This window comes from Aurantimonas sp. 22II-16-19i (assembly GCF_002088275.1).
GTDB lineage: Bacteria > Pseudomonadota > Alphaproteobacteria > Rhizobiales > Rhizobiaceae > Jiella.
The window spans coordinates 1-55,885 of record NZ_AQQS01000016.1; the positions used below are offsets into that span (position 1 = coordinate 1).

The following is a 55,885-nucleotide window of genomic DNA, read 5'->3' on the forward strand; positions in this document are numbered from 1 at the left end:
ACCCGATGCGATCTTCGGTGCTCCCACAGAACCGCGCACCATCCGCTTCGTTCGCAGCCTGGGAGCGTAGGCGCGGACCGCCTGACACCACCCGCGGAGAGAAGCACCGCTTCCCGCCTGCAAGAGCCTTCCCAGAAACGCGTGGCGCATGAGCCTCCTCGATTGTAGTCTGGTTGAAAGGGACCCTGGGAGGAAGTCATGGCGGAGAGCGAACGCGTTGCGATCCTGAGGCATGCCTATCGATGCTGGGTGGACTGTTCCGGCGCTGATCGGAACGTCTGGCTGGATCTTGCCGCCGACGATCCGGTTTTCCATTCCCTGCAGACCGAGAAGGCCGAGCATCCCCTGGCGATCGCCGACATCTATCGCGGACGCGACGAGATCGGCGCGTATTTCGACGCGATGGAGCGGGACTGGGAGCCTCTCTCCTACGACCCGCAGACCTTCATCGAACAGGGCGACGAGGTGGCGGTCTTCTCGATCGCAAGCGTTCGCGCCAAGGCCACCGGCAAGACCGCCCGCAGCTGGGTCAGCCACTGGTGGACCTTCGAAGGCAACCGTTTCGTGAAGGTGGTCGAGGTCTTCGATGGCACGAAGGCGCTGATGGCGATGACGCCGGACTGAAGCGATTGCAGCAGGGAGAGAGGACGAGGCACAGTCGCTGCCACGCGCTGGTTCGAGTTCGTTGTGGGGAAAAGGCCGGCACATGACCGGACCAATCTCGAAGTCTGCTCCGCATGATCGACCAGCCTCGGCCGACGCCGAGACGATTGAACCGAGTTACGGTCCACTGACGGAAATCAACACACAGCTTCTTTCCTCCAGCCGCCGGAGCTGATGGCGAAGCGGCCCCGGGAACTGCACTGCGTCCCCCTTCTCGAGCACCAGGATTCGGTCTGGAAAGCGGATCTCGATCCGGCCGTCCACGACGAACAGGAGCTCCTCGCCCCGGTGGGCCATTTCCGGCTCGTCGGGAAAATCGGCAGGCGGGAACATGAGGAAGACCTCCAGCCCGGAACTGTCGCTGCCGCGCGTGAGCAGTTCCATCTGATAGGTCTCGTCGGTCGCCGTCAGGCCGCCGCGGTCGCCGGCCCGTGTCAGGTAAATGAGGTCGTGATCCTCGGCGGCGCCGAAGAGCTGAGCAGCAGACACCTGCAGGGCCGTGGATATCCTCAAGACGATCGCCACCGACGGCACCTTCAGGCCGCGCTCCACCCGCGACAGGTAGCCCTTGTCGACGCTGGCCGAGAGCGCGAGCTGCGACAGCGACAGGCCGCGCTCCGCCCGCAAGGCGCGAATGGCTCTGCCGAGGCCGACGACGGCGGGGCTGTCGAGCTTCACGCTCGTGCCGGTTGCTGAGATGTCTCCGCTCATCTTTGTCGCCGATGATCCTCCCATTCGAACGTGTAGCGCAGCGCTGCTCGAATAGGACGCGGCTGCGCGCGATACAACCGCCCCGCCCCCCTGCCGGCACCTGCCCTCGGAAGACGAGCCGGCACGGCCGATCCGACGATACATCGGTTGCTCCTTAGGCAACGACGCCGGCCTGGTCCAGCTAAACCTCGATCCGCCGAACTCTGGCACACGCTTTGCAACGGGATCTGCGCCGGCCTGAAAAGGATCTGGCACCACGCAAATTGATTGCCTGTTAGGCAACGTTGTCTAAACCTCAGGCAGCCGATCACAGGAGAAGCAGACTCATGACGCTCGCAAGACGCATCGGCCGAGCCGCATTGGCTCTCGCCGCCGTGGCAGCCCCCCTGTCCATGGCATCGGCTCAAGAGGCGAAGGTCAAATGGAAGATGGCCGGCACCTTTTCGAGCTCGCTGCCGCAGCTCGGAACGCTCGGCAAGCGGCTGGAGGAACAGATCGCCAAGGTCTCGGGCGGCAGCATCGAGATCCGCTTCTACGAGCCGAACGCGCTGGTGCCGCCGCTGGAATCCTTCGACGCCGTTTCCGTCGGGGCGATCGACGCGGCCTTCTCCACCCCCGGCTTCTGGGGCGGCAAGGTGCCGGCCCTTCAGGTTTTCGCGGCGCTGCCCTTCGGCCCGCCCTCGCCCGAATACATGGCGTGGTTCTATTTCGGCGGCGGCCAGGAGATCTTCGACGAGATCTACGCCAAGCACGGCATCCATTCCGTGATGTGCGGCATGCTGGCACCTGAAGGCTCGGGCTGGTTCCGCCATGAGATCAAGAGCGTCGATGACCTCGCAGGCCTGAAACTGCGGTTCTTCGGCCTCGGCGCCAAGGCGCTGGAGAAGTTCGGCGTGTCGGCCCAGCTCCTCGCCGCGCCGGACGTCTATCCGGCGCTCGACCGCGGCGTCATCGACGGCCTCGAATTCGTCCAGCCGGCGATCGACCTCAAGATGGGCTTCTGGCAGATCGCCAAACACTACTACTTCCCGGGCTGGCATCAGCAGTCGACCTTCTTCGACCTGATGATCAACAAGGACAAGTGGGACGCGCTTTCGGAAACCCAGCAGGCCCAGATCGAGGCCGTCTGCGGCGACAATGTCCGCTACGGCATCGCCGAAGGCGAGGCGATCCAGATCCCCGCGCTCAAGGAACTAAAGGAAAAGGGTGTCCAGCTGCATCGCTGGTCCGACGAGGATCTTCAGAAGCTGCACGCGGCGGTCGATGAGGTCATCGCCGAACAGGTTGCCGCCGACCCTGATTTCAAGCGCGCCTATGAGAGCTTCTCGACGTTCCGGACGGACTACGCGACCTGGAAAGACCTCGGATATCTGAAGTAGGCCCATGTCGCTTCTTCTTGCCTCGGCCCACCGTCTGAAGGCGGCCGCCCGGGGGATCGGAACGGCGGCGGCGTGGCTCGTCGTCCTCCTGATCCTCACCGTGGTGCTCGACGTGATCACCCGTCGCTTCGTCGTGCTCGGCTCGACGAAACTCCAGGATCTGGAGTGGCATTTCCATGCCGCCCTGTTCCTGTTCTCGCTCGGCTACGCCTATGTCGAAGGCGAGCATGTGAGGATCGACGTCCTCCACACCCGCTTCGGGCCGAAGACGGCGGCGGCGATCGAACTCGTCGGCGCCCTCATCTTCCTCGTGCCGTTCTGCCTCGTCGTTCTCTACTACGGCTACACCTTCGTCGAGCGCTCCTTCATGCTCGACGAAGGCTCCGCCTCGCAGACCGGCCTGCCCCATCGCTGGATCATCAAGTCCACGCTTCTCGGCGGGTTCTTCATGCTTCTCGTCGCCGCCCTCGGCGCCTTGTGCGAATCCCTCGCCATCCTTCTCGGCGCTCCGCCGCCGAAAAGCCGCCACGGCGAACACGAGGAGGTCGGCCTATGACCGCGTTCGAGACGATGCTGCCCCTGAGCATGCTGGGCCTCCTCGTGGTCATCCTGTTCACCGGCTTTCCCGTGGCCTTCTGCCTTGCCGGCGTCGGCCTGACATTCGCGCTCATCGGCGGGTGGCTGGGGATGTTCCATCCCATGCAGCTCTTCCTGATCGTCAGCCGCATCTGGGGCTCGATCGCGGAAAACCTCGTTCTCGTGGCGATCCCCATGTTCATCTTCATGGGCATCATGCTGGAGAAGAGCGGGGTGGCGAGACATCTGCTCGAGATCCTCTCCGTCCTGATGCGGCGGGTGCCGGGGGGCCTCGCGCTCGCGGTCGTGCTGATGGGCACGATCATGGCGGCGACGACCGGCATCGTCGGCGCATCGGTCGTCATGCTGGCGCTGCTCGCCCTCCCGGTGATGATGGAGCGGGGCTACGACAAGGGGGTGGCCGCCGGCGTCATCGCCTCGTCGGGAACGCTCGGGGTCCTCATTCCGCCGTCGATCATGCTCGTCGTCATGGGCGACCTCCTGGCGATTCCGGTCGGCGACCTCTTTGCCGGCGCGGTGATCCCGGGCTTCCTCTTGTCGGGGCTCTATCTCGTCTACATCGTCGTCCTGGCACTCGTTGCGCCGGCCAAGATGCCGAAGCTGGCGCAGACGGAGGTGGACAAGGTCGACAATCTGCCGCTCCTGGTCTTGCGAGGCTTCCTTCCGCCGACCGTCCTCGTCGTCTGCGTCCTCGGGTCGATCATCGGTGGCTTCGCCACGCCGACGGAAGCGGCAGGGATCGGGGCATTCGGCGCAACCGTCCTCGCCGTCTTCAACCGCACCTTCAGCATCGGCCTCCTGCGCGACGTCGCTCGCGGAACGGCGCTGACCAACGCAATGATCTTCGGCATATTCTGCGGCGCCACGCTGTTTTCCTACGTCTTCCGCGAGCTCGGCGGCGACGACGCCATCATCCACGTCATCGATCTTCTCGATCTCCACGACTGGACGCTCCTGTGCCTCCTGATGGTGATCATCTTCCTGCTCGGCTTCTTCTTCGACTGGCTGGAGATCACCCTGATCATCCTGCCGGTGTTTCGGCCGATCGTCATGGCGCTGGACTTCGGCGACGCCGTACCCACAGACAAGATCCTCTTGTGGTTCGCGATCGCTGTCGCGGTGAACCTTCAGACCTCCTATCTGACGCCGCCATTCGGTCCCGCCCTGTTCTATCTGCGCCAGGCGGGCCACGCCCATCTCAGCCTCGGCGACATCTATCGCGGCGTGATCCCCTTCACGCTGCTGCAACTCGCCGGCCTCGTCCTGTGCCTGTTGTTCCCGGCCCTCGTCCTGTGGCTGCCGGACACCATGGGATACTGACCAGGCCAGGGCCCATACGATCCTGAAACAACAACGAGGGAGACAGGAATGTCCCGCACAATCATCGCCACTGAGGCTGCCGCCGCGGCCGTCGGCCCCTATTCGCAAGGGGTCGGCTACGACCGGCTGGTATTCACCTCCGGCCAACTGCCGATCGATCCGGCGAGCGGCGAACTCGCCGAGGGCATCGAGGCGCAGACGAAGGCAGTCCTTCGCAATCTCGAAGGCGTTCTGACCGCCGGCGGCGCGAGCTTTGCCACCGTCCTCAAGACCACCGTGTTCCTGCAGAACATGGACGATTTCGCCGCGATGAACGCGGTCTATGCCACCGCCTTTCCCACCGAGCCGCCCGCCCGATCGACCATCGAGGTAGCGCGGCTGCCGAAGGGTGCCCTGGTCGAAATCGAAGCCGTCGCGGCGCGGCAAAGCTGAGGAGCGGTCATGAGCGACGAAAACAAACCGGATATGATCGAGGCCTTCGAGCATCCGGCCGCCAGGGCGGCGATCGGCTCCGCAGGCGGCGCCGAAGGATGGACTGGCGTCCTTCTCCATATCCACATCGCGCCTTCGGCGAGCTACGAGATGGAGGAACTGTCCGAGGCCGTCTGTGTCGCCGGCCGGGGCATCGAGGGTGACCGCTACTTCGCCGGGACCGGGACCTATTCGCCGCGCCCGGACGTGCGCGAGATCACCCTGATCGAACAGGAGGCGCTCGACGCGCTCGCCCGCAACGATCCGCCTTTGCAGGACGGGCCGATCACGCTGGAGCCGATCGACCACCGCCGGAACCTGACGGTGCGCGGCGTGCCCCTGAATCATCTGGTGGGCCGTCGCTTCAAGGTGGGCGAGGTGATCCTGCGCGGCGGGCGGCTCAACTTCCCCTGCAAATATCTCGAAAACCTCCTCGGGATGCCGGTCTACCTGCCGCTCTACAACCGCTCCGGATTGAACTGCGGCATCGAGAAAGGCGGCGTCATCCGGCCAGGCGACGTCATCGAACTGTTGGAGTAGCCCTTGACTGCGCGGATGATCATGAAGCTGCGCTTGGCGGGCTCGCAGCCGATCGCATCTGACGTGCGGCTCCTGCGGATGGTGCATCCGAGGCGGCCGCAATTGCCTCCGTGGCAAGCCGGATCACATGTCGACGTCCACCTGCCGGAGATCGGTGTCAGGCAGTATTCGCTCTGCGGCGATCCTGCCGACACCAGCAGCTATACGATCGCAGTCAAGCTGGAGCCGGGGGGTCGCGGCGGTTCGCGCTGGATGCACCGCGAACTTGCCGAAGGCGCCCAGGTGCATGTGTCGGCGCCGCGCAATCATTTTCCCCTTCTCGGGGGTGATGGCCGCGTGGTGCTGATCGGCGGCGGCATCGGCATCACGCCCCTGGCGGCGATGGCCTACACGCTGGTGGCTGAGGGCAGCGACTTCGTCTTCCACTATTGTGCCCGCGACGAGGATCGCGCTCCCCTCCTTAAGGAATTGCGTGAGCTCTGCGGCGACAGACTGCGCGTATGGCTGTCATCTCAGGACAATCGGTTCGACCCGGTATCTACGATCGCCAGAGAAGCCGGCGCGGAGATCTACGCCTGCGGGCCAGAGCGGCTGGTCGGGGCGGTCTCGGCGGCTGCGCTCGCCGCCGCTCATCCGGAGAACAGGCTTCACACCGAGCGCTTCACCGCCCTCGCTGATGCCGATTTTACACGGGAACCGTTCGAGGTCGTGCTGGGAAGGAGCAGCAGACGCCTCGTCGTGCCCGCCGACCGGTCGTTGCTTGCGGTCCTCGAGGAGAACGGTGTCGGGCTGGAATCCTCCTGTGAGATCGGCGTCTGTGGGGCTTGCGAGTGCGGCTATCTCGAAGGTGATGTCATTCACCGCGACGTCGTCCTCTCGCCAACCCAGCGCAAGGATCGCATGATGCCTTGCGTATCCCGTGCCAGGGGACGCCTGACGTTGGATGTTTGAGCCGATCTGGATCTTGCCCGAGCTGAAGTTGAATGGCAGGTTTCTGCTGCGAACTTGAGCAAATCGGCCACTGGTCAGTTCGTGACAGCGATTCCAGCTCGACGATCGTCGCGGCGTCGAAGTTGATGAACTTCATCGCACCGCTGACCATGGCATTGCGATAGCGCGGTGTCCCGATCGTGCCCTTCAGCCAGCACCCGTGCTTCGGCGCGACGAAGGTGAAGGCAAGGCAGCGATCGTTCTCGACGCAGGCGAGACACCGGTGGACCTTCGAAAGCAATCGTTTCCGAAAAGTGGTGGAAGTCTTCGACGGCAGCAAGACGTTGATGGCGATGACGCCGCACTGTGTGACCTCAGTGGATGAAGGCCGGACGAAGTCGCCGGCGGTCGATCAAGGAGCACCGCCGGGTGGGGTGAAGGACGGCAGGCCACAGGGCATTTCACGGAACGAAGAAGTAGTTCGTCAGGTGGAAAAAGATCGGCGCGGCGAAGGTGACGGAGTCCATCCGGTCCAGAGCCCCGCCGTGGCCCTCGATCATCGTGCCCCAGTCCTTGGCGCCGAGCGAGCGCTTGATCGCCGAAAGCACGAGACCCCCGCAAAAGCCGGCGACGACGATGGCGAGCGCCATGCCACCGGCCTGAAGCGGGGAGAAGGGCGTGATCCAGAACAGCCCGGCCCCGACGAGCGCCGCCGACAGGCCGCCGCCGAGCAGCCCCTCCCAGGTCTTGGCGGGCGAAATGCGCGGGGCGACCTTGTGCCGGCCGAACAGCTTGCCAAAAACATATTGAAGGACGTCCGAGAGCTGCACCACGGCGATCAGGAAGAACAGCCACAGGAAGTTCTCCCCCTCGTGTCCGGGAATATCGAGAACCAGAAGCGCCGGCGCATGGCTGATACAATAGACCGTCAGCATCAGGCCCCATTGCAGCTTGGCGGTCCGCTCCAGGAAATGGTCGGTCTCGCCGGCGAGAACGGTCAGGACCGGCAAGAGCAGAAAGGCATAGACCGGGATCGCGATGGCGAAGACCGTCTGCCATTCGTCGAAGATCAGCCAGTATTGCAGGGGAATGAACACGTAGAACGCCGTCGCCACCGCCCGGTGGTCGGCGGGACGGGTGGGCGTCAGCGTGATCATCTCGCGCAGGCAGTAGAACGAGGTGAGCGCGAAGAGGACGAGCGTCACCGTCGGTCCCAGAAGAAAGGCGGCGGCAAAGATCGCCACCATCACCCACCAGGCTTTCACCCGGGATTGAAGGTTGCGAACCGTCGTCTGCATGGCTTCGCCATGGGCGCGCCGCGACAACACGAAGGAGGCAAGCGAACCGGCCAGAAGGATGCCGATCACGCCGGCGAGAAGGATGATGATGCGCCAATCGTCCATGGCTCAGCCCTCCCCCGGCCGGCCGAGCGTGGCGACGGCCTCACGCGCTCTACTTAAAAACGCCTGCCGCTCTTCGCCCTGCCGCAATCGCAGCGGAGCGCCGAAGCGCGCCGCACAGCTGATCGGCGCGGGCACATAGGCGCCCTTGGGAAAGGCCCGGGCGAGATTGTCCAGAAAGACCGGGATCAGCTGGACGCCGGGATGGGTGTTTGCGAGATTGTAGAGCCCGGATTTGAACGGCATGACGGATGAACCGTCGCCGCGCGTGCCCTCCGGAAACAGGATCAGCGAACGCCCGTCGGCGAGGGCCGCCGTCAAGGGGGCCAGCGGATCGCTGCCCGCCGGCGCCTGGCGTTCCACGAGAACGCAGCCCAGGATATCGAGGGCCACGAAGCGCCTGAGCCGCCCCTTGCCCCAGTAATCGCGCGCCGCCACCGGCGACGTCTTCGACCGTAAGGCGGCCGGAAGGGCCGCCCAAAGGACGATCGTATCCAGGTGGCTGCCGTGGTTGGCGAAATAGATCCGCTGCTCGAAGGTCGGCTCGGACCCGACCCAGCGCGCATGGCCACCAACGAGAAAGCGCGTCAGCGCAATGAGGACAAGGCGTGCCGCGGCAATCATCGGGCTTGTCCGGCGAGAGCCTTGGCCTGGCTTTTCAGCCGGCGGCCGATGGTCACCACGGTGCCGAGGGCGATCAGGCCGAGAAGCGCCGTGGAGACCGGATGGCTCGCGGCGAGAAGGGCTTCGGCGAAGGCGATGCCAGCCGCGAGCGTCAGGGCTGCCATGCGGTGCTGCTTGGCCATCGGGCCGCGGAAATCCTGCTTCAGGCCCACCGTACCGCCGAGAAGACGGACATAGGCGGCGACCGCCGCCAAGAGCGCCGCGAGCCAGCCGAGCCAGCCCACACCCAGCGCATAGCCGAAAGCCACGAGGAACAGGCTGTCCTCCAGGCGATCCGGAGCCTCGTTCCAGAGCGCACCGCTGGTCGAGCCCCTGCCGCCCTCCACCGCCACCAGCCCGTCCATCAGGTTGGCGACAAGGCGCAGCTGGATGCACAGCGCACCGACGATCCACAGGGCGGGCTGAGGCAGGCGCGTCGCGAAGACGAAAGCTGCGGCGCCCGCCAGCGAAAAGACGATGCCGAGCGCGGAGATCTGGTTGGCGGTCATTCGAGTGCGAAGGAGAAACCGCAGAAGCCGGCCCGCCCATGGCCGTTCGCGTGAGGCAAGAGGCCGTCGATCGCCAAGCGGCGCCTTGGCTTTGCTTTCGTCCGTCGCCATCCGCCATTCCCTCGCAAAAGGTCACAACCGCACGCGAGACGTCTCACGGCGGACGATGCCAAGCAAGCTGCCTCTGCCGTCTTGGAGCAAGCATTTCGATCCGGGTGAGTGGGGGCCGTCATCGGGGCCGATGGAGAGGATCTGGAACCGCCCCGGCGCCACGCGATCGGCTGTCCCTGCCGACGGCTTTGCCAGGGACTCCTATAGCTGCCGATAAGGCATGAAGCGTGCACTTCTCCCCTGTTCAGGGGGGGAGGAATGGGTAGGATTAGGCAATAATGCTCTGTCCGACCCATCGAGATCTGTCCATTGGTGCCCATTCGAGCGTTTGTCTTTGCCTTGCTCCTCGTTTCGACGGGGGCGATCCTGACGGTAGCGATGGCGCTCGGTCTCTCCGGCTTCGATGGCTCCAGTGACGCGATGCCCCAGGCACTCGTCACGGCAGGAGAGCGCACGCTCATCACGCCGGCCGATCTCATCGAAGAGCCGGACGTCCTGCCCGAAAGGGTGGCGCAGATCGCGTTCTTTTCGCGTCAGAGCGATCTCGCCCTGGCGATGCAGGCGCCGGGCGCGCAGGTGGAAACCCGGGACGCAACCGGCACGGTCCGTCTTTCCGATGTCCGGGAGCGGACGCTGGGTGATCTCCCCTTCGTCTTCTGGTTCCAGGTGCTGATCGGGGTCGTCAGCGTGCTGATCGGGGCATGGGTCGTCGGACTTCGGCCGGCCGACTGGGGCGCTCGCCTGTTCGCCCTGCTCGGATTGTTCCTGCCGGCCTTCGCCATGCCGGCCGCGATCTACAGCACCCGCCCCCTCGCCATGGACGGAGCGCTCTTCGAAACCCTCAGCATCCTCAACCATTTCGGTGCATGTGCCTTCGGCGCGGCTCTGGTCTGCCTGTTCCTGGTCTATCCTCGCCAACTCGTCCCGCCACCGGTCTTCGCTGCCGTCTTCGCGCTGACCGGCATCCTGTTCGTCCTCGATGTCCTGCACATCCTGCCCGTGACCATCCATCACGCCACCGTGGCGATGCAGATGCTGGCCGCGATCGTCGCGGCCATGATCCAGTGGTGGCTGAGCCGCAGACGGCCGGTGGACCGGGCGGGCCTGCGCTGGTTCCTGACGACGACCCTCGTCGGCGCCGGCCTGTTCATCGCCTTGCGGGCCATGCCGCCCGTCCTCGGAATGGGCGACAGTTTCGTCATCTCCCAGGGTTATGCGTTCGGGCTGTTTCTCACCGTCCATCTCGGGCTCGCCGCCGGGCTCGCCCGGTATCGCCTGTTCGAGCTCAATGCCTTTGCCTATCGCGTCTGGTTCTGGTTCGCCGGCATCCTTCTCGTGGTGGCCATCGATCTGGGCCTCGTCGTCTGGCTGAACACGCAAGCCTGGACGTCCCTTCCCGTCGCGATCGTGGTGGCAGGCCTGCTCTACTTTCCGCTTCGCCAGCATGTCCTCGAGCGGATCTTCACCCCGAAGCGGGCCGCGTTCACGCGATCGTCGGAGATCGTCGATCTGGTCTTCACGCGGGAGGCCGAGCGGCGGGACGAGAAATGGGACACGCTCCTCGCCTCGCTCTTCGATCCGCTCGAGAGCGAACGGGACACCACGAGCCCCGTCACGGCGCCCCGCGCCAGCAGCGACGGCTCGACGCTCCTCGTTCCGAGTTTTGCCGGGCTCGACGCCCGGCGCCTGCGGCTTGCCGATCGAGGCCGCCGGCTCTTCGGGCCGGACGATATCCGTGCGATCGATACGCTTCTGGACCTTGGCCGGATCGTCGAGGAGGGACGCGCCGCCTACAAGCTCGGCGTCGTCGCCGAGCGCGATCGGATATCGCGGGACCTGCACGACCATCTCGGTGCGCAGCTCCTGTCGGCGCTCCACACCGTGGATGCGGGTGAGAAGGACGAACTGCTGCGCCGCACGCTGTCCGAGTTGCGGACGATCGTCAGCGAAGAGGGAGCGGGCGATCAGAGCTTCGCCGATGTCATGGCCGATCTCCGCCCGGAGATCGCCGATCGCCTGTCGCTCGTCGGCATTACCCTCGACTATCGCGTCACCGGGGACGATGCCCTCCTGCCGCCGGCGGCGGCGAGTGCCCTGCGCGCGACGCTCCGGGAACTCGTGAGCAACGTCATCAAGCACGCGGATGCGAGCGTGGTCTCCGTCTGCGCCCAGGTGAAGGACGGCAGGGTCACGCTCGACGTTACCGATGACGGGCGCGGCTTCGAACAGGAGGCCCTCGACGGTCCCGGCCGCGGCATGTCGAACCTGAAGACACGGGCGGCGGCGCTGGGTGGCAGCATCGTCTTCGCGCCGGCCGGCGCACTCGACGACATCGCCGGTGTCGCCGCGCGGCTGAGATTCCCGCTCGAGCAACCGATCGCGGGATCCCTCCCATGAGCCATCGCCTCCTCGTCATCGAAGACGTCGCCGCTGCCCGCGATCACCTCGTCCAGCTCGCGCGACGCGCACTGGAATTTCAGCCCGAGAACATCGTCATGGCCGCCACGTTCTCTCAAGCGCGTGCGGCCATCCTGTCGGCCGCCGAAGCCGACCTGCCCTTCAAGATGGCGCTCATCGACATTGCGCTCCCCGATGGCAGCGGTATCGATGCCTTGCGCGATCTTCGAAGTGCCTTCCCCGAGACGATCTGCATCATGACCACGGTCATGGCGGCGGATTCGACGATCGTCTCGGCTTTGGCCGGTGGCGCCCAGGGGTATCTCCTGAAGGGCCAGCGCGACGACCTCATCATTCGCCAGTTGCGCCTGATCGAAAGCGGCGTCCCGGCCATATCGCCGCCGATCGCCCGGCGAATCATCGAGCATTTTCGCACGCGCCCACCCGTGGGCGAGACCGACGACAAGCTGACCCCGCGCGAGCGCTGCGTTCTCTCCGTCATCGCCAAGGGGGCGCGCGTCGCCGACGCTGCGCGCGAGCTCGGCGTCGCCGAGACCACCGTGGCGAGCCACGTCAAATCGATCTATCTCAAGCTCGGCGTCTCGTCGCGTGCCGAGGCGACCCTTGCGGCCACGCGGATGGGCCTCGTCGGCTGACGACGCCGCGCTCGGGGCGCGTCCGATCGATTGTCGCCATGCATGTCTCTGCGAGGACTTGCAGATTTTGCCAGGGTTCGAATGCGTGGCCCGGCCCGGCACGCGTTGCTAGCGATCGAGCCATCGACATACCGCAAATCGGTGAGGCGAGAAAACCATGGTTGGCGGTTCCGCCGATACCCGGCGGTTCGTCTCCCCTGTAACGGGGATGCGACACCTCCGCAGACCTGATTGAACGGTTCCCGCAACGTCAAGAGGGGAACCGGACATGCGCGTAGGTTTGATTTTCGCAACGCTCGCTACGGCAGGCATTCTCGCAGGCTGCTCGAGTTCCGGTTCGTCCGGCAGCTTGGCTTCGATCGACGTGGGTGGCCCGGGGCCCGACGGCGGCGGCGGCGGCGGCACGGGCGGTGGGGGCTCGGGTGGTGATGGTGGCTCCGGTGGTGGTGGCGGGGGCTCGAATGGCGCCGAAGGCTCCGTGGTGGCCGCGACCCGCACCTATGACGGGAGCATCGCGACGTCGACCTATGGCCAGCCGACGGGGCGCAACGCGGCAGGCGGCGTTCTGGCGTTCCTGAGAGAAGAAACCAACGGAACCTCGATCACCGGATCGCCGCAGGAAGTCGCGATCCTCGAGGGTGAATCGGGCGGCGCCATTCCGCAGGAAGGGGCTGGGGACTTCAGCCGCATGGAAATCGCACCCGCGATCGGAACGCCGGCGAGAGTCCTGCAGCCACAGGGTGGTGAGCGCACCACCTATGTCGAGATATCCAGCACCACCGGCGATACGAACCAGCTGAGCTATGTCGACTACGACTATGTGCGGGCGGGTACTGCGCAGGTCCTGCCCTTCGGCAATGGCGTCGGCCAGGAGACGGCATTCTACGGCGCGAAGGATCCGAGCGTCGCACGGCCGACGACGATGAACGGAACGGCGACCTATGTCGGCGGCCTCGGCGCGACGGTGTTCTCCGGCGGCGAGCGCAACGCCATGACCGGCCGCACGACCCTCAACGCCGATTTCGACAATGCCACGATCACCGGCAAGGTCGACGGGATCCTGCTGACCACCGGTAACGGGGGTGGTGCAGCGGGATCCTCCTACGAGCTCCTGATGGAAAATGGCAGCATTGCCGGCGCCGACTACAACGGCACCATCCGTGCGGTCGACATCGACACCGGAGCCACCGTCATCGACAGCGCTGCCGGACGCTCGACGTTCAATGGCGGGTTCTACGGACCTGGCGCCGAGGAAACGGCTGGCATCATCGATATCCAGGGCACGCAAGGCGGCGCCGCCGTCGACATCATCGGTGCCTATAACGGCGAAAAGCAGTGAGATCGCCGGGTCGCATGCGTGCGCCCCCATCGCATCGGTCCGGGGATCGAACCCGATCCGGACCGAAGGCGACCCGGTGATCGAGCCGGCCGGAGCGCGTTTCGAGAGTCCCGTCGGACGCTCGTCGCTCTGGCCGAAGAGGCGCGGCGGCCGTCACGGACCGCCGCGCCTCCCGTGCTGCAAGGACGGTTTCCGCCCGGTCCGGTCTGCGATCGCCGCAACGCCCCGACGGCCGCCCCAGTGATCCGCCGAGCACCGGATCGATCGGATCGAGTGAACAGCGAGGCTTTGACGATGGTTCGGTTTCCGCAGTCCATGACGCGCTTCGTCGCCATCCTCGGCATGGTGCTGCTTCTTGCAGTCCCGGCGGCCACCGTCAGCGTCGCCGCGGCAACGAATGGGAGCGGCACGGCGACCGGCGGGAGCTTCCGGGAGGTTGCGCGCCTTGCCAAGCAGGGTCGCTTCGAAGAGGCCGAAGCCCTGCGCCAGGAGGGACTGTCCGCAGGGATCCATTCGCCGGACGACGCGCTGTTTCTCCAGGGACTCATCGCTCTCAACCGAGGCGATGCGGCAGTGGCCGAGGAGATCTTCCGCCGGCTTCTCGACGCCGATTCCGACCGGCAGCTGGTGCGACTGGAGCTGGTCCATGCCCTGATGGCCCGCGGCAGCTTCACGGCGGCGCGCTTTCATCTCGGCCGGCTTCAGGGCGCTGAGACCGACCGACGCCTCAGCGCCTATTACTATCGGCTCGATCGCGAGATCACCCGGCAACGTCCGTGGGGCGCCCGCTTTTCAGGGTCGCTCGCCCCGCGCACCAATGCCAGTCGCGGGTCGAGCGAAGATGTCATCATGGTGGGCGACATGCCCTTCCGGATCGACGACGAGGCGAAGGCGCGAAGCGGCGTCGGCTTCGAGTTCGACGGGGAGCTGTCCTGGCAGTTCCTTCTGTCCGACACGACCACGCTGACCCTCGCCGGCTTCTCGCGCGGCGTTGCCTATGACGAGAGCGAGCTCGGCTCGATCGAGGTCGGGGGCAATGCCACCCTGCGCCGGTTCCTGAGCCCCCGCAGCTTCTTCGATGTCGGCATCGAGCGCTCGCGGGTCTATGCGGGAGGCGACCCCTATGCGGACAACCTCACCGGCCTCGGCGCGTTTTCGTTCATGCTCCTCGACCGCCTCCAGATAGCGACGGCGGGGCGTCTCACGCATGTGGATTACACCGATCACCCGGGGCCGGATGGACTTCGCTCGAGCGGTTCGGTGCGCGCGACCTATGCGATCGGTCCGGGGCTTGCACTGGGCACCTATGTTTCGGCGACCCGCGACCGCTCCGGCGACGACCACCAGCGGTTCGATGGGAGGGAAGTCGGCGCGACGCTCTACGCCGAGCTGCCATTCTCGCTCACGGCCGAAGTCGTCGCCGGCATCGGCGAGCGTTCCTTCGACGCCGACTATCCGGGCCAGACATTCGCCCGCCACGACACTTACGGACGCGTGAGCACCCGCGTGCTGAAACGCGACTGGGCCATCGAAGGCTTCGCCCCTGCGATCTCCTTGAGCTACGAGATCCAGGACAGCAACGTCGCCTTCAAGACATATGACGACATCGGCGTTTCGCTCGGCCTTGCTCGTTCGTTCTAGTCTGGATTGCAGAAAGCCCTGGGTGGCGGACGGGCTTCAGTGCCGATCCGGATCAGCCTCGGCACGGGCGCGGCGTGCGAGGCCTGCCGCATGTCAGACCTTCTCGTCGCCGAATCGCGGCGGCGCTTCGACGAAATGAGGAACAGGCGATTGGCTGAGGAGGACGACAGGCCCGAAGGCGATCCATTCGCCGCCGACCAGATCTTCTCGGGGTCGACGTCCGAGGAAGCCGCGGCGCAGCGGCCCCTTCACGAGCGCGGCGTCCTGATGGCCGGGGTCGATACCCGACCCCATGTCCTGAAGCTTGAGAGCAAATCGGCTCCCCTCTTCTGGAGCCAAGGGGGGATCTGATGGCTCGGCGGTTCGGTCGGGGGCTCCCCGATGCCGACCAGCACTGGCGTTGCGACGGGCGATCGCAGCCGCGTGCACCGCGGATCCGCCTGGAGGTCAGGTCGCCGCCTTGACCGCCGGCCGATCGGCGAAGCTGGCACGATCCGCCCGGTGCATCAGGCGCGGCGCCGGGAGGCTTGCGGGGAGATCGTCGCTCAGATCGTCCCGGCCGTCTGGTCGAGAAAGTCGTGAAAATGCACCACGACGCCGTCGCCGTCGACGAGGATCACGGCATGGGCCGGCGGCTCGTGGCTGATGACGAAGCGGTCCTCGAAGACGAGCGCCGTCTGCTGGTTGGTGCCGCGCATGGCGTTGAAGGGGATGCCGCGCCAGCTGCCGCTGACCGGCCGGTGGACGTGGCCGGCAAAGACGTGGCGGACATTGCCGGCGTCGTTCGCGATCCGGGCGAACGCCTCCGCGTCGCCGAGCCGGACCCGGTCGAGCGCCGGCATGTGCAGGCGGAACGGCGGGTGGTGGGCGAAGACAAGGGCGCCGTTCTCGCCTGCCCCGGCGAGTTGCCTTTCCAGCCAGCCGAGCCGCTCGGCACAGAGCTCGCCCTCGACGGCGCCTGCCTTGAGCGTATCGAGCAGGATCAGTCGGCCGCCATCGAGGTCGACGCTCTTCTGGACGAAGCCGGCCTCGAAATGGGTGTCGCCGAAGACGGCGCGAAAGGTATCGCGCCGGTCGTGATTGCCGAGCATCAGGTGAACCGGCGGCGTCAGACCCGACAGGCATTCCGCCAGCGCTTCATAGGCGGCGATCTCGCCGTCATGGGTGAGGTCGCCGCTGATGACGATCGCGTCGGCATCGCCGTGGTGATCCTCGATGTCCGCCAGACAGGCCGTCAGCCGCGCCAGCGGATCGAGGCCGAACAGCGTCTCGCCGGGCGCGACAAGGTGAAGGTCGGTGATCTGGATGAGCTTCATGGGTTGCATCCGTGCGTTGGTGTCGATATCAGCCGCTCTCTCGCGGCACGAAGGTCACCGGGACGCGCTCGAGGGCGGGCGCCGCGGCCGGGTCGGACTGCCGTCGATCGAGCAGGTCGATCGCCCTCGCCGCGACCGCGACCGGATTCTGGAAAAATGTCGTCAGGAGATAGGTGCCGCGCGAGGCTTCGGGCAGATCGTCGAAACCGATGACCGCAACGTCTTCCGGGATGCGCCGCCCGGCGCCAAGGCGGGCATGATCGATCAGCCCCATCGCCAGGAGATCGTTGACGCAGAAGACCGCATCCGGCGCAGTTCCGCGGCCCAAGAGCTGGCGTGCTGCCGTCTCGCCGCCGGCATAGTCGGCGTCGGCGCCGCGCACGATCTCGGCCTCGGCCCCGAGTTCCCGGACGGCTTCGACGAAGGCTTGTTCGCGCTCGACGATCGTCTGCGTCCCGATGGCCGCGCCGACGAGGGCGATCCGCCGGGCGCCGCGGGCGACCAGCCGCTCGGCGGCCTTCCTCGCAGCCCCTTCGTTGTCGGCGAGGACGCTGTCGGTGCCGGGCTCCGACCGGCCGATCAGCACCAGCGGCTGCCCGGTGCGCCGGGCCCCCTCCAGCATGGTTTCGGGAGGCGAGCCGGACAGGACGATGGTCGCCTCGGCCCGGTAGCCGAGCAGCATGTTCTGCGTCGCCTGCATCTCCCGCTCGGTGTCGCCGGTGTTGAGCAGCACCGGCAGGCTGCCCCTGGCGATCAGCGCCTTGGAGAGGGCCGCGACGAGAAGCGCACGAAAACCGACTTCGGGGCGCGTCGCGATGATCCCGACGAGACGGCTCTGCCGGGCGATCAGGCCGCGGGCCAGGTCGTTGACCTGATAGCCGAGGTCGAGGGCCGCCTTCATCACCTTTTCGCGGGTTTCCCGGCCGATGCTGGCGCCGGGGGTGAAGGCCCGCGAGACGGCCGAGCGCGAGACGCCGGCGCGCTCGGCGACCTGCTGCGCGCTGACGAAATTCGGCCCCGCCGGTGGCTGTCTCGGCTCGTCGTTCATGGCTGCGGCATGTCTCGCGAAGGGCGGGCAGGAGGACGCATCACCGCCATCAGTGCCCGATCCGGGCCAGAACGTCGGCGCGCAGGAAGCGCTCCACCACCAGCATGAAGGCGATCGAGGGGACCAGCAACAGAAGAGCCGTGATCGAGGCGACCTGATAATTGCCGCCGGCACCCGCCGTATAGAGCAGCAGCGGCAGGGTGGTGACGTCCGGCGCGCCGACGAAGAAGCTGCCGGTGAATTCGTCGAGGGATTCCAGGAAGACGAAGATGCCGCTCGCCATCAGGCCGGGCAGCGCCAGCGGCAGCGTCACGTCGCGAAAGGCCCGCAACGCCCCCGCCCCCATCGACCGGGCGGCCTCCTCCAGTTCCGCATCGACGGCGGCGAAGGCAGCCGTCGCGATCCAGACGGCGAAGACCAGCCCGTGGGTGACATGGACGAGGACGACGCCGGCGATCGTGCCGTTCAGCCCGACATCGTAGAAGAAGCGGGCGATGTTGACGTAGACCGGCAGGTTCGGAAAGGCCTGCGGGATCAGGAAGACCAAGAGGATCAGGCTGCGCGCCGGGAGCTTCAGCCGCCCCAGCGCATAGCCGGCGGGAATCGCCAAGGCCAGCGCGAAGAGGACGGTCAGAAGCGCGATCAGGATGCTGGTGCCGAGGGATTCCCAGGCGACCCCGCGCGGCGAGAACACCTTCGCCCAGAAGCTGAAGCCGTATTCGAGCGGCAGCGTGTGGGGAAAATACCAGCGCTCGGCGACCGTCCAGAGGAGCAGATTGGCGAGCGGGCCGAAGATCGCGAAGGCGACAAGGCCGAGGACGAGCGCCCGCGGCAGCCACCAGAGGTCGAGGCCGAACGCCCGCGGCAGCCACCAGAGGTCGAGGCCGAACGCCCGGCCGGCGGCGACCGGGAGGGCGCTCTCACGGGGGATCGCGGGCGCGCTCATCGGGCCTTTTCCTTCAGGTTGAGGCGCAGATAGACGATCGCCACCGCCATGGTCATGAGGAGGGAAATCATGCCGAGCGCATTGGCGACGCCGTAGTCGCCATAGGCGTTGATGCGGAAGGCGATGTCGGCGGTGATCATGGTCGGCGACTGGGCGCTGATCATCAGCGGCACGGACAGCACCGACATCATGGTGACGAAGGAGAGCACCATGCCGACGAAGAGCGTCGTGCGGACCTGCGGCACGACGATCTCGAACAGGATACGCAGCCGCGAGGCGCCGAGATTGCGGGCGGCCTCGATCGTGCCGCGATCGATCGAGGCCATGGCGCCGGCGACGAGCAGCGTGACGAAGGGCGCCTGCTTCCAGACGAAGGCGATGACGATGCCGCGCCAGTCGAGAAACGACACCGTCTGCAGCGGCGTGAGGATGCCGCCGGCGACGAGGAGATTGTTCATCAGGCCGTTCTTGGCGAGGAAGGTGCGCAGCACCTGGCCGACGACGATGAAGGGAATGAACAGCGGCCAGCGATAGAGCCAGCGCAGGATCGCCACGGCCTTGGGATTTTCGCCGAGCGTCAGATAGCCGGCGATGGCTATCGACAGGCCGGCGATGATCAGCGTCGACAGGGAGACGATCATCAGCGTGTAGACGATGTCGGTCCCATAGAGTTCATAGGATTTGACGAAGTTGCCGAGGCCGAAGCCGGATTCCGTCTCGAAGGCGCCCGTCGCCGACGCCAGCAGCGGCATCAGATAGAGAAGTGCGATGGTCGCGATGGCCGGCAGCGCCAGCAACAGACCGGTCAGTCGCTCACGCATGGTGTCGATTCCCGCGGGTCTCGCCCGGCCACAAGGGGCCGGGCGACGGTTCGATGGAGGTCGCAGCTCAGTTGGCGACCTGGCGCTCATAGGCTTCGAGGATCGCGTTGTTGTAGGGCGCGATGGGGAAGGGCTTGGCGTATTTGGCGAGATCTTCCGGGGTCACGTCCTTGAACAGCTTGTCCCAGGATGCCTGGTCGAGCTCGGCCTGAACGTGCTTGGCGTCGATGCCCGGATACCAGTTGAAGCGCTTGACGATGCCTTCGGCCTGGACCTTCGGCGAGGTCGCGAGCGCGACGAACTTCTCGGCCAGTTCGGCATGCGGCGCCTTTTCCGGGATGACGTAGTGCATCGGCTGGCCCGGCATGCCGGGGGCCGGCAGGAGGAGCTTCATCTCCGGCGGCAGCTTGCCGTCGGCCTGCCAGGAATAGAACATGTCGACCCAGACCGGGCCCATGGCGATCTCGCCGCGGCCGAGCATGTCGAGCGTTCCGGCATTGCCGGGGGTGAGCGTCGCGGTGGTGTTGAAGTCCTTCAGGCTGGCGAGGGCCGCGTCCCATTTCTGGGTCTGGCTCTCCTCGAAGGGGCCATTCATCAGCATCTGGGCGTCGCCGCCGCCGAAGGCGTAGATCCAGCCCATGACGAAGGAAACGCCCGACGCGCCGCCCTTGATGCCGTTGTAGCCAAACTGCTGCGGATGGGCCTTCGCCCATTCGGCGATCTCGGCATAGCTCTTCGGCGGGTTCTCGACCAGCGCCGGATTGTAGGCGATCGCGGTCTGGCTGGCGAACATCGGCATCACATAGCCGTCGACATTGGTGCCCAGCGCCATCTTCGCCTTGTCGCTGGTGACGAGATCGCCGGTCGAGATGTCACCGCGATAGTTCTTCAGGAAGCCCTTCTCGACCATCGGGCCGACGAACTTCTCATGCACCACCGCGACGTCGGTGTCGGACTCTTCGCTTGCCGCCTGGGCCTCGAAACGCTCCAGGATCTTCTGCGAGCCGGCATCGCCGGGGCCGGTGCCGACGGCGCGGACCGTATCGCCCGGATTCTCCTTCTCGAAGATCGGCGCGAGATATTCGTTGACATAATCGACCATGTTCTGGTCGCCGGCGGTGATCACCGTGAGTTCGGCTGCCGCGGCCGGCGGCACGACCGTGGCAAGGAGGACGGCTGCACTGAGAAAGGTCTTCATGGATTTCGCTCCAGCGGTTTGACGTTCATTCCGGGCTGTCATCCCCGCATCGCTGCGCCTCAGGCGGCGGCGGCGCGGGAAACTTGTTCGGCGCCGTCCTGCGGCGCGTCGAAGAGGAAGAGCGCGGACGAGGGCACGCGCAGCACGACGTCGGTGCCGGGCTCGACGGGCTGGTCCGCATCGACGGAGACCTCCGCCGCGCCGATCGCGACCACGTGGCGCCAGACGCCGCCGGGATAGCTGGTCTGGCGAACCGTTCCTCGCAGGCGCAGCGCGCCGTCGTCGCTCGCCCTGTCGGCTTGATCGCCGAAGGCCGGCCGAGGCGTTGCGGGCAGAAGCTCGGCCGCCTCCGTCCTGAAGCGCGCCTGATACCGCCCGGAAGCGACCGGGCGCGCGTCGCGGGAGAGCGTCGCCGACGGATTATGCGGGCCGGCCGCGATCTCGATCCGGTCGCCATCGACACTTCCTTCCAGCGCGACGACGTTCTCTGCCCCCATGAAGGCGGCGACGAAGGGCGAGGCCGGCCGGTTGTAGACCTCTTCCGGAGATCCCTCCTGGGCGATCCGGCCGCGGTCGAGGATGACGATCCGATCGGCCATCACCATCGCCTCCTCCCGGTCGTGGGTGACATGGATGGCGGTGATGCCGAGGCGCTTCTGCAGGGCGCGGATCTCGTGGCGCACGCCGAGGCGCACGCGGGCATCGAGGTTGGACAGAGGCTCGTCGAGGAGCAGGATCTCCGGCTCGACGGCCAGCGCCCGGCCGAGCGCGACGCGCTGGCGCTGGCCGCCGGACAACTGGCCCGGCTTGCGCGCCTGAAGGCCGGAAAGGCCCAGCATCGCGGCGATTTCGTCGACCCTTGCCGCAATGTCGGAACGCGGCGCTCTGCGCAGCTTCAGGCCGTAGCCGATGTTCTGGGCGACGGTCATGTGCGGCCACAGCGCGTAGGACTGGAACACCATCGCCATGCCGCGCCGATCCGGCGCGGCGCGGGTGATGTCCCGGCCGGCAAGGGCGAGCGCGCCGGACCGCGGCGTGTTGAACCCCGCGATGGTCCGAAGAAGCGTGGTCTTGCCGCAGCCCGAAGAGCCCAGCAGCGCGACGAATTCCCCCCGCTCGACACTGAGCGACAGGCGATCGAGCACGGTCGTCCCGGCATATCCGACGGTGACTTCCGAAACGGTGAGAAACGCGGCGTCAGTCATTCGCGAGACCTCTTGCACAGCTGTGCAAACCACACGGCAGAAGCCGGTTCGAGGCGCTCGATAACGACGCTTTGATACGGGCGTATGACAACCGGCGCCCGGCGGCGGCGCTTCCCGCGCCGGTGCCGTGACGCATGCCGCTCGGCCGAGCGAAGGCGGAGCGGGCGTCGTCTCTGCGGCTACGCCACCAGCGCCCCGTGTCCGCCGACGACGTGGGAGGCGAGGCGGTGGCCGGCGATCGTCGCGGCGACGGGCCCCGCGCCGCCGAGCCTTGCTGCGAGATAGGCGGCGTTGAAGCTGTCGCCGGCGCCCGTCGTGTCGACGATCTCGGCGGGCGGAATGGCGGGCACCTGCTCGCGCCCCCCGTCCCAGGAAACCAGCGCCGACCTGCCGCCGTCCTTGACGACGACCTCGGCGACGCCCAGCGCCCGGTAGCGCGCCGCCGTCGCCCGCGCATTCTCGTCGCCGAAGGTCGCGCGCTCGTCGTCGAAGCTCGGCAGGCAATGGGTGGAGACCCGGGCCGCCGCCTCGACGGCCCGGCGGGCGGTTTCGAGGTCCGGCCACAGGCGCGGCCTGACATTCGGATCGAAGGCGACCCGCTTGCCGGCCTTCTTCGCCGCACCGAGATGGGCGAGAAGCCGCGCCCGGTCCTCGGCGGGCAGGATCGCCAGGGTGATGCCGGAGAAATAGAAGGCGTCGCCGGCCGCAAGAACCTCCTGCAGATGCGCCTCGTCCTCGGCGAGCCGCCGCGCCGCCGCCATCTCCCGCCAGTAGGAAAACGAGCGCTCCCCGCCGGCCAGATGGATCATGTAGAGGCCCGGCGAGGCGTTCGGGATGCGCCGGACCATCTCCGTGCCGATGCCGGCTGCCGTGAAGAAGCCGAGCATCTCCTCCGACAGCCTGTCGGTGCCGAGCGCCGTCAGATAGGCCCCCCGCCAGCCGGCCGGCGCCCGCCGGGCGAAGTGCCAGAGCGTGTTGAAGGTGTCGCCGGCAAAGCCCTGCCGATAGAGGCCCTCCCCGGCGACGGACAGTTCGACCATGCATTCCCCGATCGCCACGAAACGGGACGCCTGCGCGTTGCTCAAGACTGCTGCTCCGAAAGCTCGAATCCGAGTGTTTCTCGGACCGAATGCCTAGCAGCATCGGCGCGAAAACTGGAATCGATTCTCGGTCGCCCCGATGCGGAGATTCAAGATGTTAGAGCACCTTGTGCGTCCTGTCAGACGCACGGCGCTCTAGCAGCGGATATAGGGCCGGTAGACCCAACCGAGCTCGCGCATGCTGCCGCCCCGGTCGTCGGCGACATAGGCCCAGGGCCTTCCCCCCGGATATTCCCGCAGCACGAAGACGACGTGGCCGTCGCCGAGCCGGCCGATGACCTTGCCGGTGTTGCCCGGCGAGGCGCGCACGTTGAGCGGCGTGTCCGACGGGTCGGCGACGACGCAGCTGCGTCGGCTGTCGGCGACCACCGGCGGCGGCGCGGTGCGTGCCTCGGCGGCGCGCCGTTCGGCGTCCTCCCTCTGGCGGCGTTCGGCCTCTTCGCGCTGGCGTCGCTCGGCGTCGCGCTGGCGCGCTTCGGCCGCTTCCCGCTCGCGCCGCTCGGCTTCGAGCCGGGCCTCGATCTCCTGGAGCCGCGCGCGGTAGTCGGCCTCGATCTGCGCCCGAAGCTCCGCCTCTCGCCGGGTTCGCGCCGCCTCGGCCGCGGCGCTCTCACGGCGCAGCAGCGCCCGGCCGCGGGCGAGATTCAGGCTGGCCTCGTGCCGGGCGCTTCCCGCAAATTCGGCGAGGCACACGCCCAGCCGCGCCTCCGCCGCGGCCGGCTCCAGCGCATCGGCCTCGGCGGCGCAGCTCGCGGCCACCTGATCGAGAATGAGATCGGCCTGGCGCCGCTCCTCGGCGCAAGCCGGGTTCGAGCCCAGAAACGCCCGCAGCATTGCCACCGAACCGCCTTCCCGCGCCGCCTCGAACGCTGCCGCACAGGCAGCCGCCGGATCCGGCTCGGGCGCGGTGGCTGTCACCACCGCCTCCGCGACCTCCGGCAGGCAGCCGACAACCTCGCTCGCCGGCACCACGACCCGGTAGCTGTAGCGGCCGACATTGGCGCCGTTGGAGTGCTGCGCGGAGACGTCGAGCTTCAGCACCGCGGCGGTGGAGCCGGCATCGTCGCCGGTTGCCGCAAGCTCGGCTGGCTCGGGCGCGACCGAGATGTCGAGGAAGACGCCCTCGATCGCGGGGACGGCGCCAGCCGAGCCATCCGTGACGGCGTGCCGGCGCAGCAGTGGCCAGGAGGTCGCGCCGATGGTGGCGTTGATGCGGCTCTGCCGGTCGCCGGAGAGCTCGGTATAGGCGCTGTTGAAGGTGTCGTCGATGGAATCGGCCAGCCGGCAGTCCGGTGCCGTCGTCTCGGCGGTGATCCGGTAGGCCAGCGGCGCTGCCGGATCCTTCAGCAGCTGGTGCTGCTGGAGCCGGGTGATCGCCTTCAGCGACGCCTCCCGCAGCGCCCCGTCGACGTCATAGAACTCGCGGCTGGAAAAGGTGTCGGAGAGTTCGGCCGTGCCGAGACGGTTGAGGTCGAGGGTCAGGGTCGGGCCGGTCTCGGTGGCGCAGATTCCGCCGGTGTCGGGGTCGAGGATGGTGAGGCCGAGATAGAGCCGCAGGATTTCCGGCAGCCGGCGCTCCGGCTCGACCGTGAGGAACATGTCGGAGCCGAAGAAGTCCTGCAGCGCCTCGGCGCTGCCGGCGGCGCCCGCTCGCTGGGGCAGGATGCCTTCGACCATCTGCCGGTAGGCGCGGCCGAGCCGCGGCGTGTACTTGCCAGGGATCGCGTCGACGATCAGGGCGTTGAGGTCGCGCCGCCGGCCCGAGCCGATGCGCGGCTCGTCCTCCGCGATGCCGATGAAGGTGATGGCCCGGTTCTTCAGCTTGTCGATGCAGGCCGCCGTCGCCGTCCGGCTTTCGAGGCCGTAGAGCCAGCGCTCGATCGAGGCCTGCCAGCCCTGCGCATACTGCTGGGCGCCGGCGGGTCGCCCGCCAAGGGCGATCCCCCAGACCAGAAGAACGGCGAACGTCTGACGCATGACAGCCTCGCGGGTCGCGTTGCAGCGGTGTCGAACGTCAATATCGCCGACTTGCCCTTGGGGCAATCGGGCTCACGCAGAAGCGACTCGCGGTTGTCCGAAGTGCGACGTCATCGCCTCGCGAGGCAGCGGCGATAGGCGCGGTCCCCGCTCCGCTCGGCGCTCTGGCGCGTCAGCGCGCGGACCCCGAAGCCGTCCTCGCCCCGATCGATGCGGTTCTCATAGCTGTTGGCGGCGCTCTGGCGGGCATATTGGCGGCAGAATTCCGGCGTGCCCGCGCGGTAGGGATTGGCCGAGACCCGGGCTTCGGCAAAGGGCGAGCCGTTCGGATAGGGCGCCGAGGCGTTGCAGGCGGCAAGTCCCGACACAGCGAGAAGAACCGGGGCGATTGCGATGAGGCGCATGGGAGACTCCACTGTACTGTCGGGCGGATGCCCGTCTTGGGAACTGTCGGGCGGATGCCCGTCTCGGGAACTGTCGGGCGGATGCCCGTCCTGGGAACTGCCGGACGAACGTCCGTCTCCTGAACGCGGCAGGGGCGACCGCGGTTGCGACGACAGAAACACCGTCAACCGGTTGTGTTCGGAAAGACAGGGGCGGTGAACCGCCCGCAGGGTGTCAGTGAGCCGCATGCGAAGGCCATTGCGTCACGACCCGATCCGCGGTTTGACGGCGGGGCGAAATCCTGTCCAAGTCGAGATCATGCGGACCCGCGAGATTCCCTTCCTGCCCCCCGAGACTGCCGCGGAACGATTGCGGCCCCTCGGCATGCTCGCCTTCCTCGACAGCGCCATGGAGCACCCCGTGCTCGGCCGCTATTCCTACGTCGCGGCCGATCCCTTTGCCGTCTTCACCGTTGATGCGAAGGGCGCCATGCTCAATGGCAGCCGGTCGGAGGAGCCGCCGCTCGCCGCACTGAAGACGCTGCTGGCACGGTTCGCCGCGCCGACTCAGCCCGGCCTGCCGCCGTTCCAGGGTGGGGCGATGGGGATGTTCGCCTACGACTTCGCCCACCATCTGGAACGGCTCGCGAGACCGGGCGACCTCGATCCGGCCAATCCGACCATCCGTCTCGGCCTCTACGACACCGTCCTCGCCTTCGATCTGCAGGAAAAGCGCGCGTTCCTTCTGGCCACCGGCCATCCGGAGAGCGGCGAGGATGCCCGCGCGGCCCGGGCCGAGGCGAGGCTGGCGCAGTTCCTGGCGCGAATTGCCGAACCGGCCTCGCCACCGGCAGCCGAAGCCCCCTTCCCCGCCGGCTTCGACTGGCACTCGAACTTCTATGCCGCCGCCTATCGCGCCGGCATCGAGAAGACCCGCGAGTACATTCTCGACGGTGACATCTTTCAGGCCAACATCGCCCAGACCTTCACCTCGAAGATCCCCTCGGGCTTCGATCCCTTCGCCCTCTATCTCAGGCTTCGCCAAACCAATGCCGCGCCCTTCGGCGCCTTTTTCGACTTCGGCGACCTCGCCATCGCCTCCTCCTCGCCGGAGCGCTTCGTCAGCCTGAAGGACGGCATCGTCGAGGCCCGTCCGATCAAGGGCACGGCGAAACGTGCCGAGGATCCGCAGGAGGACGCGCGGCTTGCCGCGGAACTGCTGGCCTCGGAAAAGGACCGGGCCGAGAACGTGATGATCGTCGATCTCCTCAGGAACGACATCGCCAGGGTCTGCGAGGCGGATTCGGTCGAGGTGCCGGTACTGTGCGGCCTCGAGAGCTATGCCGCGGTCCACCATCTCGTCTCGGTGGTGACCGGGCGCCTCGCCGCCGGCCGCGACGCGGCGGATCTCATCGCCGCGGCGTTTCCCGGCGGCTCCATCACCGGCGCGCCGAAGATCCGGGCGATGGACATCATCACCGAGATCGAGGCCACCGCCAGGGGCCCCTATTGCGGCTCGCTCGGCTATATCGGCTTCGACGGAACGATGGACCTCAACATCGCCATCCGCACCGTCAGCTTCGAGGCCGGCCGGGCGAAGCTCTCGGCCGGCGGCGGTATCACCGTCCTGTCCGATCCGGCCGCCGAATACGAGGAGACCTTCACCAAGGCGACCCGCGTCTTCGCGGCCTTCGACGCGGCGACCGGCCCCGCGCCCGAGCGGGATGCGCCCGAGGGGGACGCGCCTTGAGGGTCCTCGTCATCGACAATTACGACAGCTTCGTCTTCAACGTCGCCCGCTACTTCGTGCGGCACGGGGCGGAGACGCATGTCGCCCGCAACGACGCCGTCGGCGTCGGGGACATCGCGGCCGACCCGCCGGACGCCCTCGTCGTGTCGCCCGGCCCCTGCGCGCCGAAAGACGCGGGCATCTCGATCGATCTCGTCCGCCAGCTGTCCGGCCGGCTGCCGATCCTCGGCATCTGCCTCGGCCATCAGGTCATCGGCGAGGTCTTCGGCGGCCACGTCACCCGGGCGATCCGGCCGATGCATGGTCGCGCCTCGCCGATCCGCCACGGTGGCGAAGGGCTTTTCGCCGGACTTGCCGACGGCGCCAGGGTCGGGCGCTACCATTCGCTGATCGTCGAGGAGACCCCGGCGATGCTGGAGGAACTGGCCGTCGACGCACGCTCGCCCGAGGGCGAGATCATGGCCCTCACCCACCGCGATCATCCGACCTATGGTGTGCAGTTCCATCCCGAATCGATCCTCACCGAGGCCGGCGAGCGGATGATCGCGAATTTCCTCGACCTCGCGCGGCGGTTTCATGACGGCCGGCGCTGACGTCGTCTGGCTGGACGGCGAGTTCCGGCCCGTCGAGGCGGCGATCGCCGCCAATGATCGCGGCCTGCTGCTCGCCGACGGGGTGTTCGATACCGCCCTCGTCCTCAACGCCCGCATCTTTCGCGGCGAGGATCACCTGTCGCGGCTGCTCGGCGCCTGCGCCTTTCTGGAAATCCCCGTCGAGGCAGCCGTGCTGCGATCCGCGATGCAGGCGCTGGCGCTGCGCTGCGGCGACGGCTCCATCCGGCTGACGGTGACACGCGGCCCGGCGCCGCGCGGCCTCGCCTTTCCCGCCGAGACGCGGCCGACCATCCTCGGCAGCGTCGCGCCCCTCGCCCCGGCGATGATGTTCCGGCCGGTCTCGCTGGTGACGACGCCGATCCGGCGCAACGAGACCTCGCCGACCGCCCGGATGAAGACGCTGTCCTATCTCGACGCGGTGCTGGCGACCCAGGAGGCGAAGGCGAAGGGCGCCGACGACGCGCTGTTCCTCAACACGGCGGGCCGTCTCGCCTCGACGGCACTCGCCAACCTCTTCGTCGTCGAGGCAGACAGGCTTGTGACCCCCCGCCTGTCGGACGGCGTCCTGCCCGGCATCATGCGCCGATGGGTGATCGATGTGGCGCCGGAGGTCGGGCTCACCGCCGCCGAAGTGGAAGTCACGCCGCAAGCGGCCCGCGGACGAGCCATGATCGCGACCAACAGCCTGCGCCTCATCGCGCCCGTCGCCCGGCTGGACGGCGATGCGATGCCGCGGTCCGAAGCCGCCCGATCCCTGGCGGCCCGGCTCTGCGAAACGATCGCGACGGAGTGCGGCCGCGATCCGCGCGACGCCGGCGCATCCTTGGCAGGTCTGGCGTCGCCGGACTGATCAGGCCTGGCGCGCCGATCCGCCGGCGAGGAGCCATGCCGGGTCGAACCAGGTGTCGGCTTCGCCGTCATAGGGCAGCGTGTTGATGTCCCAGTGCCGGACGAACCGGGCATAGGCGGTCCAGACCGACGGGCCGCCGCCGACATAGACCACCCGGCCCGCAAAGCGCGAAAGCACCTCCTCCGGCACCTCATGGGAGCGAATCGCGACGATCGTCCGCTCGTCATGGGCGAAGGCCGGGAACGAGGCGACGGTCTTCGGCCCGGCGATCAGCACATGGCCCCGGGTGATCTCGAAGAACCGCTCCACATCCTCGACGAAGGCGCGCTCCGGCCGTCCCTCCCAAGGCATGCCGCCGTCAAGACCCAGCTGCCCGCTCCTGCCGATCGCGCAGATCACTCTCACATCAGCCAACCGTTCCCATCCTTCGCTTGCGCTGCCGCATCTTGTCCGAGGTAGATCGAAATCTTGTCCGACGTAGATCGAAAAAAAAACGCCGCGACAAGCCGGCGGCCCGCCGAGGCCCGCAATATCCGCGCCGCGGCTGCCGACAAAGGCTGTTTTACCGGGGCCGATCAAGGGCTTCCCGCCTCCACCATGACGACTTCGTCCACCCGCCGCCGACGGCATCGAAGCTCTGATATTCCGGCCTTTCGACTGGAACCCGACAGGCGCCGGGGGATTAGTAAAGCATTTGAATGATCCCGCGTCCCGATTGGCTCAATAAGCCAGGAACGGATCCACCGAGATGGTAGCGCCCAGACATGCTGACTCATTCGCCACCCGTCATCGTCCCATCGCTTCTGTCGATCTCCAAGTCGACGCGGGCATTCCTCACGCTCCTGCTCGTTGAAATCGAGCTCCACCCGGGCCAGGACCAGCTGCTCGACCGGCTGGACATGGAAAACCCCGTCGACGTCTCGACGCTCGCCGATCTTCTGGCGGTGCGTCCCTCCACCGTCTCCAAGATGCTTGATCGTCTGATCGAGCGGGGGCTGGTGTCGCGGTCGGCCAATGCCCGCGACGCCCGCCGGACCATGGTGCATCTGACGCCCGAGGGGCTCGAGGCGCAGCGCAAGGTCCGCGATCTCTGGAACAAGCTCGAGGCCGATCTCACCTCCGCCCTGAGCCAGGACGAGATCGCGTTGCTCGACGATTCGCTCTATCGCGCCGGCGACATTCTGAGCCAGAAGCTCCGCCGCCTGCGCTGAGTGCTCGCGGGCCGGAGCCTCGCCGGCAAAATCGGTCCGCAGACCACGCTCGAGCGGGCCCGCGACGGGAGCCGATCGCCAAAGTCGCGGCAGCGTGGAAAACTTCGACCCGGCGCCCGGGAGCGTCTTCGTCTTCGCGGGCCGGGCCCTATCTAATCCTGCCGTCAACAGCCGGCATGCAGGGTGAGAGTTTCATGGACGAGGCGTCCTTCACGATCGAACACGATGGCATGAGCGCCGAGATCCTGGCTGTCGGCGCATCCCTCGTCGCATTGCGGCCCCGCGGCGCCGGGCATTCGATGGTGCTCGGCCTGCGGCAGGGGGGATACGGTGCCTCGAACAGGGCCTATGTGGGTTCGAGCGTCGGTCGCTTTGCCAATCGCATCGCCTTCGGCCGATTTGCGCTGGATGGCCGCGATCACGTCACGCCGGTGAACGACGGCCCCCACCACCTGCATGGCGGCCCCGCCGGCTTCTCGACGAGGGCCTGGTCGCTGGTCTCGCGCACCTCGTCGGAGGCGGTGCTGGCGCTGCGCTCGGAGGACGGAGACGAGGGCTATCCGGGCCGGGTCGACGCCAGGGCGATCTTCACGATCATCGCAGGCGACGAGCTGCAGATCGCCTATGAGGCGGTGACGGATCGCCCGACCATCGTGAACCTCACCTCGCATCTCTATTTCAACCTTTCCGGCGACGGCGACATTCTCGGCCACAGGCTCACGGTCGCGGCGGACCGCTACCTGCCGATCGACGAGACGACGATCCCGACGGGCGAGATCGCTCCGGTCGAGGGCACGCGGTTCGACTTCCGCCGCGGACGCCCTCTGGCCGAACGCCCCGAAGGTCTCGACCACAATTTCTGCCTGGCGTCGCAGCGCAGCGCCGCTCTGCGCCCGGCCGCCACCCTCGCCTGCGAGGCTTCCGGCTGGACCCTCGAGATGACGACGAGCGAGCCGGGCCTGCAGGTCTATGACGGCGCCAAATTCGACGGGTCGCAGGAGAGCGCGGCGGGAACGCCGCTGCAGGCCTTCGCAGGGCTCGCGCTGGAGCCGCAGATATGGCCCGATGCGCCGAACCGGCCGAACTTCCCCTCCGCCCTGCTCCTGCCGGGGGAGACCTATCGCAATGTCTCGCGCTACCGGTTCATCAACGGTTCATCCGCTGTGGTGCATGAGGGCGGCGCAGCAGAAAACGACGAGTGACGACCGAGCGAATTAATTTGATGCTGCATCGCAACGCCGCTATCCAATCGTCGCATTTGTGGGTATTTTAGATCCCATCTTCGACCGCTAAATCAGATGTTTGCTGTGAAAATTCCGCGTATCGATTCCCGTCGGACGGCCCTGAAGCTCGGCCTTGCAGCCGCATGCGGCGCAGCATTTCCGGGGAGCCTGCTGGCGACCCGCAAGGCGGGTGCCCAGCAGAGCGGGGAGCAGTCCACCGTCGGCTCGCAGGAGCAGCCCTTCAGCTTCGACGTCCTGTCGGCCAGGATGGAGCAGCAGGCCCGGGAAGAGTACAGGGCGCCCGAATCGACCCTGCCGGACGTCGTCGCCAATCTCAGCTACGACCAGCACCGGGCGATCCGCTTTCGCCCTGAACAGGCACTGTGGCGGGCCGAGCCCGGCGAGTTCCACCTCCAGGCCTTCTATCCGGGCTGGGTGTTCAAGGACACGACGAAGATCTTCATCGGCACGGGCGGCGTCTATTCCCAGCACGTGTTCGGTTCCTCCGACTTCGAATACCGCCCGCCCCTCGACCCCTCGCAGTTCCAGACGCTCGATCTGGGCGGCGTCGCCGGCTTCCGGATCCATGCGCCGCTGCAGCGGCCCGACTATTTCGACGAACTCGTCACCTTTCTCGGCGCCAGCTACTTTCGCGCCCTCGGCACCGGCTCGCGCTACGGGCTGTCGGCCCGTGGTCTCGCGATCAACACAGCGACCTCGGAAACCGAAGAGTTCCCGCGCTTCTCCGCCTTCTACATCGATCAGCCGCAGCCCGCGGACCCCTCGATCCGCATCATGGCCGAGCTCCACAGCCCGAGCCTGGCCGGCGCCTATCTGTTCGTCATCACGCCCGGCCACACGACGACGATCGAGACCACCTGCCGTCTCTATCCGCGCACCGACATCACCCGGCTCGGCATCGCGCCGCTGACTTCGATGTACACCTTCGGCGAGAACGACCGCAGCGATCACGACGACTTCCGGCCCGAGGTCCACGACAGCGACGGCCTCATGGTGATCCGCGCCGACGGCGAGGAAATGTGGCGTCCGCTCAAGAACCCGCAGACGCTGGCCCTGTCCTATTTCCAGGAGAGCAGCCCGCGCGCATTCGGCCTGCTGCAGCGCGATCGCGACTTCACCCACTACCAGGACACCGAGGCGCGCTACGATCTCCGCCCGTCGCTGATGATCGAGATGCTGGGCGACTGGGGCAACGGCGTGGTCGAGCTCGTGGAGATCCCGACGGACTCCGAGGCGAACGACAACATCGTCGCCTTCTGGGTGCCGGAGGCCAAGGCGACCGCCGGCTCGACCATGGAATTTCGCTACCTGATGAAGTGGGGGCTCTCCACTCTCGACGAGACCTTGATGGCGCGGGTGTCGGGTACCTATGTGGGCGTCGGCGGCAACGCTGCCGAGGCCAGCGACAACCCGTCCAGCCGGCGATTCGCGATCAATTTCAGTGGCGGTTCGATCCACAATCTGCCGCCTGACGCCGAGCTCGATCCGCTGGTCGACATGCCGCCCAACGCGCGGCTTCTGGACAGCAGCCTGTCGAGGCTGCCGGACGGTGGCTGGCGGCTCTCGCTCGAAATCGAGCGAGACGATGCCCAGCCAGTCGAGCTTCGCGTGAAACTTTCCATGCTGCAGCGCATTGTAAGCGAAACGTGGCTATATCAATGGACGAGTACGACATGACGACCCTCCCGAACGATCATACCGTACGCAACGACATGAATTGCGGCGCCCTCATCGGGCGTGCCGACCTCTCCGACGATGTCGTGATCGAGGCGGTCAAGAACCGTCTCGCCGCGCATGCGCGCTCGAGCGAGGATGCCGAAAGCATCGTGAATGCCGCGATGGCCGGCGACGCGCAAGCCATGTCGATCCTGCGGACGATCCAGGTGCCGGCCCCGACCGTGCGTCTGGCGATGCCGGCCCAGACCCTGACCCGCGAGCGTCAGCGCCGCGGCTTTCCGGTTCCCGTCATCCGTTTTTCCTGGAACCGCGGTTGAGGCAGGCGCCTGACCGACCTGCAGTCCGGGCGGCCTTGCCGACATCCGGATGTGGAGGCTTGGGCGAAGCTGCCCTATATCCTCGACCTGTCGCAGGAACGGTCGAAGCCGGCATTGACGCAGGATGTCGGCAGCCTTCTGCCTGCGCCGCGAGGACGAATTGATGGCTCTGAGGCGATTTGCATTCGTGCTGGCGGCCGTGGCGCTCGCCACCGTTGCCGCATGGCTGTTCTTCGTGGTCGTGACGGCCAACGGCATCACCTATCTGCACATCGCGCAGATCACCCTCCTGTTGATCTGCTGCCTGTGGCTGTCCTGGGGGTTCAACACGGCACTGGCCGGGATCTTCAGCCGCGACAGGCTGCCCGAGCCGGAAAAGCGCCCGCGGCCCGCAACCAGCCGCACGGCGGTCCTGATGCCGGTCTACAACGAGGATGTGCGGGCGGTCTTCGCGCGTGTGGCGGCGATGTACGAGGAGTTGCGGCGGTCGCCGGACTTCCAGCGCTTCGACTTCTACATTCTCTCAGACTCCACCAAGGCTGAGAACGTCGCCGAGGAACGCCGCGTCCACGATCTTCTGGTCGCCGAGCTCTCCGCCGCCGGCCGCCTCTACTACCGCAACCGCGAACAGAACATCGGTCGCAAGGCCGGCAACATCGCCGACTTCGTCACCAACCATGGCGGCGCCTACGACTACATGCTGATCCTCGACGCCGACAGCCTGATGCGGGCGGAGACCATCGTCGAGATGGCGGGGCGGATGGACGAGGATCCGGAACTCGGACTGCTCCAGAGCCAGCCCCTGATCATCGGCCGGCGGACGCCGTTCGGGCGCGCGCTGCAGTTCTCGGCCGCCCTCTTCTCGCCGATCTTCTCGCGCGGCATCGCGGCCCTGCAGGGACGCGAGGGACCCTTCTGGGGGCACAACGCGATCATCCGGGTGCGCGCCTTCGCGGCGAGCTGCGGCCTGCCCACGCTGCCGGGCAAGCCGCCCTTCGGCGGCCAGATCCTCAGCCACGACTATGTCGAAGCGGCGCTTTTGGCGCGGGCCGGCTACAAGGTGCGGGTCGATCCCGATCTCGAAGGCTCGTTCGAGGAAGCCCCGTCCAACATCATCGAATACGCCAAGCGCGACCGGCGGTGGTGCCAGGGCAACCTGCAGCATGCCCGGCTCCTGCCGGCGCCGGGATTGCGGCTGTGGAGCCGGATCTCGCTGGTCGCCGGCATCATGGCCTATCTCGCCTCGCCGATCTGGCTGATGTTCCTGATCGTCAGCCTGCTCGATCCGGTGCTGGCGCCGGAGCCCAACTACTTCCCGGCGAACTCGCTGTTCCCGGTCTTCCCGCAGCCGGAAACCAACAAGGCGCTGCTGCTGCTCTTCGGCATCTTCGTCCTCCTGCTCCTGCCCAAGACGCTGATCGCTTTCGGTTCGGCCTTCACCGACCGGCGCAAATCCTTCGGCGGCACGGGGCTGGTTCTCGCCGGCGCCTCGGTCGAGCTGATCTTGACCAGCATCCTCGCGCCGATCATGATGATGTTCCAGTCGAAGGCGGTCTACGAGATCCTCGTCGGGGCGGATGCCGGCTGGCCCTCGACCGAGCGCGATGACGACTACATGCCGGTGTCGGTGGCCTTCCGAGCGTCGTGGTGGATGGTGCTCTCGGGAGCCGTCGTCCTCTACGCCACCTACACCTATGCTCCCGACCTGATGCTCTGGACGCTGCCCATCGCCGTGCCGCTCGTGACCGCGCCGCTGATGATCAGCCTGACCGGCAATCCCGTCCTCGGGGACGGCCTGAAGCGTCTCGGCCTGTTCACCACGCCTTTCGAGGCGCACCCGGAATCGGTGATCCGGGCGAGTTCGCAGTGGCGCAACCGCCTGGCGGCGATGGAGGCGGAAACGCTCTCCCGGAACCCCACGATGGATCGCTCTGAGGGCTTGCCGGATCCCGCCTGAGTCCTACGACAACATCCATGACAATCGCAGCTTTGCCCCGCCCTCAGTCGGGCCGTGACCATCGTGTCGACTTCTGGCGGGGCGTTGCCCTCGTGATGATCTTCGTCAACCACATTCCGGGCAATCTCTACGAGAACTACACCTCCCGGAACTTCGGCTTCTCCGACGCTGCCGAGCTGTTCGTCTTCCTGGCGGGCTTCGCTTCCGCCTATGCCTATGGCCGGGTCTTCTTCGCCGGGCACCGTCTCGTGGCGACGCTGAAGGCCTGGCGGCGGGCCGGTGTGCTGGTGCTCGTCCAGTACATGATGTCGATCCTCGCCCTCGGCGTGTTCTCCTGGGGCGCCCTCGCTCTCGGGCGTGGCGAGCTCCTGTCGCGCAACGGCCTGTCGCAGTTCATCGCCGCCCCGGTCGAGACCATGATCGGCTTCGCGGCGATGACCCATCAGCTCGGCTATGTGAACATCCTGCCGATGTATGCGGTGCTGCTGTTCCTGTTGCCGGCGCTCCTCGCCCTCGCCCGGATCAGCCTCAACCTGATGCTCGGCGTCTCCGTGACGATCTGGCTGCTCGCCTATGTCTTCGCCATCGACCTGCCCAACTATCCGCTGCCCGGGGGCTGGTTCTTCAACCCGGTCTCCTGGCAGCTGATCCTCGCCCTCGGCCTCTACTGCGGCTTCCAACGGATCGAGCGCGGCTACGCCGTCGCCTTCCACCCATGGGTGATGGCGCTCGCCGGCGCCTACTGCATGGTGGCCTTCCTGACCATCCGCTTCGACCTCTGGTCCTGGTGGGAAAGCCTGCCCTTTCCGATGCTCGTCTCGGGGTTCGACAAGACCTATGTCAGCCTGCCGCGACTGCTGCACATGGCGGCGCTCATCTATCTCTTCGCCAATGCCGCGCAGACATCGCCCTTCTCGACGGTGACGCGGGACAACCCGCTCGCCATGCTCGGCCGCCATTCGCTGCCGGTCTTCGCTCTGGGCACCGTGCTGTCGCTGTTCGGTCAGGTGATCAAATACGACCACCAGCCGCATTTCCTGATCGACACGCTGTTGATCGCCGGCGGCATCGCGATCCAGTTCGCGCTGGCGCGCTTCCTCGACTGGTGGGCGACGGCCCAGAAGGTTACGCTCGGGCCGAAGGGGGCCCGCGCCGTCGATCCGACGCGGGCCGACATTCCCGGCCTGGCAAGGCCCGCGGGCAAGGCGGCCGTCGCCGACGGCGAGCTCGTCGCCATCCGCAAGTCGGCGAACGAGCGGCTGACGCCCGTCGCGTGAGGAGACTGCGGGAACAGCGCCTCGTGGGCGGCCAGCATGCGACTTTCGAACTAAGCCTGATCATGTTGTTATCTGATCAAATCCGCCTAAGTTCGCCCCGATTCGGTACTCGGACCGGGAGGAACGGCATATGGCGTCGAACGCCCTGACGGCATCTCGAGGCGGGTGGCTTGCCCGGGAACGGACGGTGGCGGATGCCGGCTTCAACCGCTGGCTCGTTCCACCCGCGGCGCTCTGCGTCCATCTCTGCATCGGCGAGGTCTACGCCTTCTCGGTATTCAACAAGCCGCTCAGCCTGCTGAACGGAACTGTCGGACCGGACGGCGCGGTGGTCCCGGGCGCCGACGACTGGTCGATCGCCTCGCTCGGCTGGATCTTCTCGATCGCCATCCTGTTCCTCGGCCTTGCCGCCGCCTTCGGCGGCACCTGGGTGGAGAAGGTCGGTCCGCGCAAGACCATGGCGGCGGCTGCGGCCCTGTTCGGCGGCGGCTTCCTCGTCGCCTCGCTCGGCGTTGCCTGGCACCAGCTCTGGCTGGTCTATCTCGGCTACGGCGTTCTCGGCGGCTGCGGCCTCGGCCTCGGCTACATCTCGCCGGTCAAGACGCTGATGAGCTGGTTCCCCGACAAGCCGGGCATGGCGACGGGCATGGCGATCATGGGCTTCGGCGGCGGCGCCTTCATCGCCTCGCCGCTGTCGGTCTGGCTGATGGGTATCGGCGGCGTCGCCTTCGCCTTCGTCGTCCTCGGCATCGTCTATTTCGTCTACATGATGGTCGGCGCGACGATCGTCAGGGTACCGCCCGAAGGCTGGGTGCCCGAGGGCTACACTCCGCCGAAGCAGTCCAGGGGCCTGATCACCACCGCCAACGTCCATGTCGACGAGGCGTTGAGGACGCGGCAGTTCTGGCTGCTCTGGGGCGTTCTGTTCCTCAGTGTCACCGCGGGCATCGGCGTTCTCGGCCAGGCCTCGCTGATGAGCCAGGAGATGTTCCCGGGCGTGATCGACGCGGCCGCGGCTGCCGGCTTCGTCGGCCTGCTCTCGCTGTTCAACATGGGCGGGAGGTTCTTCTGGGCCTCGACGTCGGACTATATCGGCCGCAAGAACACCTACATGATCTTCTTCGTCCTCGGCGTCATTCTCTACGCCCTGGTTCCGACCAGCGGACAGATGGGATCCATCGTGCTGTTCGTGCTGTTCTACGCCGTCATCCTGTCGATGTATGGCGGCGGCTTCGCCACCATCCCGGCCTATCTCAAGGACGTCTTCGGCACGCAGTATGTCGGCGCGATCCACGGCCGGCTGCTGACCGCCTGGTCGGCGGCCGGCATCGCCGGTCCGGTGCTCGTCAACTACATCCGCGAGTACCAGATCTCGGCGGGCGTTGCCCGGGCCGACGCCTACACCATCACCATGTACATCATGGCCGGCCTCCTGGCTGTCGGCTTCGTCCTGAACTTCCTGATGAAGCCGGTGGACGAGCGCCATCACATGGAAGCCGAGCCGGCGCCGAGTTGGACCTGAGAGGGAGACATCACCATGGCAAACGAGACTTCCAACTCCGACGGCCTGAAGCTCGCCCTCGCCTGGGCCTTCGTCGGCATCCCCCTCGCCTGGGGCATCGTCATGACGCTGAACAACGCCTTGGCCTTGTTCCAGTAAGCCTCCAGCGAGCGCCCGACGCTCGCATGGACCGGCCTTCGATCCGCTCGACCACGCATGAAAAAGGGCGGCTCCGATCACCGGAGCCGCCCTTTGCTGTTTCGGCTATGCCGGGCCTCGATCGCCCGGTCGCCGCATGATCTCAGCGAACGGCGTCGCGGGTCTCTTGGTTGCGGATCGTCCGGCCGTAATCCGAGCCCGGAATACGGGTGCGGGACGCGCCATCGACCGAGCCGGCGGAGCCGCGATAGTCGTGCGCACGAACGGCCTCGCGAGCGCTCTCGTTGGCCCGCGTCCGCTCATAGTCGGAGCCCGGCACACGCTGATTCGCGCTGTAGCCATAGGCGGTCGCATCGCTCGTCGATCCGCCATAGACGCCCCCGGCTGCAACGGCCGCACGCGATGCTTCGTTGGCCTGGGTGCGGGAGAAATCGGATCCCGGAACCGCCTGCGCCGACGCCGCCGTGCTCAGGCCGATGGTCGCCGCGAAGATCGAAGTGGCAATGATGGTGGTACGCATTTCATTTATCCTTTTAGAATGCACCAGCAGATAAACCGCCATGCCGAATAGCACTGTCGGCTCGCTGCCTGTCATTCATCCATGTAAGGACGACGCAGGCAGATGAAATGCGCGCATCATGAACAGTCTGTCGGCATGTCAACACGTCACGAATTCTTGTCATGAGAATGTCACTTCGCCGCAATCGAGACGTGCGCAGAGCGTTCGTCGGCTGTCGCACAGCAGACGTGATCCCGGCACCGGAGATCGAATTTTTCATTTCGATCAATGACTTAATTGCGAGAGAGCGCGAGCGCGGGACGATCCGGCGTCAAGGCCCGGCGAGCCGTCACATGCCAGCCATGCAAAAAGGGCGGCCTTGCGGCCGCCCCTCTGTGAATTCTTGGCTATACTTGATCTGGTCCAGCGCCTTTCGAGCCCTATCGCCCTCGTCAGCCTGGCGATTCTGCAGGCCCGTCGCCGACGCCGCGGGCCTACTTCATGGTCGGGATGGAGAACTCCGCGCCGTCCTTGATGCCCGACGGCCAGCGGGAGGTGACGGTCTTGGTCCGCGTGTAGAAGCGGAAGGCGTCGGAGCCGTGCTGGTTGAGGTCGCCGAAGCCGGAAGCCTTCCAGCCGCCGAAGGTGTAATAGGCGAGCGGCACCGGGATCGGGACGTTGATGCCCACCATGCCGATGTTGATGCGGCTGGCGAAGTCGCGCGCCGCGTCGCCGTCCCGGGTGAAGATCGCGACGCCGTTGCCGTATTCGTGGCTCATCGGCAGGTCGATGGCGGCCTCGTAATCCGCAGCCCGGGCGACCGAGAGGACGGGACCGAAGATCTCGGTCTTGTAGATGTCCATGTCCTTGGTGACGTGGTCGAACAGGCAGGCGCCGACGAAAAAGCCGTCCTCGTAGCCCTGCATCTTGAACTGGCGGCCGTCGACGACGAGCTTGGCGCCTTCCTCGACGCCGCGATCGACGAGGCCGAGGACGCGCTTCTGCGCCTCGCGCGTCACCAGCGGGCCGAAGTCCACGTCGTTGCCGGCGGTCCACGGACCGATCTTCAGCGCCTCGACCTTGGGGACGAGCTTCTCGATCAGCCGCTCCGCCGTCTCCTCGCCGACGGGGACGGCGACCGAGACCGCCATGCAGCGCTCGCCCGCCGCGCCATAGCCGGCGCCGATCAGCGCGTCGACGGCCTTGTCCATGTCGGCGTCCGGCATAATGATCATGTGGTTCTTGGCGCCGCCGAAGCACTGGACGCGCTTGCCGTTCGAGCAGCCGCGGCCGTAGATGTACTGGGCGATCGCCGTCGAGCCGACGAAGCCGATGGCCTGGATGTCCGGATCGTCGAGGATCGCGTCGACCGCGCCCTTGTCGCCATTGACGACGTTGAGGATGCCGGCCGGCGCGCCGGCTTCCAGCATGAGCTCGGCGAGCATCATCGGCACCGACGGGTCGCGCTCGGACGGCTTCAGGATGAAGGCGTTGCCGGCGGCGATGGCCGGGCAGAACTTCCACATCGGGATCATCGCCGGAAAGTTGAACGGCGTGATGCCGGCGACGACGCCCAAGGGTTGGCGGATCGAATAGATGTCGATGCCGGGGCCGGCGCCTTCGGAGAACTCGCCCTTCATCATCTGCGGCGCCGCGATGCAGAACTCGGCGACCTCGAGGCCGCGCTGCACGTCGCCCTTGGCGTCCGGAAAGGTCTTGCCGTGTTCCTTCGACAGGGCTTCGGCGAGCTTGTCCATGTCGCGGTTGAGGAGTTCGACGAACTTCATCATCACGCGGGCGCGGCGCTGCGGGTTGGTGGCGCCCCAGGCCGGCTGCGCCGCCTTGGCATTCTCCACCGCCGCCCGCAGCTCGCTTTCGTTGGCGAGGGCGACGGTGCCCTGCACCTCGCCGGTCGCCGGATTGAAGATCTCGGCGCTGCGACCGCTGGCGCCCGCGACGTGCTTGCCGCCGATGAAATGACCGATCTCGTACATGGATGGACCTCCCCTGTTGATTGACTGGCCCTGTTGTGGACTGTCGTCAGTTTCGCGCACAATGGTTCCGGCATAAAGCCCGCGGCACGCCCATTCGTTGTGCGGATTTTATCGTGCTTCGCGAATCTGCCGGGTCTGATCGCCATGAACTGGGACGACGTCCGCATCTTTCTATCCGTCGCCCGGGCTGGCCAGATCCTCGCCGCCGCGCGCCGGCTCGATCTCAACCATGCGACGGTCGGGCGCCGCCTGACGGCCCTCGAGGAGGCGATCGGCACGAAGCTGTTCGATCGCTCCCCGGGCGGCTGCGAGCTGACGGAGGCGGGGCGGGTGTTCCGCAGCCATGCGGAGGCGATGGAGGCGGCGATGATCTCCGGCCGCGCCGAGGTCGGCGGCAGCGACGTCGATCTGTCCGGCACGGTGCGGATCGGCGCGCCGGATGGCTTCGGCACCGTCTTCCTGGCGCCGCGCCTGTGGCGGCTCATCGAGCGACATGCCGGGCTGACGGTGCAATTGGTCCCCGTGCCGCGTACCTTCTCCCTGTCGCGGCGGGAGGCGGACATCGCCATCACCGTCGAGCGGCCCGCCGCCGGGCGGCTCGTCGCGGCAAAGCTCTGCGACTACCGCCTCGGCTTCTATGCGAGCCGCGCCTATATCGAAGCCGCCGGCAGGCCGGGCTCGCTTGCGGAGCTGCCTGAGCATCGGCTGGTCGGGGCGGTGGAGGATCTCCTGTATTCGCCGCAGCTCGCCTATCATGCGGACCGGCTCGCTGCCTGGCCGTCACGCTACGAGGTGTCGAGCGCCATCGGCCAGACCGAGGCGGTCGCCGCGGGAGCCGGCATCGGCATCCTGCACCGCTTCATCGCGGCGGGACGCTCCCACCTGGTCGAACTCCTGCCGGCCGACGCGATCACGCGAAGCTACTGGCTGGTCTATCACGAGAGCGCCCGCGATATCCGGCGGGTGACGGCGGTCGTCGAGTTCATCCGCTCGGCGGTCGAGGCCGAGCGGATGCTGTTCCTGTAGAGCGCCGTGGATCCGAACAGTCGGCAAGGCCCCGCCCTGCCGTTCGATCGACGGCTGGACCGATCAGCCGCCGAAAGCCGGCAGCTTCTCGATCTGGTCCCGCGTCATCTGCGTCCGGATGCGGCCCATCTCGAGGGACACGTCGGTGAGCATCAAAATCACCCGCTTCTCGCCGATCCCGAGAAATCCGCCGACCTCGACCGTGATCGCCTTGGCGTTGCCCTGAGCGTCGCCGAGAACGTCCTCGACCTCGCCGACCCTCTCGTCGTTCGGTCCGACGACGTCCATGTCGTCGACCTGGTCGACCATCAGGTTGAGCTGGGGAACCGGGATCTCGTCCCTGTCGATCACCGCCAGGACGCCGGCGGTCGCCGCGGGAGCGGCCTGCTGGTTCGACGTGTCGGGGCTGGTGGTCTGGCTCTGCTGCGCGACAGCCGCGCCGGCGAACAGGCAGGCGGTAAGGACGGCGGGAAGGAAAGGCTTCAACAATGGCTCCATCGGTTTCTGGAGTGGAAGGCAGGCGAGCCGATGTCGACACCGCCGGAGCGGGATCGAGGCGTCGTCTGTCATGATGGAACTGGAACCGGCGGGGGAAGCTAAAGTTCCCCGGAAACGCGCCTGCGCAGGTCGTCTCGGGCCGCCTCGCGACCTCACCGCGCGCCGACGATGCAGGCGCCTGACGCGGTCATGCGGAGGTTTCGGTCAGGGTCGTTCGATGGGGGACGGATCCACCGCGCCGAGCAGCGCCAGGATCGCCCTGTTCAAGGGCGTCGGCACCCCGTGCCGTTCGCCGGCGCGAACCACCGCACCGGTCAGATACTCGTGCTCCAGCGGCCGGCCGGACAGACGGTCGTAGAGCATGGACGAGCCGCTGCCGGGATTGGCGCCGGCGGAGATCTTCAGGATGAGACCTGCCTCGTCGTCGCCGAGCTTCGCCCCCGATGCCCGGCCGGCGGCGATCGCCTCGGCGAGCAGGCCCCGTCCGAGTTCCTGCACCGCCTCGTCCCTGAACACGTCCATGCGGCGCAGGGTCAGCGCGGTGACGGGATTGGCGACGACGTTGGCGAGCAGCTTGCGCCAGGCGGCGGTCAGAAACTCGGGCTCGATCTCGACGGCGAGAGCCGAATCCTCGAAGAACCGCGCCACCTGCCGTCCGGCCGCATCATCGGGAACGATCAGCCGGCTGCTGTAGTGATGCACGATCCGGCCCGGGCCGACTCTCTCGGCCGCGACATAGACGATCGAGGGAATGATCGTGCCGGCCAGTGCGAAGCCGGCAAGCCGCTCGGCGTGGTCGACGCCGTTCTGGGCAACGAGCACCAGGGTCTGCGGGCCGACCAGAACCTCGAGCCACGGCCGGGCGCTGGCCGTATCCTGCGCCTTGGTGGCGACGACGACGAGATCGGCCGGCCGGGCATGTGCCGGCAAGTCGCGGGGTTCAGCGACGATGGCGGCGCCGACCTCTCGCGTTTCGTCGCCATCGTCGAGTGTCAGCGTCTCGAAGGGCGTTCGCACGCACAGCGTCACGTCATGGCCGGCATCCGCCAGCATCGCCGCGAAATAGCCGCCGATCGCGCCGGCTCCGATCACCGCTGCCTTCATCATCGCACCGTGCTCCTTCGTTTGGCGAGCTTATGGGTCACGCATTGCCATGTCATCGCCGATGGCGGCGCGGTGAGCCACCCGAAAACGCCGCCGAAGCGACCGGCGGTCAGTGCCGATTGGTGACCGCGGCCTGGGAAAAGGTCGCCATGTCGCGGTGGCAGCGGGCGGCCGCCTTGACGATGCCGGCGGCGAGCGCCGCGCCGGTGCCCTCGCCGAGGCGCATGCCCAGCGCCAGCAGCGGCACCTTGCCCAACGTCTCCAGCGCCTGCATGTGGCCGCGCTCGGCCGAGACATGGCCGAACAGGCAGTGGTCGAGCGCGCGGGGATCCATCTTGTGGAGGACGGCGGCGGCCGAGGTGGCGACGAAGCCGTCGACGATCACCGGCACGTTCTGGTGCCGCGCGCCGAGGATCGCCCCGGCCATCGCCGCGATCTCGCGGCCGCCGAGCCGCCGCAGCACTTCCAGCGGATCCGACAGGTGTCCCTTGTGGAAGGCGAGCCCCTGGTCGATCACCGCCACCTTGCGGGCCATGTCCTCGCCGGAAAGCCCGGTGCCGGCGCCGGCCCAGTCGGCGCCGCTTCCGCCGAAGAGGGCGGCGTAGACCGCCGCGGCGACGGTGGTGTTGCCGATGCCCATCTCGCCGATGCACAGAAGGTCGGGCTTGTCCATCAGCACCTCCATGCCGAAGGCCATGGTCGCAGCGCAGGTCTTCTCGTCCATCGCGGCGGCCTCGGTGAAGTCGTCGGTCGGGATCTCCAGCGCGAGATCGTAGACCTTGAGGCCGAGATCGTAGGCGGCGCAGATCTGGTTGATGGCCGCGCCCCCGGCGGCGAAATTCGCCACCATCTGCGCCGTCACCTCGGGCGGATAGGCCGAGACGCCCTTCGCGGTGACGCCGTGATTGCCGGCGAAGACCGCGACCAGCGGCCGCTCGACATGGGGCACGCCCCCCTGCCAGGCAGCCAGCCACTGGGCGAGTTCCTCCAGCCGGCCGAGCGAGCCGGCGGGCTTGGTCAGGTCCTCCTCGCGGTGGCGCGCGGCATGGACGGCGGCACCGTCCGGCCCCGGCATGGTGCGGACGAGATCGCGGATGTCGTCGAAGGGAAGACCGGTGGTGGACATCGTGGGCTCCTTGGTGTTCAGCCTGTGCCGGCTGCGGTATCGCCACCCGCACGGCGAAAATGCGACGCCAGATGTATGGGGGACGGCTTGCAGACGATCACGGCGCTGACCGGCGCGACCTTCCGGGCCGCGGCCTTTCTCACCCGCCTTAGCATCTCCTGCCGGCACTTCGAGGGCCATGGGCGCATGGCGTCCGTCCAATCCCCCGAAAAACCGGCCGTCGGCAATCCGCTCACCGATGCCGGAAATGCCGTCGCACCGGCCGCCACCGCCCTTGGGGAGGAGAAGCCTCTTCCCGACGAGCCGGCCCCCTATCGCCTCGGCGACGACGCCCATGCGTTTCCGCTGGTCGGTCTGATCGCCGCGGCGCCGGCGGCGTTGCTCCTCCTCGTCCTGCCCGCCCTCGGCCTCTCGCCGCTGGCCTGCGGCATCCTCGCCCTCGCAGCCCTGGTCGCGATGACCGGGGCGCTGCACGAGGACGGGCTCGCCGACGTCGCCGATGGCCTCGGCGGCCACCATCGGCGCGAGCGGGCGCTGGACATCATGCATGACAGCCGGGTCGGCAGCTACGGTGCCATCGCGCTGGTCCTCTCGCTCGGGCTTCGCGCCGCACTGCTTGCCGAGCTTTGCGCCGCGCGCCCCCTTGCCGCTGCCCTGGCCCTCCTCGCGGCGTCGGCCGCCAGCCGCGGCGCGATGGCGGCCTTCTGGGGCCGGACGCCGCCGGCCACCGGCACCGGTCTCGCCGCCCGCGCCGGCCAGCCCGCGCGGGACAAGGCTATGGCCTCGCTCGCCATCGGCGCGGCCATGGCCGTCGGTCTTGCCCTGCCCTTCGCCAGCCTCCCGTCCGTCGCCGCGGCGATCGCCCTGCCAGCCCTTGCGCTCCTCCTCTTCCGCAGCTTCGTCATCCGGCGCATCGGCGGCCAGACCGGCGACTGCCTCGGCGCCGCCCAGCAGCTCTGCGAGATCGCGGTCCTGATCGGGCTGGCGATGGGGGCATGACCGGCTGCCGAGCCTGCATCTCCCCGATCATCCCAAAGCCGAGCAAGTCGATCACGGCGTGTCGGCCTTTGCTGTTGCGGGCAGGCCGCCGGGCCGGCGGGCTCAAGCCGAACTCGCCGCCCGTCTGTCGACCATAGAAGCGGCCCCGCTTGACGGCGACCGGCGCCGACTGTCATGCCTGCCCTGCAATCGGGGCCGCTAGTTCGCTCCCCCGCGCCCGGCCCGCCTCCCCGCAACCGGCGCCGCGCGACACGATGACTTCGCCCCAACCAACCGTTATGTCAGGTGGACAGGGTCCAGAAAGGCGCCACGCGTGGACGATCGATTTCGGCAGGACATCGAAGCCGTCGGACGGATCGCGGCGGTGCCGAAGATCCTCGATGTCGTCTGCCGCACCACCGGCATGGGATTTGCCGCCGTCGCACGGGTAACCGACGCCCACTGGGTCACGTGCCAGGCGCTGGACCATATCGGCTTCGGCCTGAAGCCCGGCGACGAGCTGAAGGTCGAGACCACGATCTGCAATGAGATCCGCAGCAGCCTGCAAGCCCTGGTGATCGGTCACGTCAGCGAGGACGCGACCTATTGCAGCCACCCGACCGCGGCGATGTACGGGATCGAGAGCTACATCTCGATCCCGATCATCCGGGCCAACGGCGATTTCTTCGGAACGCTCTGTGCGATCGATCCGCGTCCTGCCCGCCTCGACAATCTCGAGACGATGGGCATGCTCAAGCTGTTCGCCGAACTCGTGGCATCCCACCTCGACGCCGACCAGAAGCTCGCCGAAGCCGAGGCCAACCTTCTCGGCGAGAGGCGGATGGCGGAATTGCGCGAGCAGTTCATCGCCGTTCTCGGCCACGACCTGCGCAACCCGGTCGCCTCGATCGATTCCGGCATGAAGCTGTTGCTTCGCCAACCGCTCGACGAGCGATCCCATCAGGTGGTCACGCTGGTCCGGGGGAGCGTGCTGCGCATGCGCGGGCTCATCGACAATGTCCTCGATTTCGCCCGCGGCCGGCTCGGGGACGGGCTGACGCTCGACCGCTCGGAAGACGGCGGGCTGGCCACGAGCCTGATGCAGGTCGTCGACGAGATGCGGATCGCCCACCCGGACCGCGCCATCAAGGCGACGATCGCCATCCACCGGCCGGTCCTCTGCGACCGCGCCCGCCTCGGACAGCTTCTGTCGAACCTCCTCGGCAATGCGCTGACCCATGGCTCCTCCGATCAGCCGATCGAGATGCGGGCGGCGACAGAGCACGACCGCTTCGTCCTCAGCGTCGCCAATGCCGGCAATCCGATCGGCGAGGAGACGATGAAGCACCTCTTCCATCCGTTCCTGCGCGGCGAGGTCCGGGCCAGCCAGCAGGGGCTCGGCCTCGGCCTGTTCATCACCAGCGAGATCGCCAAGGCGCATGGCGGGACGATGTCGGTCGTCTCGGACGAGCAGGAGACGCGCATCACCTTCGAGATGCCGCTAGATGGCGCCCCCTCGAAGCCGGCGTCCTAGCGCCGCCCGGATCCACACCTCTCCCCAGGCGTTGCGGAACAGGAACGAGGCGGCACGAGGAGCCGCCGCGCCGTCATCAACCATGCCCGAATTCGAGTGCCCCATCTTGCATCGCCGCAACCCATCCTCCATCTACCATCCACACGGATGGTAAGGAGATGGTTTTTTGAAGCTGCAGGATATACGCCCGAAGGTTGCCGACAGCGAGAAGATCACCATCAACCTCGGCCATGTCGATCTCGGCCAGATCGATCTCCTGGTGCAGGAGGGCTTCTATGCCAACCGGACCGACTTCATCCGCACCGCCATCCGCAATCAGCTGTCGCGGCATGAGGAGGCGATGCGCAAGACCGTCGAGCGCCGCGACATCGAGCTCGGCGTCCGGCGCTACGCCCGGGCCGACCTCGAGGCTGCGAGAGCGGCCGGCCAGAGGCTCGCGATCCAGGTGCTCGGCCTCGCGGTCATCGCCGACGACGTCTCTCCCGAGCTCGCCCTCGAGACGATCGCATCGCTCGAAGTGCTCGGCGCGCTCCAGGCTCCCGCGGCCGTCAAGGCCGCACTGAAGGACCGCATCCGGTGAGCGCGGCCCTCGTCTACCTCTTTCTCTCCCCCTTCTGCGGGCGCGAGCGAGCCATCGCCGCGCCGTCGCTCCTCTTCCCCACGACTGGAACCCCATCATGAACGCCTTTCCCAACGTCGACATGCAGGAGGTCACCCGCCTCACCCGCAAGGGCAAGCTCAAGGAAGCGATGCGGCTTCTCGGCGGCGGCCTCATGGGGAGCGGCATGGCTGGAGGAAGCGAGTCGGCCAGCTCGGACGCAAAGGCGCAAGCTGCCGCCACGGATGCCGCCACGCCGGCGCGCCACAAGACCACCCTTCTCGACCTTGCAAAGCCAGGCTCGAAAGCCGGCGGCACCTGGACCCTCGGCGCGGAACCCGGTGAGGCGCGCGATGATGCGACAGCCCCCGCCGAGGCCCGCCCGGCAAATGCGCGGCATGCCGGTCCGGTGCCGGGCGCAGCCTCCGCGCCGAACCCGTGGACCCGCTTCGTCGACGGCAGCATCCTTCCCGACCTCGCAGGACTTTCCGGGCTGGGCGGGACGGCACGCGCCGTCACCGTGCCGGATGGCGCGCGCTTCGACACCCACGAACATGCCGGCCCTTCGGGCAGCCGCCGCTACAAACTCTACGTTCCCGCACGCCATGACGGCCGGCCGGCGCCGCTCGTCGTCATGCTGCATGGCTGCACCCAGTCGCCGGACGATTTTGCCGCCGGAACACGGATGAACGCGCTTGCCGAAGAGTTCGGCTTCCTCGTCGCCTATCCGGAACAGAGCAAGCGCGCCAATGCGCAGAAATGCTGGAACTGGTTCGAGGCCGGCGACCAGCGGCGCGATTCCGGCGAGCCGGCGCTGATCGCCGGGATCACCCGGGAGATCGTCGCCGCACATGGCGCCGATCCGGCGCGGGTCTTCGTTGCCGGGCTTTCGGCCGGCGGCGCGGCGGCGACGATCATGGGCCAGCGCTACCCCGAGCTCTACGCCGCCGTCGGCGTCCATTCGGGCCTTGCCTGCGGCGCCGCCCGCGACATGGGCTCGGCCTTTGCCGCGATGCGCGGCGGTGCGCCCGTCACGGCCGGCGAACGTGTCGTGCCGACCATCGTCTTCCACGGCGACCGCGACACCACCGTCGCTCCGGTCAATGGCGACCACGTCCTCGAACAGGCCCGTGCCGGCGCGTCGGCGCGAGCCGTGACGGAGCAAGGCGTCTCGACTGGCGGCGTCGGATACACCCGCACCGTCCACAGGGAGGCGGACGGGCGCGAGCGGCTGGAGAGCTGGCGCATCCATGGTGCCGGTCACGCTTGGTCCGGCGGCAGCGCCGACGGCAGCTACACGCTACCCGGCGGGCCCGACGCCAGCCGCGAGATGCTGCGTTTCTTCCTCGACCGGGATCTCTGACCAGGGCCCATGCCGGCGGGTCGTCATCGTCCTGCAACGCCCGACGTCTAGCCGCGTTGTGTCTGGCACCGTCATGGCTCGCGAGGATCCGCTTGGAGACGACCCACCTTCCCCGCGAGACCGACAACGCGGCGTTCGGCCTCGCCGGCCGCCGCTGTCACGTCGTCCTCAACGCCAAGGCCGGCAGTGCCGAGGACGGCGGCAAGGCGATCCTTGTCGCCATCGAGAGCGGTCTCGGGCGCATCGGTGCAACTTCGGTGACCATCGACGCCGACCGCTCGCGTCCCTTCGAGGAGCGCATTCGCCGCGCCATGGCGAGCGACGCCGACATCATCGTCTCGGCGGGCGGCGACGGCACCGCCACGGCGCTCGCAACCGCCATCGTCGATGCCGGAGGAGATGCCGGCGCGAATGCCGGAGCCGGCCCCGGCGCCGGACCGGGGCCTGACGGCGGCAAGATCCTGGCGGTGCTGCCCCTCGGCACCGCCAACCTCCTCGCCCGCGATCTCCAGATCCCGCTCGATCTTCAGGAGGCCATCGCCGCTTTCGCCGACATGCAGCCGCGACGGATCGACGTCGGCCGCGTGAACGGGCGGGTCTTCCTGCACAAGGTGGTGATCGGCTTCGCCCCGGCCGTCGCCGCCAAGCGGGAAGAGTTGCGCAGCAAGAGCGATCTGGCGTCGATGGCGCACTTCCTGCGCTATTTCCTCAGCCGGCTGGCCAAGCCGCCCCACCACCGCCTCTCGCTTCGGCTCGACGACGGGCCGCAGGAGGAGATCAAGGTGCGGGCGCTCGCCATCGCCAGCAACGCCTATGACGAAGGCCTCGGCCGGTTCTTCTCGCGGGCCCGGCTCGATCGCGGGCATCTGACGGTCTATGCGCTGAAGCATCTGACCCTCGCGGACGTCCTGCGGCTCTCGACCGGCATGTTGATCGGCCGCTGGCGCCAGGACGAGGCGCTGAGCGAACGCCCCGCCGGGAGCGTCGACGTCGGGGCGAGGCAGAAGCGCGTGCGGGTGATGATCGACGGGGAGGTGATGAAGCTCGCCTCCCCCCTGCGCTTCGAGATCCATCCCGGCGCCTTGCGGGTCCTCGCCCCGGTCGCGGCCGGGCAAGCGAGCCCGACGATCGAGGCGGCGGCCTGATGCGCCTCGCCCATCTGTCCGACCTGCATTTCGGCCGCCACGATGCGGAGGCCGCCGAAGCCCTCGTCGCCGACCTCAAGTCCGTCGCGCCGGACCTCGTCGTCGTCAGCGGCGACTTCACCCAGGACGGCACGAGCGCCGAGTTCCGCCAGGCCGAGGCGTTCCTGCAGGCGCTCGCCCTGCCGACCTTCTGCATTCCTGGCAACCACGACGTTCCGGCGCGCAACATCCTGCGCCGGCTCGCCGATCCCTACGGGCTCTATCGCCGCCACATCAACGACGAACTGGAGCCCTTCGTCGAGCTGGGCGGCGTCGCCATTGCCGGCCTGAAGACGTCGCGCCGCATGCGCCTCGGCCTCAACTGGGCCCATGGCTCGCTCAGCCGAGGCCAGCTCGGCGGGCTGGAGGGGCGCTTTTCGAGATGCGATCCCGCCGCCATCCGCGTCGTCGTCGCGCATCATCCGCTGATGCTGCCGGAGACCCCGTTCGAGATGAAGACCGTCAAGCGGGCCGATCTGGCGCTCCAGACCTTCGCCGACCTCGGCGTCAGGCTCGTCCTCTCCGGCCATTTCCACCTGACCTACCAGCGCAAGCACGCCCTGCCGGGAGAGGTGCGCGAGGGCCAGCCGACGACGTCGGGCGAGCGGCAGGCGGAGAAGGCGCCGGTGATCGTCGCCCAGGCCGCCAGCGCGATCTCGACGCGGCTGCGCGGCGAGCCGAACGCCTACAACGCGATCACCATCGAGAACGGGGCCATCGAGGTGAAGGTTCGGGAATGGCGGGATGGCGCATGGAGCGCCCAGGGCTGACGCGGCAGAGCGGCTCTTCCGCCGATCTCGATGCGGGGGAACCGGCACGCGCTGCCGTCCGAAGGCCGGCCCGAGGTCCCGCGCGGCGTCACCGCCGGCCCACGGCGAGCGACGGCGCGGAGCCGGGACGTCGTTGACAAAGCGTTAATTCTGTTGGGAAAAACGCGTGGATCCGGGTCGTGCGAGATTGATCCGGGTGCCATGGGCGGACAAAGGTCCGGCGACCCTCCTCATCTCACAGGATCCGTTTCATGATGTCTTCCCCGACGCGTCGCGGTGTGCTTCTCGCCGCCGTGATGCTCGCCGCAGCGCCGCTGGCCGCAGGACCGTCGCATGCCGAGGACGGCGCGATCACCGAGACGATCGCCGCTGTCGAGAAGCGCCTCGGCGCCCGGGTCGGAGCGATGATCGTCGACACCCAGTCCGGTCAGACCTGGTCGCACCGGGCGCAGGAACGGTTTCCCCTGAACAGCACGTTCAAGGCCTTCGCCTGTGCCGCGGTCCTCGCCGAGGTGGATGCCGGCAAGGCCGCGCTCGACCAGCACATCACCTTCACCGCCGACGACCTCGTCACCTACTCGCCCGTCACCGAGCAACGCGTCGAGACCGGCATGACGCTCGGCGAGATCTGCGACGCCGCCATGACGACGAGCGACAACACGGCCGGCAATCTGGTGATCGAGAGTCTCGGCGGCCCGGACGGCGTGACCCGCTTCATGCGCCAGATCGGCGATGCCGAGACGCGCCTCGACAGGACCGAGCCGACGCTCAACGAGGCGGCGCCCGGCGATCTGCGCGACACGACGACCCCGGAAGCTGCCGCGACGAGTCTGCGGGAGCTGGTCCTCGGAGATGCGCTCTCGCCCCGCTCGCGCCGGCAGCTGGAGGCCTGGCTCCTCGGCAACAAGGTCGGCGATCCGCTGCTGCGGGCCGGCCTGCCGAAGGACTGGACGATCGCCGACAGGACCGGGGCGGGCGGGCACGGCTCGCGCTCCATCGTCGCCATCGCCTGGCCGCCCGAGCGCAAACCGGTCGTCGCCGCGATCTATCTGACCGGGACGGAGGCTTCCATGGAGGCGCGCAGCGCCGCAATCGCGGAGATCGGCACGGCCATCGCCCGGTCGCTGCCGCGCTGAGGCCCGGCGGCCGTTCGCTCTCGTCTCATGCGTCGTCTTCCCCCTGGCGGATCAAGCCGCGGACGCCGACGCAAGGATCACGGGCGGCTGCGACTGCCGAGCGAACGCCGCCTCGAGCCATTGCGCCCCGCCCCGACGAGTGCCAGACGAGCGCGATGACCGCTTTCGTCTATATCGCAGCCGCGCTCGCCGAAATCGCCGGATGCTTCGGCTTCTGGGCCTGGCTGCGGCTCGGCAGGTCGGTGCTCTGGCTGGCGCCGGCGATCGCCTCGCTGTGCCTGTTCGCCTATCTGCTGACGCTCGTCGAGGCCGAACAGGCCGGGCGCGCCTTCGCCGCCTATGGCGGCGTCTACATCGTCGCCTCGCTCGCCTGGCTTTGGCTCGTCGAAGGCGCCCGTCCCGATCGCTGGGACGTTGCCGGTGGCGCGATCTGCCTCGTCGGTGCCGCCGTCATCCTGTGGGGCCCGCGAACCGGCTGAACCGTCGAGGCATGGCGTGCGGCGATCGGCACGCTAAACCGGCAGCCCCGCCAGCAGCGCGACGACGACCACCGCCAGCATGATCCCCATCGCCCGGTCGAACAGGCGGATCGCATTGGCGAGGTCTTCGAGGCTGGCCGACCGCCGGCCATCCGCATTCAGCATCGGTGCGTCGACGATGAGGTCGCGGTAGCGGCGCGGGCCGCCGAGGGCGAGGCCGAGAGCGGCGGCCATCGCGGTTTCCGGCCAGCCGGCATTGGGCGAGCGGTGCAGCCTGGCGTCGCGCCGGGTCGTCGCCATGATCGCCCGGACGGACGGCGCCGGCACAGCCGGGCGTCTTCCGCCGCCCGGCAGCAGGCCGCCGAGCCGGGCCGCCAGCGCGAACAGCCCCGCCGTCGCCCGCGCGGGGATGACATTCATCAGGTCGTCGAGCTTCGCCGAGGCGAAGCCGAAGTCGCGATAGCGCGCGTCCATGTGGCCGATCATCGAATCGGCGGTGTTGACGACCTTGTAGGCGAGAAGCCCCGGCAGGCCGAAGATCAGGTACCAGAAGGCCGGCGCGACGACCCCGTCCGAAGCGTTTTCGGCGAGGCTCTCGATCGCCGCACGGATCACGGCCGGCCGGTCCAGCTGCTCCGGATCGCGTCCGACGATCATCGCCACCGCCCGGCGCCCTTCCGCCAGCCCGCCGTCCCGCAGCGCCGTCCCGACGGCCCGCACGTGGTCGACGAGGCTCTTGTGGGCGAGGAAGACCGCGACGATCGCCGCTTCGCCGATCATGCCGAGAAGTCCGAGGGCATCGGCCAGCGCCGAGACGAAGCCGCCGAGGATCAATGCGCCGAGAAGCAGCAGGCCGAGGGCGAAGAAGCCCGAGCGGCGCCGGGTCTCGCCGGTGAAGGCCTCGCGGTTGAGCCGGCGGTCGAGGCTGTCGATCGCCTGGCCGATCACCGTCACCGGATGCGGCAGGCGGCGCCACAGCCAGGGCGGATCGCCGATCAGACGGTCGAGCACCAGCGCGGCGAGGAGAATGGCGAGGCGCGCGATCACCGGCCGTCCTCCCGTGCGAGATCGGCCAGCGCGCCCGCGAGCCTCGCCGCCTCCGCCGCGTCCTTCGGATTTCCGAAGCGCAGCCAGTCGGCCCGGTAGGCGAACGGCCGGGTGAGGATGTGGCGGCGGCAGAGCCCTTCGAACAGGGCGTGGGCATCCGACGTCTCGATCGTCGCAAACAGCGGCGTCGCGCCGACGCGAGCGTGACCGGCGTCGGCAAGGACCCGGTCGCGGCGTTCGGCCTGCAGCGCGACGGTTTCCATGACCTCCGCCCACAATCCCGGATCCGCCAGCACCGCCGCCCCGATGGCGAGCGCCGGGCCGCTGACCGCCCAGGGCCCGAGCCGCGCGGCGAGCGTCTCGGCGAGCGCCGGCGTCGTCAGCGCGAAGCCGAGGCGGATGCCGGCGAGACCGTAGAATTTGCCGAAGGAGCGGTGGATCAAAAGCCCCTCCGCGCCCGCCTGGCCAGCGACCGACAGCTCCGGCATGGCGTCGGCGAAGGCCTCGTCGACGACGAGGAGGCCGCCGCGCCGCGCCATTTCCGCATGCAGGCCGAGCAGCGCGGCCGGCTCCGTCCGCCGCCCGTCCGGATTGTTCGGATTGACGACGACGACGACGCGCGCGCCGTCCGGCAATTCGCCGGGACCGCCGATCGAAACGACCCGGTGCCCCGCCGCCGCGAAGCCGGCGCGGTGCTCGCCATAGGTCGGCTCGAGAATGGCGACGTCACCCACCGGCAGGACGAAGGGCAGGAGCGAGATGAGCGCCTGGCTTCCCGGCGCTGCGACGATGCCCGCCTGTCGCGGCACACCGTAGGCCGCCCGCGCCGCCTCGACGCAGCGCGCCTGAAGTTTCGAATCGGGGAGCCGCGACCAAACCGCTGGATCGAGCTCCGGCAGGGCGACGGCGGCTGGATTGATGCCGGTGGACAGGTCGAGCCAGCCGGTGGGGCTGGCGCCGAACCTTGCGATCGCCGCGTCAAGGCCGCCGCCGTGGATGGTGGCGGTCCTCATCGCCGGTCGATCACGTGGCAGAACGAGCCCATGACCCGGCCGACCCTCAGGCCCGCCTCGCCGAGATCCTCGCGCAACGCGTCGCGCACTGCGAACAGCCGCGCCGCCGCGCGCCCCTCGGCCAGCGTCGTCGCATAGTGGAATTCGTGGCCCATCAGCTCCCCCTCGAACGGCGCGCCGGCAAGCGGAACCAGCCGCCGGTAGCCGAGCTGCCGCCGCCGCTCGGCAAAGCTGGTCTCGAGCGGCAACAGGCCGAGCATCGCGTGCCGGGCGCCCGCGGCATCGACCAGCCCCTCGCCGAGCGCCATGTAGCCGCCGCACTCGCCATAGACCAGCGCGCCGCGCGCCGCCGCCGCCTGCATGCCTGCGCGAAAGGTCGTGGCGGCCGCAAGATGGCCGGCATGGAGCTCGGGATAGCCCCCCGGCAGGAACACTGCATCCGCGGCGGCGGACGGCGCCTCGCCGGCGAGCGGCGAGAAGACGGACAGCTCCGCCCCCGCCGCCTGCCAGCCCGCCAGCATGTGCGGATAGGCAAAGGCGAAGGCCGCGTCCCGCGCCACCGCGATCCTCTGGCCGAGCGGGGCGAAGGGCTGCGCCTCGCGCACGGCATCCGAATCAGCGGCCGTGCTGTCGCGCCTTGCCATCTCGGCCAGGGCTTCGAGATCGGCATGGGCGCTCATCCATTCCGCGGCCCGGGCGAGAAAGGCGGCGAGGTCGCCATGCTCGCCGGCCTGGACGAGGCCGAGATGGCGCTCGGGCAGCGCGAGGTCGCCATGCCTCGGCAGCGCGGCCAGAACCGGGATCTCCAGCGGGCGCAGCGCATCCTCCAGCATCGCCCGATGGCGCGGCGAGCCAACGCGGTTGAGGATCAGGCCGGCGATCGTCGTGTCGGCGCGAAAATTCCCGAAACCCGACACCAGCGCGGCGACGGAGTGGGACTGGCGGGCGCAGTCGACGACGAGGACGATCCGCGCGCCGATCGACGCCGCAAGGTCCGCCGCCGAGCCGGTGCCGTCGGCCGCCCCGTCGAAGAGGCCCATCATCGCCTCGGTGACGAAGAGGTCGGCATCTGCCGCCTGCTGCGCCGCGAGCGTCCGGATCAGCGCCGGGCGCATGGCGAAGGGATCGAGATTGACGCAGGCCCGCCCGCTCGCCGCCGCGTGGAAGGCGGGGTCGATATAGTCCGGTCCCGCCTTGGCCGAGGCGACCCTGTGCCCGGCCGCCCGCAGCGCGGCGATCAGCGCCAGCGTCACCGTCGTCTTGCCGGCGCCGGACGACGGCGCGGCGATCATCAGCCCGGCCAAGGCGTCTCTCCATGCCATCCGCCCGGCGGCACCGGGCATTCCTCGAAGACGCGCCGCAGCGATTGCAGCCCGGCGCCGATGGCAGCTTTAGGGAACTCGGCTATAAGCGCGCAATGGGCTTCGAGGCGGACGAGACACGCAAACCGGAGGACCGGCCGCTGCGGCGCGGCTGGACGACGGGCGCCTGCGCCACAGCCGCGACCAAGGCGGCGCTGGCGGCGCTGCTTTCCGGCGACTTTCCGGACCCGGTGGAAATCCGCCTCCCGAAGGGCGAGACACCGGCCTTCGCCCTCAACCGGCAGGAGCTTCGACCGGGCAGCGCGCCCCCACGAGCGATGGCGGCGATCGTCAAGG

The 55,885-nt window shown here is 67.9% G+C and carries 55 protein-coding genes (1 of these 55 cut by a window edge); 33 read left to right on the forward strand and 22 right to left on the reverse strand.

Translation table 11 applies throughout. The annotated features are described in order from the left end of the window. Positions 1–198 precede the first annotated feature (198 nt). On the forward strand, positions 199–624 hold the full coding sequence (locus ATO4_RS13785) for a nuclear transport factor 2 family protein (protein WP_083592111.1): 426 nt from the start codon (positions 199–201) through the stop codon (positions 622–624). Between the two features lie 156 nt (positions 625–780). Here the strand turns inward: ATO4_RS13785 and ATO4_RS13790 are convergent, their stop codons facing one another. Further along, entirely contained in the window at positions 781–1,518 is a 738-nt protein-coding gene (locus ATO4_RS13790; RefSeq protein ID WP_083592112.1) for an XRE family transcriptional regulator, read from the reverse strand. A 182-nt stretch (positions 1,519–1,700) separates the two neighbouring features. Here ATO4_RS13790 and ATO4_RS13795 point away from each other — a divergent pair, with 182 nt between their 5' ends. From ATO4_RS13795 to ATO4_RS13820, 6 genes are read left to right on the forward strand one after another with little or no spacing between them, the layout of a single operon-like run. Beyond that, the gene (locus ATO4_RS13795) at positions 1,701–2,753 is read left to right on the forward strand and encodes a TRAP transporter substrate-binding protein (protein WP_083592113.1); all 1,053 of its coding nucleotides are present in this window, start codon (positions 1,701–1,703) and stop codon (positions 2,751–2,753) included. A 4-nt stretch (positions 2,754–2,757) separates the two neighbouring features. Continuing rightward, entirely contained in the window at positions 2,758–3,309 is a 552-nt protein-coding gene (locus tag ATO4_RS13800) for a TRAP transporter small permease subunit (protein WP_083592114.1), read from the forward strand. Further along, entirely contained in the window at positions 3,306–4,670 is a 1,365-nt protein-coding gene (locus tag ATO4_RS13805; RefSeq protein WP_083592115.1) for a TRAP transporter large permease subunit, read from the forward strand. Before ATO4_RS13800 ends, ATO4_RS13805 begins: the two co-directional genes overlap by 4 nt. A gap of 48 nt (positions 4,671–4,718) precedes the next feature. Continuing rightward, entirely contained in the window at positions 4,719–5,102 is a 384-nt protein-coding gene (locus tag ATO4_RS13810; protein WP_083592116.1) for a Rid family detoxifying hydrolase, read from the forward strand. A 9-nt stretch (positions 5,103–5,111) separates the two neighbouring features. Continuing rightward, positions 5,112–5,681: an MOSC domain-containing protein gene (locus ATO4_RS13815; protein ID WP_083592117.1), complete on the forward strand. Its 570-nt coding sequence runs from the start codon at positions 5,112–5,114 to the stop codon at positions 5,679–5,681. A gap of 15 nt (positions 5,682–5,696) precedes the next feature. Next, positions 5,697–6,632: a PDR/VanB family oxidoreductase gene (locus ATO4_RS13820; RefSeq protein ID WP_245308745.1), complete on the forward strand. Its 936-nt coding sequence runs from the start codon at positions 5,697–5,699 to the stop codon at positions 6,630–6,632. 440 nt (positions 6,633–7,072) lie between these two features. Here the strand turns inward: ATO4_RS13820 and ATO4_RS13825 are convergent, their stop codons facing one another. The 3 genes from ATO4_RS13825 to ATO4_RS13835 are packed head-to-tail and all read right to left on the reverse strand — an operon-like array spanning position 7,073 to position 9,183. Then, positions 7,073–8,014, reverse strand: a complete 942-nt coding sequence (locus tag ATO4_RS13825) for a phosphatidate cytidylyltransferase (RefSeq protein WP_083592119.1) — start codon at positions 8,012–8,014, stop codon at positions 7,073–7,075. 3 nt (positions 8,015–8,017) lie between these two features. Next, a complete protein-coding gene (locus ATO4_RS13830; RefSeq protein WP_083592120.1) occupies positions 8,018–8,635 on the reverse strand; it encodes a lysophospholipid acyltransferase family protein in 618 nt (205 codons plus the stop codon). Next, positions 8,632–9,183, reverse strand: coding sequence for a CDP-alcohol phosphatidyltransferase family protein (locus ATO4_RS13835; protein WP_245308746.1), 552 nt, complete (start codon positions 9,181–9,183; stop codon positions 8,632–8,634). The genes ATO4_RS13830 and ATO4_RS13835 overlap by 4 nt, the downstream gene beginning before the upstream one ends. 450 nt (positions 9,184–9,633) lie before the next feature. Between ATO4_RS13835 and ATO4_RS13840 the strand changes: the two genes are divergently transcribed. The 5 genes from ATO4_RS13840 (at position 9,634) to ATO4_RS13865 (ending at position 15,678) form a co-directional block, all read left to right on the forward strand. Next, positions 9,634–11,691, forward strand: coding sequence for an ATP-binding protein (locus ATO4_RS13840; protein ID WP_139802443.1), 2,058 nt, complete (start codon positions 9,634–9,636; stop codon positions 11,689–11,691). Next, positions 11,688–12,347 (forward strand): response regulator transcription factor, encoded by a 660-nt coding sequence (locus ATO4_RS13845; protein ID WP_083592123.1) that lies wholly within the window; start codon positions 11,688–11,690, stop codon positions 12,345–12,347. Before ATO4_RS13840 ends, ATO4_RS13845 begins: the two co-directional genes overlap by 4 nt. A 349-nt stretch (positions 12,348–12,696) precedes the next feature. Beyond that, the gene (locus tag ATO4_RS13855) at positions 12,697–13,686 is read left to right on the forward strand and encodes a transferrin-binding protein-like solute binding protein (protein WP_176222987.1); all 990 of its coding nucleotides are present in this window, start codon (positions 12,697–12,699) and stop codon (positions 13,684–13,686) included. Positions 13,687–13,980: 294 nt separating this feature from the next. After that, positions 13,981–15,327 carry a surface lipoprotein assembly modifier gene (locus ATO4_RS13860; RefSeq protein WP_139802445.1) on the forward strand — a complete coding sequence of 449 codons (1,347 nt, stop codon included), beginning with the start codon at positions 13,981–13,983 and terminating at the stop codon, positions 15,325–15,327. A gap of 39 nt (positions 15,328–15,366) precedes the next feature. Next, the gene (locus ATO4_RS13865; RefSeq protein ID WP_083592127.1) at positions 15,367–15,678 is read left to right on the forward strand and encodes a hypothetical protein; all 312 of its coding nucleotides are present in this window, start codon (positions 15,367–15,369) and stop codon (positions 15,676–15,678) included. A 194-nt stretch (positions 15,679–15,872) separates the two neighbouring features. On the opposite strand, the gene ATO4_RS13870 is transcribed toward ATO4_RS13865, so the two are convergent. The 9 genes from ATO4_RS13870 to ATO4_RS13910 form a co-directional block, all read right to left on the reverse strand. After that, a complete protein-coding gene (locus tag ATO4_RS13870) occupies positions 15,873–16,643 on the reverse strand; it encodes a phosphodiesterase (protein WP_083592128.1) in 771 nt (256 codons plus the stop codon). A 28-nt stretch (positions 16,644–16,671) separates the two neighbouring features. Further along, entirely contained in the window at positions 16,672–17,691 is a 1,020-nt protein-coding gene (locus tag ATO4_RS13875) for a LacI family DNA-binding transcriptional regulator (protein WP_083592129.1), read from the reverse strand. 49 nt (positions 17,692–17,740) lie between these two features. Next, on the reverse strand, positions 17,741–18,637 hold the full coding sequence (locus ATO4_RS13880; protein ID WP_083592130.1) for an ABC transporter permease subunit: 897 nt from the start codon (positions 18,635–18,637) through the stop codon (positions 17,741–17,743). Continuing rightward, positions 18,634–19,458 carry an ABC transporter permease subunit gene (locus ATO4_RS13885; protein WP_083592131.1) on the reverse strand — a complete coding sequence of 275 codons (825 nt, stop codon included), beginning with the start codon at positions 19,456–19,458 and terminating at the stop codon, positions 18,634–18,636. The genes ATO4_RS13880 and ATO4_RS13885 overlap by 4 nt, the downstream gene beginning before the upstream one ends. Positions 19,459–19,525: 67 nt before the next feature. Next, entirely contained in the window at positions 19,526–20,656 is a 1,131-nt protein-coding gene (locus tag ATO4_RS13890) for an extracellular solute-binding protein (protein ID WP_083592132.1), read from the reverse strand. Between the two features lie 59 nt (positions 20,657–20,715). Continuing rightward, positions 20,716–21,861 carry an ABC transporter ATP-binding protein gene (locus ATO4_RS13895; protein WP_083592133.1) on the reverse strand — a complete coding sequence of 382 codons (1,146 nt, stop codon included), beginning with the start codon at positions 21,859–21,861 and terminating at the stop codon, positions 20,716–20,718. A gap of 179 nt (positions 21,862–22,040) precedes the next feature. After that, complete coding sequence (locus tag ATO4_RS13900; protein ID WP_083592134.1) at positions 22,041–22,946, reverse strand: sugar kinase; 906 nt, start codon at positions 22,944–22,946, stop codon at positions 22,041–22,043. 150 nt (positions 22,947–23,096) lie between these two features. Next, positions 23,097–24,938, reverse strand: a complete 1,842-nt coding sequence (locus ATO4_RS13905) for an SH3 domain-containing protein (RefSeq protein WP_083592135.1) — start codon at positions 24,936–24,938, stop codon at positions 23,097–23,099. 110 nt (positions 24,939–25,048) lie between these two features. Next, complete coding sequence (locus ATO4_RS13910; protein ID WP_083592136.1) at positions 25,049–25,342, reverse strand: hypothetical protein; 294 nt, start codon at positions 25,340–25,342, stop codon at positions 25,049–25,051. A 298-nt stretch (positions 25,343–25,640) separates the two neighbouring features. Between ATO4_RS13910 and pabB the strand changes: the two genes are divergently transcribed. Genes pabB through ATO4_RS13925 form a run of 3 tightly spaced genes read left to right on the forward strand, consistent with a single transcriptional unit; the run spans position 25,641 to position 28,535 of the window. Further along, positions 25,641–27,071, forward strand: a complete 1,431-nt coding sequence (gene pabB, locus ATO4_RS13915) for an aminodeoxychorismate synthase component I (protein ID WP_083592137.1) — start codon at positions 25,641–25,643, stop codon at positions 27,069–27,071. After that, positions 27,068–27,664, forward strand: coding sequence for an aminodeoxychorismate/anthranilate synthase component II (locus ATO4_RS13920; protein ID WP_083592138.1), 597 nt, complete (start codon positions 27,068–27,070; stop codon positions 27,662–27,664). Before pabB ends, ATO4_RS13920 begins: the two co-directional genes overlap by 4 nt. Then, the gene (locus ATO4_RS13925; protein WP_083592139.1) at positions 27,648–28,535 is read left to right on the forward strand and encodes an aminotransferase class IV; all 888 of its coding nucleotides are present in this window, start codon (positions 27,648–27,650) and stop codon (positions 28,533–28,535) included. The genes ATO4_RS13920 and ATO4_RS13925 overlap by 17 nt, the downstream gene beginning before the upstream one ends. Here the strand turns inward: ATO4_RS13925 and ATO4_RS13930 are convergent, their stop codons facing one another. Further along, positions 28,536–28,949 carry a dihydrofolate reductase gene (locus tag ATO4_RS13930; protein ID WP_083592140.1) on the reverse strand — a complete coding sequence of 138 codons (414 nt, stop codon included), beginning with the start codon at positions 28,947–28,949 and terminating at the stop codon, positions 28,536–28,538. Between the two features lie 350 nt (positions 28,950–29,299). Between ATO4_RS13930 and ATO4_RS13935 the strand changes: the two genes are divergently transcribed. The 8 genes from ATO4_RS13935 to ATO4_RS28700 all read left to right on the forward strand — a co-directional run bounded on the left by ATO4_RS13935 (position 29,300) and on the right by ATO4_RS28700 (position 37,878). Beyond that, a complete protein-coding gene (locus ATO4_RS13935; RefSeq protein WP_245308747.1) occupies positions 29,300–29,746 on the forward strand; it encodes a MarR family winged helix-turn-helix transcriptional regulator in 447 nt (148 codons plus the stop codon). A 194-nt stretch (positions 29,747–29,940) separates the two neighbouring features. Beyond that, entirely contained in the window at positions 29,941–30,948 is a 1,008-nt protein-coding gene (locus tag ATO4_RS13940) for an aldose epimerase family protein (protein WP_280940497.1), read from the forward strand. Positions 30,949–31,044: 96 nt separating this feature from the next. After that, complete coding sequence (locus ATO4_RS13945; RefSeq protein WP_083592142.1) at positions 31,045–32,667, forward strand: glucan biosynthesis protein G; 1,623 nt, start codon at positions 31,045–31,047, stop codon at positions 32,665–32,667. Beyond that, a complete protein-coding gene (locus tag ATO4_RS13950; RefSeq protein ID WP_139802446.1) occupies positions 32,664–32,984 on the forward strand; it encodes a hypothetical protein in 321 nt (106 codons plus the stop codon). Before ATO4_RS13945 ends, ATO4_RS13950 begins: the two co-directional genes overlap by 4 nt. Positions 32,985–33,108: 124 nt before the next feature. After that, positions 33,109–34,941 carry a glucans biosynthesis glucosyltransferase MdoH gene (gene mdoH / locus ATO4_RS13955; protein ID WP_083592144.1) on the forward strand — a complete coding sequence of 611 codons (1,833 nt, stop codon included), beginning with the start codon at positions 33,109–33,111 and terminating at the stop codon, positions 34,939–34,941. A 17-nt stretch (positions 34,942–34,958) separates the two neighbouring features. Further along, complete coding sequence (locus ATO4_RS13960; protein WP_083592145.1) at positions 34,959–36,218, forward strand: OpgC domain-containing protein; 1,260 nt, start codon at positions 34,959–34,961, stop codon at positions 36,216–36,218. Positions 36,219–36,348: 130 nt separating this feature from the next. Further along, on the forward strand, positions 36,349–37,740 hold the full coding sequence (locus ATO4_RS13965; RefSeq protein WP_083592146.1) for an OFA family MFS transporter: 1,392 nt from the start codon (positions 36,349–36,351) through the stop codon (positions 37,738–37,740). Positions 37,741–37,755: 15 nt separating this feature from the next. Further along, a complete protein-coding gene (locus tag ATO4_RS28700; protein ID WP_280940498.1) occupies positions 37,756–37,878 on the forward strand; it encodes a hypothetical protein in 123 nt (40 codons plus the stop codon). A gap of 142 nt (positions 37,879–38,020) precedes the next feature. On the opposite strand, the gene ATO4_RS13970 is transcribed toward ATO4_RS28700, so the two are convergent. Both ATO4_RS13970 and ATO4_RS13975 read right to left on the reverse strand, forming a co-directional pair. After that, complete coding sequence (locus ATO4_RS13970; RefSeq protein WP_139802447.1) at positions 38,021–38,473, reverse strand: hypothetical protein; 453 nt, start codon at positions 38,471–38,473, stop codon at positions 38,021–38,023. 398 nt (positions 38,474–38,871) lie between these two features. Continuing rightward, the gene (locus ATO4_RS13975) at positions 38,872–40,371 is read right to left on the reverse strand and encodes a CoA-acylating methylmalonate-semialdehyde dehydrogenase (protein ID WP_083592148.1); all 1,500 of its coding nucleotides are present in this window, start codon (positions 40,369–40,371) and stop codon (positions 38,872–38,874) included. Positions 40,372–40,515: 144 nt separating this feature from the next. On the opposite strand from ATO4_RS13975, the gene ATO4_RS13980 reads away from it, so the two are divergent. Next, complete coding sequence (locus ATO4_RS13980; RefSeq protein WP_083592149.1) at positions 40,516–41,397, forward strand: LysR family transcriptional regulator; 882 nt, start codon at positions 40,516–40,518, stop codon at positions 41,395–41,397. 63 nt (positions 41,398–41,460) lie between these two features. Here ATO4_RS13980 and ATO4_RS13985 read toward each other — a convergent pair whose 3' ends face one another. The 3 genes from ATO4_RS13985 to cobT form a co-directional block, all read right to left on the reverse strand. Further along, positions 41,461–41,883 carry a PRC-barrel domain-containing protein gene (locus ATO4_RS13985; protein WP_176222990.1) on the reverse strand — a complete coding sequence of 141 codons (423 nt, stop codon included), beginning with the start codon at positions 41,881–41,883 and terminating at the stop codon, positions 41,461–41,463. A gap of 216 nt (positions 41,884–42,099) precedes the next feature. After that, positions 42,100–43,002, reverse strand: coding sequence for a 2-dehydropantoate 2-reductase (locus ATO4_RS13990; protein ID WP_083592151.1), 903 nt, complete (start codon positions 43,000–43,002; stop codon positions 42,100–42,102). A gap of 106 nt (positions 43,003–43,108) precedes the next feature. Then, the gene (gene cobT / locus ATO4_RS13995; RefSeq protein ID WP_083592152.1) at positions 43,109–44,125 is read right to left on the reverse strand and encodes a nicotinate-nucleotide--dimethylbenzimidazole phosphoribosyltransferase; all 1,017 of its coding nucleotides are present in this window, start codon (positions 44,123–44,125) and stop codon (positions 43,109–43,111) included. 87 nt (positions 44,126–44,212) lie between these two features. Between cobT and ATO4_RS14000 the strand changes: the two genes are divergently transcribed. The 8 genes from ATO4_RS14000 (at position 44,213) to ATO4_RS14035 (ending at position 52,167) form a co-directional block, all read left to right on the forward strand. Beyond that, the gene (locus ATO4_RS14000; protein ID WP_245308749.1) at positions 44,213–45,124 is read left to right on the forward strand and encodes an adenosylcobinamide-GDP ribazoletransferase; all 912 of its coding nucleotides are present in this window, start codon (positions 44,213–44,215) and stop codon (positions 45,122–45,124) included. 313 nt (positions 45,125–45,437) lie between these two features. Beyond that, the gene (locus tag ATO4_RS14005; RefSeq protein ID WP_083592153.1) at positions 45,438–46,637 is read left to right on the forward strand and encodes a GAF domain-containing sensor histidine kinase; all 1,200 of its coding nucleotides are present in this window, start codon (positions 45,438–45,440) and stop codon (positions 46,635–46,637) included. A gap of 166 nt (positions 46,638–46,803) precedes the next feature. Beyond that, entirely contained in the window at positions 46,804–47,217 is a 414-nt protein-coding gene (locus ATO4_RS14010) for a CopG family transcriptional regulator (RefSeq protein WP_083592154.1), read from the forward strand. Positions 47,218–47,314: 97 nt separating this feature from the next. Continuing rightward, positions 47,315–48,598, forward strand: a complete 1,284-nt coding sequence (locus tag ATO4_RS14015; RefSeq protein ID WP_083592155.1) for a PHB depolymerase family esterase — start codon at positions 47,315–47,317, stop codon at positions 48,596–48,598. 92 nt (positions 48,599–48,690) lie between these two features. Next, positions 48,691–49,743: a diacylglycerol kinase family protein gene (locus tag ATO4_RS14020; RefSeq protein ID WP_083592156.1), complete on the forward strand. Its 1,053-nt coding sequence runs from the start codon at positions 48,691–48,693 to the stop codon at positions 49,741–49,743. Further along, positions 49,743–50,552: a metallophosphoesterase gene (locus ATO4_RS14025; RefSeq protein WP_083592157.1), complete on the forward strand. Its 810-nt coding sequence runs from the start codon at positions 49,743–49,745 to the stop codon at positions 50,550–50,552. Before ATO4_RS14020 ends, ATO4_RS14025 begins: the two co-directional genes overlap by 1 nt. Before the next feature lie 251 nt (positions 50,553–50,803). Further along, positions 50,804–51,688 (forward strand): class A beta-lactamase, encoded by an 885-nt coding sequence (gene bla, locus ATO4_RS14030; protein ID WP_083592158.1) that lies wholly within the window; start codon positions 50,804–50,806, stop codon positions 51,686–51,688. Positions 51,689–51,843: 155 nt separating this feature from the next. Next, the gene (locus tag ATO4_RS14035) at positions 51,844–52,167 is read left to right on the forward strand and encodes a YnfA family protein (protein WP_083592159.1); all 324 of its coding nucleotides are present in this window, start codon (positions 51,844–51,846) and stop codon (positions 52,165–52,167) included. Between the two features lie 33 nt (positions 52,168–52,200). Here ATO4_RS14035 and cbiB read toward each other — a convergent pair whose 3' ends face one another. The 3 genes from cbiB to ATO4_RS14050 are packed head-to-tail and all read right to left on the reverse strand — an operon-like array spanning position 52,201 to position 55,531. Further along, positions 52,201–53,214: an adenosylcobinamide-phosphate synthase CbiB gene (gene cbiB, locus ATO4_RS14040; protein WP_083592160.1), complete on the reverse strand. Its 1,014-nt coding sequence runs from the start codon at positions 53,212–53,214 to the stop codon at positions 52,201–52,203. Beyond that, positions 53,211–54,227, reverse strand: coding sequence for a threonine-phosphate decarboxylase CobD (gene cobD / locus ATO4_RS14045; RefSeq protein ID WP_083592161.1), 1,017 nt, complete (start codon positions 54,225–54,227; stop codon positions 53,211–53,213). Before cobD ends, cbiB begins: the two co-directional genes overlap by 4 nt. Next, positions 54,224–55,531 (reverse strand): cobyrinate a,c-diamide synthase, encoded by a 1,308-nt coding sequence (locus tag ATO4_RS14050; protein WP_083592162.1) that lies wholly within the window; start codon positions 55,529–55,531, stop codon positions 54,224–54,226. The genes cobD and ATO4_RS14050 overlap by 4 nt, the downstream gene beginning before the upstream one ends. A gap of 113 nt (positions 55,532–55,644) precedes the next feature. Between ATO4_RS14050 and ATO4_RS14055 the strand changes: the two genes are divergently transcribed. Then, a protein-coding gene (locus ATO4_RS14055) for a cobalt-precorrin-5B (C(1))-methyltransferase (protein WP_083592163.1) crosses the window boundary here: on the forward strand, positions 55,645–55,885 show its 5' end (the start). The gene runs 884 nt beyond the window's last position; the window shows 241 of its 1,125 coding nt (coding positions 1–241); its start codon is at positions 55,645–55,647; its stop codon lies off the right edge, out of view.

Excerpts from the sequence above, each read along its gene's own strand:
- ATO4_RS13785 (WP_083592111.1), top strand. The coding sequence starts at position 199 with ATGGCGGAGAGCGAACGCGTTGCGATCCTGAGGCATGCCTATCGATGC.
- ATO4_RS13790 (WP_083592112.1), bottom strand. The coding sequence starts at position 1,518 with ATGTATCGTCGGATCGGCCGTGCCGGCTCGTCTTCCGAGGGCAGGTGC.
- ATO4_RS13795 (WP_083592113.1), top strand. The coding sequence starts at position 1,701 with ATGACGCTCGCAAGACGCATCGGCCGAGCCGCATTGGCTCTCGCCGCC.
- ATO4_RS13800 (WP_083592114.1), top strand. The coding sequence starts at position 2,758 with ATGTCGCTTCTTCTTGCCTCGGCCCACCGTCTGAAGGCGGCCGCCCGG.
- ATO4_RS13805 (WP_083592115.1), top strand. The coding sequence starts at position 3,306 with ATGACCGCGTTCGAGACGATGCTGCCCCTGAGCATGCTGGGCCTCCTC.
- ATO4_RS13810 (WP_083592116.1), top strand. The coding sequence starts at position 4,719 with ATGTCCCGCACAATCATCGCCACTGAGGCTGCCGCCGCGGCCGTCGGC.
- ATO4_RS13815 (WP_083592117.1), top strand. The coding sequence starts at position 5,112 with ATGAGCGACGAAAACAAACCGGATATGATCGAGGCCTTCGAGCATCCG.
- ATO4_RS13820 (WP_245308745.1), top strand. The coding sequence starts at position 5,697 with ATGATCATGAAGCTGCGCTTGGCGGGCTCGCAGCCGATCGCATCTGAC.
- ATO4_RS13825 (WP_083592119.1), bottom strand. The coding sequence starts at position 8,014 with ATGGACGATTGGCGCATCATCATCCTTCTCGCCGGCGTGATCGGCATC.
- ATO4_RS13830 (WP_083592120.1), bottom strand. The coding sequence starts at position 8,635 with ATGATTGCCGCGGCACGCCTTGTCCTCATTGCGCTGACGCGCTTTCTC.
- ATO4_RS13835 (WP_245308746.1), bottom strand. The coding sequence starts at position 9,183 with ATGACCGCCAACCAGATCTCCGCGCTCGGCATCGTCTTTTCGCTGGCG.
- ATO4_RS13845 (WP_083592123.1), top strand. The coding sequence starts at position 11,688 with ATGAGCCATCGCCTCCTCGTCATCGAAGACGTCGCCGCTGCCCGCGAT.
- ATO4_RS13860 (WP_139802445.1), top strand. The coding sequence starts at position 13,981 with ATGGTTCGGTTTCCGCAGTCCATGACGCGCTTCGTCGCCATCCTCGGC.
- ATO4_RS13870 (WP_083592128.1), bottom strand. The coding sequence starts at position 16,643 with ATGAAGCTCATCCAGATCACCGACCTTCACCTTGTCGCGCCCGGCGAG.
- ATO4_RS13875 (WP_083592129.1), bottom strand. The coding sequence starts at position 17,691 with ATGAACGACGAGCCGAGACAGCCACCGGCGGGGCCGAATTTCGTCAGC.
- ATO4_RS13880 (WP_083592130.1), bottom strand. The coding sequence starts at position 18,637 with ATGAGCGCGCCCGCGATCCCCCGTGAGAGCGCCCTCCCGGTCGCCGCC.
- ATO4_RS13885 (WP_083592131.1), bottom strand. The coding sequence starts at position 19,458 with ATGCGTGAGCGACTGACCGGTCTGTTGCTGGCGCTGCCGGCCATCGCG.
- ATO4_RS13890 (WP_083592132.1), bottom strand. The coding sequence starts at position 20,656 with ATGAAGACCTTTCTCAGTGCAGCCGTCCTCCTTGCCACGGTCGTGCCG.
- ATO4_RS13895 (WP_083592133.1), bottom strand. The coding sequence starts at position 21,861 with ATGACTGACGCCGCGTTTCTCACCGTTTCGGAAGTCACCGTCGGATAT.
- ATO4_RS13905 (WP_083592135.1), bottom strand. The coding sequence starts at position 24,938 with ATGCGTCAGACGTTCGCCGTTCTTCTGGTCTGGGGGATCGCCCTTGGC.
- ATO4_RS13910 (WP_083592136.1), bottom strand. The coding sequence starts at position 25,342 with ATGCGCCTCATCGCAATCGCCCCGGTTCTTCTCGCTGTGTCGGGACTT.
- pabB (WP_083592137.1), top strand. The coding sequence starts at position 25,641 with ATGCGGACCCGCGAGATTCCCTTCCTGCCCCCCGAGACTGCCGCGGAA.
- ATO4_RS13925 (WP_083592139.1), top strand. The coding sequence starts at position 27,648 with ATGACGGCCGGCGCTGACGTCGTCTGGCTGGACGGCGAGTTCCGGCCC.
- ATO4_RS13935 (WP_245308747.1), top strand. The coding sequence starts at position 29,300 with ATGCTGACTCATTCGCCACCCGTCATCGTCCCATCGCTTCTGTCGATC.
- ATO4_RS13940 (WP_280940497.1), top strand. The coding sequence starts at position 29,941 with ATGGACGAGGCGTCCTTCACGATCGAACACGATGGCATGAGCGCCGAG.
- ATO4_RS13945 (WP_083592142.1), top strand. The coding sequence starts at position 31,045 with ATGTTTGCTGTGAAAATTCCGCGTATCGATTCCCGTCGGACGGCCCTG.
- ATO4_RS13950 (WP_139802446.1), top strand. The coding sequence starts at position 32,664 with ATGACGACCCTCCCGAACGATCATACCGTACGCAACGACATGAATTGC.
- mdoH (WP_083592144.1), top strand. The coding sequence starts at position 33,109 with ATGTCGGCAGCCTTCTGCCTGCGCCGCGAGGACGAATTGATGGCTCTG.
- ATO4_RS13960 (WP_083592145.1), top strand. The coding sequence starts at position 34,959 with ATGACAATCGCAGCTTTGCCCCGCCCTCAGTCGGGCCGTGACCATCGT.
- ATO4_RS13965 (WP_083592146.1), top strand. The coding sequence starts at position 36,349 with ATGGCGTCGAACGCCCTGACGGCATCTCGAGGCGGGTGGCTTGCCCGG.
- ATO4_RS28700 (WP_280940498.1), top strand. The coding sequence starts at position 37,756 with ATGGCAAACGAGACTTCCAACTCCGACGGCCTGAAGCTCGCCCTCGCC.
- ATO4_RS13970 (WP_139802447.1), bottom strand. The coding sequence starts at position 38,473 with ATGACAGGCAGCGAGCCGACAGTGCTATTCGGCATGGCGGTTTATCTG.
- ATO4_RS13975 (WP_083592148.1), bottom strand. The coding sequence starts at position 40,371 with ATGTACGAGATCGGTCATTTCATCGGCGGCAAGCACGTCGCGGGCGCC.
- ATO4_RS13980 (WP_083592149.1), top strand. The coding sequence starts at position 40,516 with ATGAACTGGGACGACGTCCGCATCTTTCTATCCGTCGCCCGGGCTGGC.
- ATO4_RS13990 (WP_083592151.1), bottom strand. The coding sequence starts at position 43,002 with ATGATGAAGGCAGCGGTGATCGGAGCCGGCGCGATCGGCGGCTATTTC.
- cobT (WP_083592152.1), bottom strand. The coding sequence starts at position 44,125 with ATGTCCACCACCGGTCTTCCCTTCGACGACATCCGCGATCTCGTCCGC.
- ATO4_RS14015 (WP_083592155.1), top strand. The coding sequence starts at position 47,315 with ATGAACGCCTTTCCCAACGTCGACATGCAGGAGGTCACCCGCCTCACC.
- ATO4_RS14025 (WP_083592157.1), top strand. The coding sequence starts at position 49,743 with ATGCGCCTCGCCCATCTGTCCGACCTGCATTTCGGCCGCCACGATGCG.
- bla (WP_083592158.1), top strand. The coding sequence starts at position 50,804 with ATGATGTCTTCCCCGACGCGTCGCGGTGTGCTTCTCGCCGCCGTGATG.
- ATO4_RS14035 (WP_083592159.1), top strand. The coding sequence starts at position 51,844 with ATGACCGCTTTCGTCTATATCGCAGCCGCGCTCGCCGAAATCGCCGGA.
- cobD (WP_083592161.1), bottom strand. The coding sequence starts at position 54,227 with ATGAGGACCGCCACCATCCACGGCGGCGGCCTTGACGCGGCGATCGCA.